This is a genomic window from Streptomyces xylophagus, assembly GCF_000716435.1.
GTDB classification, from domain to species: Bacteria; Actinomycetota; Actinomycetes; order Streptomycetales; family Streptomycetaceae; genus Streptomyces; species Streptomyces xylophagus.
The window spans coordinates 1-55191 of record NZ_JNWO01000033.1 but is presented as its reverse complement, the minus strand read 5'-3'; the positions used below and the strand labels follow the sequence as shown (position 1 = coordinate 55191).

Below are 55191 nucleotides of genomic sequence, written 5' to 3'. Positions count from 1 at the left end.
AGACCAAGAGCGCACTTCCCATGAGGAGGCACGGGTGGCCGAGACTCTGAAGAAGGGCAGCCGGGTAACCGGCGCCGCGCGCGACAAGCTCGCGGCAGACCTGAAGAAGAAGTACGACTCCGGTGCGAGCATCCGAGCGCTGGCCGAGGAAACCGGCCGCTCGTATGGCTTCGTACACCGGATGCTCAGCGAGTCCGGCGTCACGCTCCGTGGGCGTGGCGGGGCGACCCGGGGCAAGAAGGCTTCGGCCTGACCCCGGGCGGCCCATCGGCTTCGATGGTGGCCACCCGGTCGGACAACTGACCGACCGGGTGGTTACTGTGCAGTCACTTAGCTCTGCTCTGTTGACCGCACACATCGGAGGCGCCCCATGGCTTCGCCCGAACAGGACGACAAGGACCTCGGTCCCGTACTCGACAAGGACGGCGTACGGCTCACCGTCGACGACGCGATCGCCACGGTGACGCTGACCAACCCGGCCAAGCGCAACGCTCAAAGTCCTGCTCTCTGGCGGGCGTTGGCGGAGGCCGGGCGGTTGCTGCCGGGCTCCGTCCGTGTCGTGGTGCTGCGTGCCGAGGGCAAGTCCTTCTCGGCCGGCCTCGACCGGCAGGCGTTCACGCCCGAGGGCTTCGACGGCGAACCGTCGTTCATCGACCTCGCGCACAGCAGTGACGCCGTGCTGGACGGGACCATCGCCGAGTACCAGGAGGGCTTCACCTGGTGGCGGCGCAGCGACATCGTGTCCATCGCCGCTGTCCAGGGGCATGCCATCGGTGCCGGGTTCCAACTCGCCCTCGCCTGTGACCTGCGTGTCGTCGCCGACGATGTGCAGTTCGCCATGCGCGAGACCAGCCTCGGCCTGGTGCCCGACCTGACCGGCACGAATCCGCTGGTCGGTCTCGTCGGCTATGCCCGTGCGCTGGAGATCTGCGCGACCGGGCGCTCCGTGCTGGCCGAGGAGGCCGTGAGCACCGGCCTCGCCAACATCGCCGTGCCCGCCGACCAGGTCGAGGACGCCGTACGCGACCTGGCGACCGCGCTGCTGGCGGCACCGCGCGACGCTCTCATCGAGACCAAGGCGCTGCTCCAGGGCGTCCAGGGCCGTACGTACGACGACCAGCGCGCGGCCGAGCGTGCCGCACAGGCGCGACGGCTGCGGGACCTGGCCGGCGTCGGCGAATAGGCGTCAGCCGATCATGTTCAGCCGGTCATGGTTCAGCCGATCCTGGTGATGAGCACCGCCACCGTCGGGTGACCCGGCAGCACCTCGCCGACCCTCGCGCGGACCTCCCGGGCCACATCCAGGGCCCGGCGGTCCGCGCGCACCGCGAGTTCCACGCGCGCGTGGAGGCCCGACAGCGCGCCCTCGCCCCGTTGCTTCTCCATGTGCACCGCCCGGCCGAGCCCGCCCAGCGTGCCGGTCAGCCGGGTCACACCAGGGACGGCGAGCGCGGCAGCGGCGACCAGGACCTCGCCGCTGCCATCAACATCGTCCACACGATCAACGCCATCAACATCATCAATGCCATCAACGTGGTCAATGTCGGCAGCGGCGGCGCGATCAGCACCGTCCACACGGTCGACACCGTCCATGTCATCCATGTCATCCATGTCATCCATGTCGTCCATATGGTCCAGCAAGGCCGTCACTTGTAGATCAACCTCCGCCAGCTCCAGACCGAGCCGTTCCGCCGCGGCCGTCGCCAGAGCCGTGCGCAGGCGGGACGCCGTGGCCGGGAGGGGCTCGGTCGCCACCGCCGCGAAGTCCGCCGTGATCCGTAGCGGACCGGGCGGCAGGGCGCCCGGCGGGGGCGGTACGGCGGGCTCGTGCACGTCCTCCGGATCGGCGAGCGCGATGCGCAGCGCGCCCAGCCGCACGCCCCGTACATGCTGCGCCACGCCCCGCAGTACGGTCTCGGCCGCCCGCTCGGCGATCCACGCGCCGTCGCGCCGGTCGCCGAGGGGCAGCAGCCTGCCGAGCCGCAGTTGATGCCGTACCGCTCGCGTCCATGCGTCCGCCGTCATTCCTCCAGCCTGCCGCATCCCCGGCGCGAGAGAATGCAACCGCACTTACCGTGGTCGAAGGACGACGACCGAAAGGGACGTACGGCGATGACCGACATGACGGAGCGGAACCGGACGCAGGACCCCGACGGCGAGCGGGAGCCGGTACAGACCCGCAAGACCCCCATCAAACGTGGCGGAGGCGACCCGGCGTCCCGCGGGCGCACCACCATCGCCGACGGGGTCGTGGAGAAGATCGCCGGGCTGGCCGCCCGGGACGTCCTGGGCGTGCACGCCATGGGCAGCGGGCTGTCCCGCACCTTCGGAGCCGTGCGCGACCGGGTGCCCGGCGGTACGAAGTCGGTGTCCCGGGGTGTGAAGGCCGAGGTCGGCGAGGTGCAGACCGCGCTCGACCTGGAGATCGTCGTGGACTACGGGGTGTCGATCGCGGATGTCGCCCGGGCCGTACGGGAGAACGTCATCGCGGCCGTGGAGCGGATGACCGGACTCGAGGTCGTCGAGGTCAACATCGCGGTGAGCGATGTGAAGCTCCCGGACGAAGAGGACGAGGAACCGGAACCCCGACTCCAGTGACCGAGCCGATGGACGAGTCAATGAGCGGGCCGACGAATGAACTGAGGAGCGCAGGATGAGCAGGGCCGTGGTCGGCATGATCGCCGGAATGGCGCTGGGCTTCGCCGGGTATTTCGGCGGGTTCGGTGCGTTCCTGCTGGTGGCGGCCCTGGGCGCCATCGGGTTCGTCGTCGGCCGGTTCCTGGAGGGGGACCTGGAACTCGGCGACTTCTTCCGTTCGCGTGACGACCGGCGGCGATGACGTCCATGAGCGGCGGCGGCACGGTCGACGAGCGCGGCAGACCCTCGGCGGTCGTCGCGCCCGGCGAGCGGGGCGCCACCCGGATCGCCGACCGGGTCGTCGCGAAGATCGCCGCGCAGGCCGCGCGTGAGGCGCTCGGACCACTGCCCCCGGAGGCCGCACCGCCGCACGCCACCGTCGTCGTCCACCACGAAACCGCACGCGTGCGCGTGCACCTCGAACTCGACTATCCCTGCGACATCGGAGCCCGCTGTTTTCAGGTGCGTCGACAGGTGGTTCAGCGGGTACGCGCGTTGGTGGGCATGGACGTGCCCGAGGTCGCCGTCCAAGTGGAACGGCTGCATCCGGCACGGTCGCACGGCGCGGCACAGGGGAGGACGCGATGAGCGAGTCCCAGGGCTCCGATGGCACGACCCAACGACTACCGGTGATCGAGAAGGAGACCGATCCAGGACACGGCGGATACCCGGCCGCGTCGGACTACGATCCCGTCCCCGTCGTCCATGACGGGGACGGCAAGGGCGGCCGCTTCTGGTCGGCGCGCCGCGTCCCCGCGGGCATCGTCGCCGTCCTGCTGCTCGTCGGCGCGGGCGCCCTGCTCTACGACGTCACCGCGGTGCGCGCCGAACGGCCCGCCGCGCACTGGCGCCGGGAACTGGCCCGGCAGCTCGCCGAGCGGCCCCTGGACGACACCTGGGTCCTCGTCGGCGCCGGTGTCGCCGCCGCCCTCGGCCTCTGGCTGATCGTGCTCGCGGTCACGCCCGGCCTGCGCCAGGTGCTGCCCATGCGCCGTACCCACGCCGACATCCGGGCCGGCCTGCAACGCGCCGCCGCCGCGATGGTGCTGCGCGACCGGGCCATGGAGGTCTCGGGCGTGCAGTCGGTACGGGTACGGACGAGCCGGAGCAAGGCCGATGTCCGCGCGGTGTCCCATTTCCGTGAACTCGACGACGTGCGGGCCGACTTGGACGCCGTGCTCAGCGACGCGATCACCGGGCTCGGGCTGGCCCGGCCGCCCGCGCTGACGGTGCACGTCGGCCGTTCCGGACGGAAGGGGTGAGGTCGGTGCTCAGGATCGTCAACCGCGTGGTGATCGGTGTCGTGGGCCTGGTCCTGGTCGTCCTCGGCGGCTCCGTGCTGGCCGTCGGACTCGGCGTGAAGCCACCCTCCTGGTGGATCTACGACGGCCGTCACGACGTCCTGCTGAGCGACGCCCGGCGGATTCGCTGGCGGGGCGACGGCTGGTGGTGGCCGACGGTCCTCGCCGCGCTCGCCGTCCTCGTCCTGCTCACCCTGTGGTGGCTCGTCGCGGTTCTACGACGCCGTCGGCTCACCGAGGTCGCTGTCCGCACCGGCGACGGCGAGGGCGCGCTGCTGCGGGGCCGCGCCCTGGAGAGCGTCCTCGCCACCGACGCGGGCGACCTCGACGGCGTGGCCCACGCGCACGTGCGGCTCGCCGGCACCCGCACGGCACCCGAGGCCCGCGTCGAGCTCCACCTGGAACCCCACGTGGACCCCGGAGCGGCCCTCGACCACCTGACGGCCAACGCCCTCAGCCACGCCCGCGATTCGGCGGGCCTGGACGCACTGCCGACAGAGGTCCGCCTGAAGGGCGTCAAGCACCGCGCGGAGAGGGTGAGTTAAAGCACGCTGAGGCGCAACTCCCCAGGGGCGCAGGGCTGTGTCTGATGTGCGGCTCCGCCGCGTGGGCGCGACCAGCCACAGGCGGCCCGCAGCCATACGACCTCAGAACCCATGCCGCATGCCACCGTCAACAGGCACCATGATCCCCGTCAGATAGGACGCGGCCGGCGACAGCAGAAACGCCGCCACCCGCCCGAACTCGTCAGAAGTTCCGTACCGCCGCAGCGGAATCCGCGTCTCGTTGGCCCTCCGGGTGGCCTCCGGGTCCGCGGACATCCCGTCCAGCTCGCGCACGCGATCCGTGTCGATGCGGGCCGGCAGCAGCCCCACGACACGGATGCCGCGCGGCCCCAGCTCGTCCGCGAGGGACTTGGCGAAACCGGCAAGACCGGGCCGCAGCGCGTTCGAGATCGTCAGCCCGGGGATCGGCTCGTGCACCGACCCGGACAGCACGAACCCAATGACGCCGCCCGCCTCCAATTCCGCGGCCGCCGCACGGGCGAGCCGTACCGCGCCGAGGAACACCGACTCGAACGACGCCTGCCACTGCTCGTCGGTGCTGTCGGCGACGAACCCGGGCGGCGGCCCGCCGACGCTCACGAGGATGCCGTCGAAGCGCCCGAAGTGGTCACGCGCGGCGGCGATCAGCCGGGTCGGCGCGTCCGCGTCGGCGTTGTCGACGGCCACGCCGATCGCGTTCGGCCCCAGTTCGGCCGCCGCGTCGGCGGCCCGCTTCTCGTCCCGCCCGGTGACGACCACCTTCGCGCCGTCGGCCACCAGCTCGCGCGCGGAGGCGTTGCCCAGCCCGCGGGTGGCCCCGGTGACGACGTACACGCGGTCCTTCAGTCCAAGATCCATGTCCCCTATCCTGCCTCCTCGTTCCCGAACAGGGCGAGGGCGCTGTTCACCAGCCCGATGTGGCTGAACGCCTGCGGGAAGTTGCCCAGCTGACGGCCGGCCACCGGGTCGTACTCCTCCGCGAGCAGCCCCACGTCGTTCGCGAGCCCCACCAGACGCTCGAACAGCACCTTGGCCTCCTTCGTGCGGCCCGTCAGATGCAGGGCGTCCACGAGCCAGAACGAGCACGCCAGGAAGGCTCCCTCGTCACCCGGCAGCCCGTCGACGACGGTGTCGGCGGCGGTGTCGTAGCGGCGTACGAAACCGTCGTGGCCGAGTGCCTCCTGGACCGCGTCTACCGTGCCGATCACCCGGGGATCGTCGGGCGGCAGGAAGCCGAAGTGGGGGATGAGCAGCAGGGCGGCGTCGAGTTCCTGCGAGCCGTAGTACTGCGTGAACGTGTTGCGCACCGGGTCGTAGCCGTTCTCGCACACGTCCCGGTGCACCTCGTCGCGCAGTTCGCGCCAGCCCGTCAGGTCGCCGGGCAGGTCGCCGTACTCCTCCAAAGTGCGTACCGCGCGGTCGGCGGCCACCCACACCATGACCTTGGAGTGCACGAAGTGCCGGCGTCCGCCGCGCACCTCCCACAGACCCTCGTCCGGCTGCCGCCACTGCGAACGCAGCCACTCCAGGAGGATGCTCTGGAGGGACCACATGTGCGGCTTGGGTGACAGGCCCGCGCGCCGGGCCAGCCACAGGGAGTCCATGACCTCGCCGTAGACGTCCAGTTGGAGCTGGTTGACGGCGCCGTTGCCGATCCGTACGGGGGCCGAACCGCCGAAGCCGGACAGGTGCGGCAGTTCGAACTCGGGCAGCCGTCGCTCGCCCGCCACGCCGTACATGATCTGCAGGTCCGCCGGATCGCCGGCGACCGCGCGCAGCAGCCAGTCGCGCCAGGCCTCGGCCTCCTTGAGGTAGCCCGCGGAGACCAGGGCGCCCAGGGTGAGGGTGGAGTCGCGCAGCCAGCAGTAGCGGTAGTCCCAGTTGCGGACGCCGCCCATCTCCTCGGGCAGCGAGGTGGTGGCCGCGGCGACGATGCCGCCGGTCGGGCGGTAGGTGAGCGCCTTGAGGGTGATCAGAGAGCGTACGACCGCGTCCCGGTACGGGCCGTCGTACCGGCAGCGGGCCGCCCAGCGCTGCCAGTCCGTGACACTGCCGCGCAGCGACTCGTACGGGTCGACGAGCGGCGGGCGCGCCTCGTGCGAGGGGTGCCAGGTGAGGACGAAGGCGACCTTCTCACCGGCCTCGACAGTGAACTCCGAGAGGGTGCTGAAGTCCTCGCCCCAGGTGCGCACCTCGGGTTCGCTGCGCAGCCACACCGAATCGGGTCCGGCCACGGCCACCCGGTGTCCGTCGGACCTGCGCATCCACGGCACGACCGAGCCGTAGTCGAAGCGGAGACGGAGCCTGCTGTGGACGGTGACCTTGCCGCTGAGGCCTTCCACGATGCGTACGACGTCGGGGGCGCGGTGGCGCTGGGGCATCAGGTCGGTGACGCGTACCGTGCCCTCGTCGGTCTCCCACTCCGTGTCCAGGACCAGCGTGTCGGGGCGGTAGGCGCGGCGGGTGCAGCGGTCCGCGCCCTTGGGGGCGATACGCCAGTGGCCGTTGTCCTGGTCGCCGAGCAGTCTGGCGAAGCAGGCGGCCGAGTCGAAGCGGGGCAGACACAGCCAGTCGACCGAGCCGTCCATGCCGACCAGGGCAGCGGTCTGTTCGTCGCCGATGAGGGCGTAGTCCTCGATACGTGGGTGCACGGGGTGCGGGTTCCCTGACTACCGGTGGGGCAATCAAGGTTCGGGGCCGGGCGGGTGAAGCGAGGGGCAGGTCACACCGTCGCGGGCTCGGCCTCCGCCGTCTCCTCTTCCTTCGCCGCCGCCTCCCGGCGGTCGCGGGCCTCGCGCCGGGCCAGCACGACATAGCCGACCGGGACGGCCGCGGCGAACAGCCACCACTGGATCATGTACGCGTAGTTCAGCGGGGCGTCTTCCTTGCCCGGGTCGGAGATCTGCTCGGGCGTGTCGCCCTTCGGCTCCGGCGCGGTCTGTTCGACATAGCCGCCCAGCACCTGGGCGTTGAGCCGCTTCGCCTGTTCGTCGCTGTTGATCAACATGATCTGGCGGTCGGGCAGGCCCTTGATGTCCTTGATGCCGCTCGCCGCGGTCGTCTCGTCGGCCATCAGGCGTCCGGTGATGGTGGTCTTGCCGCTCGGCGGTGCGGGGATCTTCGGGAAGGCGGTCTGCGCGCCGGTCGCCGGGATCCATCCACGGTTGATCAACACCACCTTGCCGTCCGTCAACACGAACGGGGTGAGGACGTGGAAGCCGACCTCGTCGTCGTCATTGGTACGGCGCCGGACGACGACTTCTTTGGAGGTCTCGAAGGTGCCGGTCGCGGTGACGGTGCGGTACTTCTCCGTACGGGTGACCGCGTGCCCGGGGGTGCTGATCGTCTCCACGGGGACCGGCTTGGCGTGCAGCGCGTCCGCGACCAACTGGTTCCGGGCGCTGCGCATCTCGTAGCGGTGCATCTGCCAGATGCCCAGCCTGATCATCGTGGGGATCAGGAGGAGGGTGATCAACGCGAGGATCACCCACTGCCGGGACATCAGGAAGCGGTACACCCCACGACCGTACAACTCGGTCGCGGGGCGCATTGAGGGGGGTACCGGAAGGGGTTCCTCCGGGCCGACGGCTCACACCTTGTCGATGATCCCCACCTTCCCCTCCGCCCGCGCGCAGTGGCCGCCGCAGAACCAGCGACCCTCGACCTCCACGCCCTGGCCGATGATCTGCACCCGGCAGTGCTCGCAGATCGGGGCCATCCGGTGGATCGCGCAGGAGAAGCAGTCGAAGACGTGCACCGCGCCCTGCGCGTGCACCTCGAAGCTCATGCCGTAGTCATTGCCGCACACTTCACATCTCGCCATGCGCCACAGGGTGAGCCGTCCACCCGGCACGGGCGAGCGGGCGCGGGGCGAGTCGCGCCCCAATCACCCGTCCGCACGGTCAGTCCGCCTGCTCGACATCCCGGAGCAGTTGCCCGAACGCCGCCTCGTCCACCACCGGCGTGCCGAACTGCCGCGCCTTGACCACCTTCGAGGTGCCCGAGTCCGGGTCGTTCGTGACGAGCAGGCTGGTCAGCCGGGACAGGCTCGTCGCGACATGCAGCCCGGCCTCCACGGCCCGGTCCTCCAGCAGCTCGCGCTCGATGGACGTGTCCCCGGAGAACGCGATCCGCATCCCCTGCTTGAGCGGCTTGCCGTCCTCGAACCGCCCCGGGTTGGGATACGGGCACGCGGGCCGCTTGCGCGCGGGACGCCAACTCCCCGCCCCGTAGCCGCTGTAGCCGCCCCCCTGGTGCCCGATCCGGGGCGTGGGCCGGTCGGCCGTCCACTCGGTCAGCGGCCGGCACTCGTGCAGCGGCAGCCGTACGCCTCCCTGGGCCGCCGCGCGCAGGCTCGGCCGGAACGCCTCCGCGAGCACGCGCGCGTCGTCCAGCGCGTGGTGCGCGCGCTGCTGGACGACGCCGAAGTGCGCCGCCAGGGACTCCAGCTTGTGGTTGGGCAGCGGCAGGGCCAGCTCCTTGGAGAGCGCGATGGTGCACAGCCGCTGACGGACCGGCGGCTCGATCTCCACGCGCGCGTACTCCCGCGCGATCATCTGCCAGTCGAAGACCGCGTTGTGCGCGACCAGCACCCGGCCCTCCAGGCGGGTCGCGAACTCCTCGGCGATGTCCTTGAAGAGGGGCGCGCCCTCCAGTACGTCGCTCGTCAGACCGTGGATCCACACAGGGCCGGGATCGCGCTCCGGGTTGACCATCGTGTACCAGTGGTCCTCGACCTCGCCGAGCGCGTCCAGACGGTAGACGGCCGCGGAGATTATCCGGTCGTCCCGGGCAAGACCGGTGGTCTCCACGTCGACGACCGCGTATCCCTGGGGATACGCGGCCGGCCACGGAGCGGCTGCGGACACTGCGGGCGAGTGGTCTTCGAGCATGGTCACTGAGGATACGGGCCGTCACTGACAGCCCCGTCCCTCAGGTGCCTTGTCCCGGCCGCCCGTTCGGGTCCGCCGAACGCACGCGCGCGTGGCTATGGACCTTTTGCCCGCCCGGTGCAAGCGTGCTGCCCGCCTGACGGATGACGGCCTACGAAGGGCGGTACGGCGTATGGCACGCGTACGGTACGGCGCACGGACCGAGGCGGAGATCGTCGCCGCACGCACAGCGAGCTCCAAGCTCCCCGACATCTGGTCCACCGGTGTGGTGGCCGTCTGGGAGAGCGACCCGGACGCGGTCGCGGCGGTCCTGCCGCCGCCCCTCAAGCCCACCGGGCGGCCCCTGGTCCGGGTGAACATCAGCAAGGTCGAACTGACCGGATATCCCCTGGGCGCGGGCTCGTTCGCGGTCGCGGCAGCGCACGAGGGCGTCGAGGGCTGGTATCCGCTGGTGATGCCGATGACCCACGAGCGGGCCCTCACCGGTGGCCGTGAGGTCTTCGGCGAACCCAAGAAACTCGGTGAGGTCACCGTCGAACGCGTGGGCCTCGTCGTGCACGCGTCCCTGGCCCGGCACGGCATCGCCTTCGTCGAGGTGCGGGGCGCGGTCAGCGAGGAGCTGCCCCTCCCCGGGCCGACGCAGAAGACCGACTTCTACTTCAAGTTCCTTCCCGCGGTGGACGGTTCGGGCTTCGACGCCGACCCCGTGCTCGTGCACTGCCTGCGCAACGAGAAGGTCCGCCGCCTCGAACGCGTCACCGGAGACGTCGTCCTGCGCGAGTCCATGTACGACCCGGTCGCCGACCTCCCCGTACGCACCCTCGTCGACATCACCATCGGCGAGAAGACCAGCGACCAGCGCGGCAAGGTCGTCGAACGGGTCGACGCGCGCGCCCTGTTGCCGTACATCCACCAGCGCTACGACGACCCGCAGCAGATCCACGACGGACCGCCTGAAGGGAGCGTCTGATGGAGCTGAGGGAGGGTCAGGTCGCCGTCGTCACCGGGGCCGCGAGCGGGATCGGGCTCGCGATGGCGCGGCGGTTCGCGGCCGACGGGCTCAAGGTGGTGCTCGCCGACGTCGAACAGGGCGCCCTCGACAAGGCCGCCGCCGATCTGCGCGCCGACGGTGCCGACGTGCACGCACGCGTGGTCGACGTCGGGATACGTCAACAGGTGCTGGATCTCGCCGAGTCGGCGTACGACACGTACGGCGCCGTCCATGTCCTGTGCAACAACGCGGGCGTCGGCTCGGGCGCCGAGGGCCGGATGTGGGAGCACGAACCGAACGACTGGCAGTGGGCGTTCGCCGTCAACGTGTGGGGCGTCTTCCATGGCATCCAGGCGTTCGTGCCGAGGATGATCAAGTCGAATCAACCCGGTCATGTCGTCAACACGTCTTCCGGGGACGGCGGTATCGCCCCGCTGCCCACCGCCTCCGTGTACGCCGTCACCAAGGCGGCCGTCGTGACGATGACCGAGTCCCTGTACGCGCATCTGCGCGCCGAGCACGCGCGCGTGGGCGCCTCGGTGCTCTTCCCGGGGCCGCACATGCTGCGCACGGGCCTGTGGGAGTCGCACCGCAACCGGCCCGACCGGTATGCCAAGGAGCGCCCCCGCAGGACCCCTTACCGCAGCCTCGACCAGTGGGAGACCGCGATGAAGGAGGCGGGCAAGGAGGTCGCCTTCACGCCCGTCGAGGAGGTCGCCGATCTTGTCGTGGACGGCATCCGCGCGGACCGCTTCTGGCTGCTGCCCGAGAGCGAGCACAGTGACGCCCAGATCAGGGCCCGGGCGGCCTCGATGCTCGACCGGGCGAACCCGTCGTACCTAGAGAGCTTCATCCTGGACTGAGGGGGCTGTTGTGACCGACCAGGAGCCGTACCTGATCATCTCCTCCGACTGCCACGCCGGGCTGCCCACCGAGGAGTACCGGCCCTATCTGGACGCCCGGTTCCACCGGGACTTCGACGAGTTCCTCGCCGGACGCGACCGCCGCCGCGAGGAGATGACCCGGCTCGGCATCCGCAACGAGGCGTTCGCGACCAAGTGGTTCCAGGACAACGAGGAAGGCCTGCGCGGGGGTTGGGACACCGCGCAGCGCCTCAAGGAGCTGGACGGGGACGGGGTGGCCGCCGAGGTGGTCTTCCCGGACGCCGACGCCGTGGACAGCCAGACCGCCGCGCCCTTCGGGGTCGGTCTCGGCCTCTCCGGGGACCAGGACCCCGGGTTGGGCATGGCGGGCGCGCAGGCCCACAACCGTTGGCTCGCCGACTTCGTCTCCGAGAACCCCGAACGGCACTGCGGGGTCGCCCTGTTGCCGGTGACGGCCCCCACGGAGAAGGTAGTCGCGGAGATCCACCGAGCCAAGGAGTCCGGCCTCGGCGCCCTGATGATCCCCTCCATGTGGGTCGACAAGGAGCCCTACCACGACCGCCGTTACGACCCCGTGTGGGCGGCAGCCGCCGAGTGCTCGATGCCCGTACTGACCCACTCCGGGGCCGCGCCCCGCCACGAGTACGGCGACCATCTGGGCATCTACGTCAGCGAGGTGACCTGGTGGCCCGCCCGGCCGCTGTGGTTCCTGCTCTGGTCCGGGGTCTTCGAACGCCACCCCGGCCTCAAGTTCGGTGTCGCGGAGTCGGGTTGCTGGTGGCTGCCGAACCAACTGTGGTTCATGGACCGCCTCTACCTGGGTGCCCACGGCGGCAAGAAGCTCTCGCCCTTCGCGGAGCTGAAACGGCCGCCGAGCGAGTACCTCGACCGACAGGTCTTCATCTGCGCCACCAACACCAAGCGCCGCGAACTGGCCCAGCGTTACGAGATCGGCGTCGACAACATCCTCTGGGGCAGCGACTTCCCGCACCCCGAGGGCACCTGGCCCGACACGCGCGCGTGGCTGCGCCGCACCTTCCACGACATCCCGGTCGACGAGACCCGCCGCATGCTGGGCCTGGCCGCGGCGGACGCCTTCGGCTTCGACACGGCGGCGCTGGAGCCGCTGGCCCGCCGGATCGGCCCCACCCCCGCCGAACTCGGCCAGCAGGACGACCAGGCGGCCGTGACGGCGTCCTGGGCACGTTCGCGCGAGGTGGGCCGGCACTGGCTGACCGACCACGACTTCCCGGTGCTGGGGATGACGCCATGAGCGACGACCGGTACACGGTGATTTCGGCGGACTGCCACGCGGGCGCCGATCTCCTCGACTACAGGCCCTACTTGGAGAAGCGGTACCACGACGAGTTCGACGCGTGGGCGGCCACGTACGTCAACCCGTACGAGGACCTGGTCGCCGACACGGCCGACAGGAACTGGAACTCCGCGCGGCGGATCGCCGAGCTGGAGCAGGACGGGATTGTCGCGGAGGTCGTCTTCCCGAACACCATCCCGCCGTTCTTCCCGTCCGGCTCCCTCATGGCTCCCGCGCCGGCGCCCGAGGAGTTCGAGCGGCGCTGGGCCGGCCTGCGCGCCCACAACCGCTGGCTGGCGGATTTCTGCGGGGCTGCGCCGGGCCGACGGGCGGGTGTCTTCCAGATCCTCCTCAACGACGTCCAGGAGGCCGTCCAGGAGATCCGGTGGGCCGTCGCGGCGGGCCTCAGGGGCGGCCTGCTGCTGCCCGGCACTCCACCCGGCTCGGGACTGCCCGAGCTGTACTCGTCGACGTACGACCCCATCTGGGCCGTGTGCGCGGAACTCGGCGTCCCCGTCAACCACCACGCGGGCTCGGCGTCCCCGCCCCTGGGCGACGAACCGGCCGCCCGCGCGGTCTACATGGTGGAGACGACCTGGTTCTCGCACCGCGCCCTGTGGCACCTGATCTTCGGCGGCGCCTTCCGCCGGCACCCGGATCTGAAGCTGGTGCTGACCGAGCAGGGCTCCGGCTGGATACCCGGGGTGCTCGACATGCTGGACTACTACCACGGGCGCCTGGTCGCCTCGGCGGCGAAGGCGTCGAGGGCATCGACCGCGGAGTCCAAGTTCGGCGCGGGGCTCGCCACTTCGATGGGCAAGGGTCCCTCGGAGGTATGGCGCGACAACTGCTTCGTAGGCGCCAGTTTCATGCGCCCCCATGAGGTGCCCCTGCGTGACCGCATCGGCATCGAGAAGATCATGTGGGGGAGTGACTACCCGCACGACGAGGGTACGTACCCGTACTCCAGGGAGGGCCTGCGCTTCGCCTACGCGCGCGTGCCGCGCGACGAGGTCGCGGCGATGATCGGCGGCAACGCGGCCCGCGTGTACGGCTTCGACCTCGACGTCCTGGACCCGATCGCGGCGAAGGTCGGTCCTACGGTGAGCGAGATCGCGGAGGTGCTCGCCGAACCGCCGGCGGACGCCACGAGCCCGGTGTTCGCGCGGGGAGCGTCGGTACGCGTGTGGTGACACCGGGGGTGGAATCCTCCGGAGGTGACTGAAACCAACGGAGCGTCCCACTCCGAGGCCCACAACGGCAGCCTCGGCTCCCGCCTGAACTGGCTGCGGGCCGCGGTCCTCGGGGCCAACGACGGCATCCTGTCGACCGCCGGTCTCGTCGTCGGCGTGGCCGGTGCCACGTCCGACCGCTCGGCGCTGCTGACGGCCGGTCTCGCGGGTCTCCTCGCCGGTTCCATGTCGATGGCGGCGGGGGAGTACGTGTCCGTCTCCACCCAGCGCGACTCGGAGAAGGCCGCCCTGGCCCTCGAGAAGCGCGAGCTGAAGGAGCAACCGGAGGCCGAACTGGAGGAGTTGACCGAACTCCTCCAGGACCGCGGCCTCACCCGTGACGTGGCCAGGGAGGCAGCGGTCCAGCTGACGCAACGGGATGCCCTGCGCGCCCACGCGAGCGTGGAGCTCGGCATCGACCCCGACGACCTCACCAACCCCTGGCACGCGGCCTGGGCGAGCTTCCTGTCCTTCACGGTCGGCGCCCTGCTGCCCCTGCTGGCGATCGTCCTGCCCCCGGCCGACTGGCGCCTCGGCGTCACCGTGGTCTCGTCCCTGGCCGCCCTCGTCCTCACCGGCTGGGCCAGCGCACGGCTCGGCGCGGCCGGTCCGAAGCCGGCGATCGTGCGGAACGTGGCCGGAGGCGTGCTGGCGATGGCGGTGACCTACGCGGCGGGAACGCTCTTGGGGGCAGCCGGCGTGTGACCGGTTGGCGGAGATCGCCAACAAGCAAGCGCATACCCCCGGTAATACTTGTGGGTAACAACGTCTAGTCGTGGCCGATTTGCGGTCCTACGGTTCACCCATGCCGAACCTGCCCGATGCCGTGCTCTGGTCGATACCCGCCTTCGTGCTGCTCACCGTGATCGAGATGATCAGCGTGCGCGTCCACCCGGACGAGGACGCGGCGGGTTACGGGGCGAAGGACGCCGCCACGAGCGTCGGCATGGGACTCGGGAGCCTCGTCTTCGACTTCCTCTGGAAGATCCCGATCGTCGCGGTCTACACGGCGATCTACGAACTCACGCCGCTGCGCGTGCCCGTCCTGTGGTGGACGATCCCGCTGATGCTGCTCGGGCAGGACTTCTTCTACTACTGGTCCCACCGCGGCCACCACGTCATCCGCATCCTGTGGGCCTGCCACGTGGTCCACCACTCCAGCCGCAGGTTCAACCTCACCACGGCCCTGCGCCAGCCTTGGACGACCCTCACGGTGTGGCCTTTCTACGTCCCGCTCGTCGCCCTGGGCGTGCATCCCGCCGCGCTGGCGTTCTGCTCCTCGGTGAACCTCGTCTACCAGTTCTGGATCCACACCGAGCGGATCGACAAGTTGCCCCGCTGGTTTGAGTTCGTCTTCAATACGCCGTCCCACCACCGGGTGCACCACGCTTCCCAGGGCGGCTATCTGGACCGCAACTTCGGCGGCATCCTCATCATCTGGGACCGGCTCTTCGGGTCGTTCGTCCCGGAAGTTGAGCGGCCGGTCTATGGGTTGACCAAGAACATCAACACATTCAACCCGATCAAGGTCGCCACCCATGAGTACGTCGCCATCGCCAAGGACCTGAAGGCGGCGACCAGTTGGCGCGAACGCGCGGGGCGGGTGTTCCGGGGACCGGGCTGGACGCCGGTGGCAGCGGTGGAACAGACCGAGGAGTCCGTGGCCGCGTGAGAGCGTCCCGGGCGCTGCTGGGTGCCTTCGTCCTCGCAACAGTCCTCGACCTCGTCTCCCTCGTCGTGGGCTTCCGCGCCGGCCATCTGGTCACCAAGCCGCTGCTCATGCCGCTGCTCGCAGCGTTCGCCGCCCGCGCGGGCGGCCCTCGGCTCCTGGTCGCCGCCCTGCTGTGCGGCTGGGGCGGCGACGTCCTGCTTCTCTCCGACACAGACCCCGCCTTCATGGCCGGGATGGCCTCCTTCGCCGCCGGTCACGTCTGCTACCTCGTCCTGTTCCGGCGCCACGGCCCGCCACGCGCGCGTGCGGCTCTGCTCGCCGTCGGCTACGCCGTCGCCCTCGTCACCCTGGTCGTCCTGCTGTGGCCCGGCCTGCCGGCCGGCCTCCGTGTCCCCGTCGCCGGCTACAGCACCCTCCTGACCGCCATGGCGTACACCGCGACCACCAGGATCGGCCCGGTCGCCGGGCTCGGCGGGGCGCTCTTCATGCTCTCCGACACCCTCATCGCGACCGGCGTCGCCGACTGGCCGCAGCTGCCCGGGCCGGACTTCTGGATCATGCTGACCTATGCGGCGGCACAGTTCCTGCTGGTCCGGGGCGCCCTCGATGCGCGGCCCGCACCGGCGGCGGCGTACCGTGAAGTGCGCTCGACCACCCCCTGAGCGCACCGCACCAGCACACCAGAGACGAGAAGGATCCTCGCCATGCGCGCCACCACCATCCACGCCCCGTTCGACATGCGCGTGGAGGACGTGCCCGAGCCCTTGGTGCAGTTGCCCACCGACGCCGTGGTCCGGGTGCTGCGCGCCTGCATCTGCGGCAGCGACCTGTGGGCGTACCGAGGCGAGTCGGCCCGGCAGCCGGGGCAGCGGATCGGGCACGAGTTCCTCGGGATCGTGGAGGAGACGGGCTCCGAGGTGAGCGGCGTCAAGGCCGGCGACCTCGTGGTCGCGCCCTTCGTGTGGTCCGACGGCGTCTGCGACTACTGCCGCGAGGGCCTCACCACCTCCTGCGTGCACGGCGGCTTCTGGGGCGCCGTGGGCTACGACGGCGGCCAGGGCGAGGCGGTACGCGTGCCCTTCGCCGACGGCACCCTCGTACGGCTGCCGAAGGACGCGGCCTCCGACGACCACCTGCTGTCCGCGCTGCTGACCCTGTCGGACGTCCTGGGCACCGGCCACCACGCGGCCCTCGGCGCGGGGGTCCGCAAGGGCGCCACCGTCGCCGTCGTGGGCGACGGAGCGGTCGGCCTGTGCGCCGTGCTCGCCGCCAAGCGCCTGGGCGCCGAGCGGATCATCGCGCTCGGCCGCCACGAGACCCGCACCGACATCGCCCGCCGCTTCGGCGCCACCGACGTCGTCGCCGCACGCGGCGAGGCCGCCGTCGAGGCGGTCCGTGAACTCACTCGCGGCCAGGGCGCGCACGCCGTCGTGGAGGCCGTCGGCACCGAGCAGTCCATGCGCACGGCCGTCGGCATCACGCGCGACGGCGGCGCGATCGGCTTCGTCGGCGTGCCGCACGGCAGCGGCACCGGTCTCGACCTCGGGGTCATGTTCGACCGGAACATCGCGCTGCGCGGCGGAGTCGCACCGGTCCGCACGTACATCCCGGAACTGCTGCCCGACATCCTGGACGGATCCATCGACCCCTCGCCCGTCTTCGACCTCACGGTCGACCTGGAGGGCGTACCCGACGGCTACAAGGCGATGGACGAGCGCACGGCCTTGAAGGTCATGGTCACCAACAGTTGATCAACCATTGACGATCATTGACGAACAAGGTGATCGTCTGGTCGATCAATGCCAGCGGATCGGCACCGGCAACGCCGTCAACAGTCCGGAGACCATGACCACCACCCCCAGGGCGACGACCTCCGCCCGCGCGGGTGAACAGGCGGTCAGCGGATCGGCGGCCCGCCGCAGCCGGTACCGCGACCACAGCGCGAGGACGGCGACGGTGGCGACGAGGATCACCTTGGCGAGCAGGGTGCGCCCGTACGCCGTCGTCGTCAGCTGGTCCAGGATCGTGCCGACCGGCATCCGGCGCAGCGAACTCCACACTCCCGTGGCGGTGATCGCGGCGAGCAGTACGGCGGCCACGCGCGCGTAGAGCCCCAACAGCGCGGCCCCCGCCTCGGTACCCCGCCACTCCCGCAAAGTCCGCAGCACATGCAGCAGACCGCCTACCCACAGTGCGGCACAGGTGAGGTGCACCAGGGTCAACTCGGAGCCGACCAATGGGCTGTGTTCGCCTGCCGGGTGCGCGCGCAGCGCCTCCGCGACTACCACGGCGGCAAGCGGCCACACCTGGAGGCCGGGCCGGCGCGAGCGGGCGCACAGGGCCGCCACGGCGAACGCGTTGACCTCCAGGAGCGCCAGCTTGCCGTCACGGGACTGGTAGAGGCCCCCGACGTCGATCTGGGCGAGGCCGCTCGGCACCAGGTTGCCCGTCGCCACGACCGACGCGAGCCCCAGCGCGGCGACGAAACCGGCCCCGGCCGCGTACGGGGCCCAGCTGCGAGGGCCGTTCGGGGGAGCGCCGGGCACGGTACGCGCCAGCCGGTTCACGAACAGCTCGCCCAAGGGGACGCACAGCGCCCCGAACAGCACCGCCCGCAGCAGCGCGATGCCGCCGACACCGGGCGCGGCGGCCTCCCCGGTGCCGTGCAGCGCGGCGGACGGGCCGAGCAGCGGGATCAACGCGGCGAGCAGCACCAGGGCCAGTACGGCGACGGCCCGGCGCGTACCGGGGCGCCGCCCGGAGCCGCCGGTGTCGGCCGCTTCGACAGTCGGTCGTATCAAGGTCACCCCAAGATCTTCACCAGCCGCCACAGAACCGGGCAAGTGCAAACAAAACAACTGGCGGAACGGCATTCCGCTCATAGGTACGTTTCCGGTCGACCCCCGGATCAAGCCCAACGAGCCGGGTCCGTGCCCCAACGACCCGGCGGACGCGCCCAGTTCGCGGGCCCACCGGCGAAGGAGACCGGCGACAGCGCGTGCCGCAGCCGACCGATACCGCTGTCGGTCTCGACCAGCCAGGCATCCGGCTGGTTGTACGCCGTCCCGCGCGACTCGTGTGCCGTCCGGCCCCGCTCGCTCTCGTACGCCGTTCCGGCCGCCCCTCCCCGCTCGCCCCCGCCCGTCGTCAGCCAGGCCGCGGTCCGCGCGAGCGCCAGCCGCAGGGCGAGGCTGTAACCCTGCTCCATCTGTTCCGTCAGCGCCCGCAGCACCGCCGCCGCGAGCAGATACCCGGTCCCGTGGTCGAGGGCCTGCGCGGGCAGCGCACCGGGCCGCTCCAGTGACCCTTCGATCGCCGCGATGCCCGTGGCGACCTGCGCCAGGCTGTCGAACCCGCGCCGGTCGCCCCACGGCCCGTAAGCACCCCACGCCGACAACTGCGCCACGATCAGCCCGGACCTGCGGACGATCAAGTCCTCAGGGGAGAGGCCGAACCGGTCCAGAGCCCCCGGCCGGTACCCGGTGACGACCACGTCCGCCCGCGCGAGCAACTCCTCGAAGGTCCGCCGGTCGGCCGCCGTACCGAGGTCCAGCCGGGTCGACCGCTTCCCGCAACCGGTGTCCGCGTGCGCGTCCGGGGCCTCCGGCAACTGCGGGGCGTCCACGCGCAGCACGTCCGCGCCGAGCAGCGCCAGCGTGCGGGTGGCGACCGGGCCCGCGATGACCCGGGTCAGATCGAGCACGCGCAGCCCGGAGGCGGGCAGCAAGGGATCGCCGTCGAGCGGCGGGAGCACACGCGCGCGTGCCGTGTCGAGCCGCTCCCGCTCGACGAGCGGCCGCCCGGCCACCGCGACCCCTTGCGGGTGAGCGGCCCACTCCTCCGCCGTCCGCAGTGCGACCGCGAGACCTCCGGCGCCGTACACCGTGGTCTCGACCTCCAGGGCGGACCGCTCGGCGAGCACGCCGGCCACGTCCTCCACCGACGCGTCCTCCGGCAGCTTCAACGCGCCCAGCAGCCGCGCCCGGTGGTGCGGATAGTTCGCGTGGGTGCGGACCCAGCCGTCGGCCGTCCGCCAGAACCGGGACAGCGGCGCGAAGGTGACCGGCGCCCGCCCGTCGATCAACAGATGCCGCTCACTGACGAACGCCGTGGCGACGGCCCCGTCGTCCACCCGCACCCCGGGCACCCCACTGAGTCCGGCCCGCCGCGCCCCCAACTCGGCGGCGGCCAACGCACACGCTCCCACACAGGCCCGCGCCAACTCCCGTACGGGAAGCCGCGCTTCAAGCGCACCCTGGCGCGCGACGGTCGACACTCGCGAGACCAGAGCGGGATCGCCGCCCATCGCGGCCCATGCCGCCTTGATGTCAGTCATGATTGAACTATGCAGTATTGATTCAATCAACATATATAGCTGTGCCTGCACACATGACTGGACACATGTGCACGCACGAACGGGCCGGGCGGAGATCCGCCCGGCCCGTTGACGGGTGTCCTGTCTACTTCACCGCCCGCAGCGCGTTGACGATGCCGAACCCGTAGAAGCCGTTGACGCGCTTGCCGCCGACGCAGGTCGCGTCCACGATGCCGTCGCCGTTGGTGTCGTACGGGTCGGTCGGGCAGCCCGGGTTGTCCGCCTCGGCCTTCAGCAGCGCCTGCAGCTGGGCCGGAGTGGCGTACCGGTGCGTGGACTTGAGCAGCGCGGCCACGGCGGCCACGTGCGGGGTCGCCATCGAGGTGCCCTGGAGGTAGCCGTACGTGTTGTTCGGCAGCGTCGACAGGATGCGGCCGTTCTTCGACGGGGTGTCCGGGATCTGCCGGGCGTCCCCGCCCGGCGCCGACACGTCGATCACGCCCTGGCCGTAGCTGGAGAAGTACGACTTGGCCTTGGTGACGCCGACCGAGCTCACCGTGACGACACCCGGCAACTGGGTCGGCACGTCGAAGCACTCGTGCGGGTCGACCGTACGGGGCACCGCGGTCGAATCGTCGGGGCTGGAGTCGTCGACCAGGGCGTCCGAGTCGAGGTCGTCGTTGGAGTTGCCGGCCGCGGCCACATTGAGCGTGCCCTTGCTCTGGGCGTACAGCTGGGCCCTGTTGACCGCGTCAACAATGGCACGTTGATCGGGGTCGTCCATGCAGTTGTACAGCCAAGGATCAACGTAGTAGCTGTTGTTGGTGATCTCCACGCCGTGATCCGCGGCGAACACGAACGCGCAGACCACGCTCTCCGGGTAGAACAGCTGGGTCGAGTCCGGCTCGGCCACCGTGATCCCGGCGACCTTCACACCCGGCGCGACCCCCGCCACACCGATGCCGTTGCGGGCGGCGGCGATCTCACCCGCGACATGCGTGCCGTGGTAGTGGGCGGAGTCCACGGGACGCCAGGAGCCGTACGTCGTGTCCGCCTTGCCGCCCACGCAGTTCGCGGACTGCGAGGGGGAGAAGTTCGGGGCGATGTCCGGGTGGGTGTCGTCGACGCCGACGTCGATCACGGCGACCGTCACGCTCTTGCTGCCCGGGTTGATCTTCGCGGCCTTGTCGGCACCGATGGCCGGCAGGTCCCACTGGTCGGCCTCGAGGGGCTCGCTGTCACCGGCGGCCGCGGAGGCCTTCGCCGTCTTGGCGGCCTGCTCCTTGGAGAGGTACTGCACCGAGCCCTCGTCGGTCGTCGACGCGAGGCTCAGCGGCGCGGTGCGCGTGGCACCGGCCGACTGCACACCGCGCACCTTGCGGATGACCGACCCGAAGTCGGGGTTCGCCGAGTGCACGACGATCACACCGATCTTCTCGTACGTCACCACGATGGTGCCGCCGGCCGCATTGATCGCCTTCTTGACCGAGTTGATCGTCCAGTGGTCCAGCCGAGTGTTGACCACATACGCGAGGTTGGGCGCGTCAGCGGTCTGCGCGGTGGTCTCCGCGACCGGGACCGCCGAGGCCGCCGACGGGAGGAAGCCGAGCGAGGCGGTCAACGACAGCACGACCGGTACGGCCAGGGCGAGCCGGCGTCTGGGGCGCAGATGAGCCATGGGATCTCCACATCATCCGGAAACGAAACGGCCCGAGACGTGGTGGCGCGCTCGGGCAGGTACATGACTAGTGGTGCAGACCTGAAGTTATCTCCCGCGGTGACTGGCCAGCAATGATTTCCCAAAGACGACTACCGAAAGAAGTCAAAGGCGTTGAACCGGTCGACGTGTCGCGCCGTGCCCTTGAGCAGGAAGCGCCAAGTCCGATCAGAACCCGCAGGTCCGCAACGCGAGGAGACACCGTGGCCACCGAGACACCGCCACCCTCGAAAGCCGAACGCAAACTCCCCACCACCGAGGAGTTCGAACAGGTCCAGGAGAGCGCGGAGTTCGCCGAACTGCGCCACGCCCACCGCTCCTTCGCCTTCCCGCTGACCGTCGCCTTCATCGCCTGGTACCTGCTGTACGTCCTGCTGTCCAACTACGCGGACGACTTCATGGACACCAAGGTCGTCGGCAACATCAACGTCGCCCTCGTCCTGGGCCTCGGCCAGTTCCTCACCACGTTCCTCATCGCCTGGTGGTCCGCGCGGTACTCCGCCACGAAGCTCGACCCCAAGGCCGAAGCCATCAAGTCCCGGATGGAGGGCGGCGCATGAGCCCCGCGATCACCCTGGCCGCCGGCGAGGCGAGCCAGCACCGCCCGCTGATCATCACCCTGTTCGCGGTCTTCGTCGCCGCGACGCTCGTCATCACCGTATGGGCGGGCCGCCAGACAAAGAGCGCCGCCGACTTCTACGCGGGCGGCCGCCAGTTCACCGCCTTCCAGAACGGCCTCGCCGTCTCCGGCGACTACATGTCCGCCGCGTCCTTCCTGGGCATCGCGGGCGCCATCGCCCTCTTCGGCTACGACGGCTTCCTGTACTCCATCGGCTTCCTGGTCGCCTGGCTGGTCGCCCTGCTCCTGGTGGCCGAACCGCTGCGCAACTCCGGCCGCTACACCATGGGCGACGTCCTCGCGTACCGCTTGCATCAGCGCCCGGTACGTACGGCGGCCGGCACCTCCACCATCGTGGTGTCGATCTTCTATCTGCTGGCCCAGATGGCCGGTGCGGGCGTCCTGGTCTCCCTGCTCCTCGGCATCACCACCGACGCCGGCAAGATCGGCATCGTCGCCCTGGTCGGCGTCCTGATGATCGTGTACGTCACCATCGGCGGCATGAAGGGCACCACCTGGGTCCAGATGGTCAAGGCCTGCCTGCTCATCGCGGGTGCCCTGCTGCTGACCTTCCTGGTGCTGCTGAAGTTCAACTTCAACGTCTCCGACCTGCTCGGCAAGGCCGCCTCCAACAGCGGCAAGGGCTCCGCCTTCCTGAACCCCGGCCTCAAGTACGGCGCCACCGGTACGACCAAGCTGGACTTCATCTCGCTCGGCCTCGCCCTGGTCCTCGGCACCGCCGGCCTGCCGCACATCCTGATCCGCTTCTACACGGTGCCCACCGCCAAGGCCGCCCGTAAGTCGGTCATCTGGGCCATCGGCCTGATCGGCGCCTTCTACCTGATGACCCTGGCCCTCGGCTTCGGCGCGGCGGCACTGATCAAACCCGACGAGATCATCGCCTCCAACAAGGCGGGCAACACGGCGGCCCCCCTGCTGGCCCTCCATCTGGGCGGCGTCGACTCCAACTGGGGTGCCATCCTCCTGGCCACCATCTCGGCGGTCGCCTTCGCCACGATCCTCGCGGTCGTCGCCGGTCTGACCCTGGCCTCGTCGTCCTCGTTCGCGCACGACATCTACGCGAACGTCATCAAGCGGGGACAGGCGACGGAGAAGCAGGAGATGTCCGCCGCCCGCTACGCCACGGTCGGCATCGGCGCCGTCTCCATCCTCCTCGGCGCCCTCGCCCGCGACCTGAACGTCGCCGGCCTGGTCGCCCTCGCCTTCGCGGTCGCCGCCTCCGCCAACCTCCCGACGATCCTCTACAGCCTCTTCTGGAAGCGGTTCACCACCCCAGGAGCCCTGTGGTCGATCTACGGCGGCCTGGTCACCGCGGTCGGCCTGGTCCTGTTCTCGCCAGTGGTCTCGGGCAAACCCACGTCGATGTTCCCCGACGTCGACTTCCACTGGTTCCCCCTGGAGAACCCCGGCATCATCTCCATCCCCGTCGGCTTCCTGCTGGGCTGGCTCGGCACGATCCTCTCCAAGGAGGAGCCGGACACCGCCAAGTACGCGGAACTGGAGGTACGGTCCCTGACCGGCACCGGAGCCCACTGAGCCACTCCGAGTCCCCCCACGCCGACGGCCGCGTCGTAGATCCCTACGACGCGGCCTCGTCGTACCTCGTGGGATCGGGCCGCTCTCGTTGTCAGCGGTGTCGCGTAGGCTCGCAGGTGTCGGAAAACATGCGATCCGAATCGAGGGAGGAGGCCCACGTGCTCATCGACACCTATGGCCGAGTGGCCACCGACCTGAGGGTTTCGCTGACCGACCGGTGCAACCTCCGGTGTACGTACTGCATGCCCGAGGAGGGCCTGCAGTGGCTGGCGAAGCCCGACCTCCTCACGGACGACGAGATCGTCCGCCTGATCGACATCGCGGTCACCTCCCTCGGCATCGAGGAGGTCCGCTTCACCGGTGGTGAGCCCCTGCTGCGCCCCGGCCTGGTCGGCATCGTCGAGCGGGTCGCGGCCCTGGAGCCCCGCCCCCAGATGTCCCTCACGACCAACGGCATCGGCCTCAAGCGCACGGCGACCGCCCTGAAGAAGGCGGGCCTGGACCGGGTCAACGTCTCCCTGGACACCCTGCGCCCGGACGTCTTCAAGACCCTCACCCGGCGCGACCGCCTCAAGGACGTCCTCGCCGGCCTGGAGGCCGCCCACGACGCGGGCCTGACCCCGGTGAAGATCAACTCGGTGCTGATGCCGGGACTCAACGCCGACGAGGCCCCGGACCTGCTGGCCTGGGCCGTCGCGCACGACTACGAACTGCGCTTCATCGAGCAGATGCCCCTGGATGCCCAGCACGGCTGGACGCGCGACGGCATGGTCACGGCCGGCGACATCCTCGCCTCCCTCCACACCCGCTTCGACCTGACCCCCGAACGCTCCGACGAGCGCGGCTCGGCCCCGGCCGAACGCTGGATCGTGGACGGCGGCCCGCACCGCGTGGGCGTCATCGCCTCGGTCACCCGCCCGTTCTGCGGAGCCTGCGACCGCACCCGCCTCACCGCCGACGGCCAGATACGCAACTGCCTGTTCGCCCGCGAGGAGACCGACCTCCGCGCCGCCCTGCGCTCCGACGCTCCGGACGAGGAGATCGCCCGCATCTGGCGCCTGGCGATGTGGGGCAAGAAGGCGGGCTCGGGCCTGGACGACCCGTCGTTCCTCCAGCCGGACCGGCCGATGTCGGCGATCGGCGGCTGAGCAGCCGCCGTAGGCGAAGAGGCTCTACGGGATCTCGGGCGCTTCCCAGTCCTCGAACTTTACGACGTCCTTCAAGAAGCTCCGCACACCGAGGAACTGGGACAGGTGCTCGCGATGCTCCTCGCACGCGAGCCACGTCTTGCGTCGCTCCGGCGTATGGATCTTCGGGTTGTTCCACGCGAGGACCCACACGGCGTCGGAGCGGCAGCCCTTCGCGGAGCAGATCGGTGTCTCGTCACTCACGGGAACTCACGGAATTCGTCTCACAGATGCGCTGAAAAGGCGACGCCGAGCAGCCACGGGGGGAGCTGCCCGGCGTCGGTCTGTCGCTCCGACGGGGGATGCGGAGCGCGTACGAAGTATGTCACGGGTAACCGGTCGCTCGGCACCGGAACAACATGATTGATCTGAGCTTTTCTTGAGCTTGGTGCGGAGCCGACTTCCGGTTGTGGGACGTTCACCACGGTCACGACCGGTCGTACGGTTCGCCTCCCGCACCCGGCGCCGGCTCGGGCACGACGCCTTCCGGGACGGGTTCCGCGAACGTCCCGTCAGCGCGCGGCGGTGCGATCATCGGCCGCAGCGGAGCGGTGACAAATGTCGACGGAAGCCCCGGCGCGTTCTCCCGCCCGGCGTTCGCGATCACCACGGCGACATAGGGGAGCAGCACACCGAGCACCAACGCGACGATCGCGACGTGCCGTTCGACGTTCCACAGCGAGCAGGCGAGGATCACCGACACCGTACGGATCGACATCGAGATGACATACCGGCGCTGCCGACCGCGGACATCCTCCGCGAGTCCCGTCCGGGCTCCGGTGATCCGGAACACCTGGGCGTTGCCTTCGCCGTGCAGCTTCCGCATCACATTCCACCATCCGCCCGCATCGGACTCTCCCCGGCCCGCACCCCGGTTCGCACCCGATCCGGGAACCGGGCCCCGACACGTCCCACGTTACGCCGCGCCTCCGTCGCCTTCGAGAGCGGGGCACCTCGGGTCCGGGCGACGGAGCTGCGCCGTAGCGCGTATGGCCGTACCCGACATGCGCCGTACGGCGACCGGACCCACACTTGGCGTAATGCTCACGTCGAACGTCGAGCCGTACAAGGAGGCAGCCATGGGCTGGTTGTGGGCGATCATCGTGGGATTCGTGCTGGGTCTGATCGCGAAGGCGATCATCCCGGGCAAGCAGCACAGTCCGCTCTGGCTGACCACCATCTGCGGCATTCTCGGCGCCATCGTCGGCAACGCGATTGCCCGAGCGGCCGGCGTCGACGCGACCAGCGGCATCGACTGGAGCCGCCACGCGTTCCAGCTCATCGCCGCGATCATCATCGTCTTCGTGGTCGACATGGCCTACATGGCAACAATCGGCAAGAACAAACAACGAGCCTGACTGCAGCGCCCCGTCAGGGGCGCGGGGAACGGCGCGACCAGCCACAGCGAGCCGGCAGACCGCACACCACCCGCGCCCCCTACGGCGCTTACGCTCCGGTCACCTCGACGGCGGCAAGGTTCTTCTTGCCCCGCCGCAGCACCAGCCACCGCCCGTGCAGCAGATCTTCCTTCGCCGGCACGGCATCTTCCGCGGCGACCTTCACGTTGTTCACGTACGCGCCGCCTTCCTTCACGGTCCGCCGCGCAGCTGACTTGCTCGCCACCAGCCCCACCTCGGCGAACAGGTCGACGACGAGACCGAGTTCGGCGACCTGGACGTGCGGCACCTCGGAGAGGGACGCGGCGAGCGTCCTCTCGTCCAGCTCCGCCAGCTCGCCCTGCCCGAAGAGGGCCTTGGACGCGGCGGTCACGGCAGCCGTCTGCTCGGCGCCGTGCACCAGCGTCGTCAGCTCCTCGGCCAGCGCGCGCTGCGCGGCACGCGCCTGGGGACGCTCCTCGGTCTGCCGCTCCAGCTCCTCGATCTCCTCGTGGGACCGGAAGCTGAAGATGCGCAGGAACTTGGAGACGTCCCGGTCGTCCGCGTTCAGCCAGAACTGGAAGAAGGCGTACGGCGTGGTCATCTCCGGGTCGAGCCAGACCGTGCCGGACTCCGTCTTGCCGAACTTGGTGCCGTCGGCCTTGGTGATCAGCGGTGTGGCCAGCGCGTGCACCACGGCCTCCGGGTCGACCCGGTGGATCAGGTCGGTGCCCGAGGTGAGGTTGCCCCACTGGTCGCTGCCGCCGGTCTGGAGGGTGCAGCCATGCCGCCGGAACAGCTCCAGGAAGTCCATGCCCTGCAGGATCTGGTAGCTGAACTCGGTGTAGCCGATGCCCGCGTCGGAGTTGAGCCGCCGGGAGACGGCCTCCTTGGCGATCATCTTGTTGATCCGGAAGTGCTTGCCGATGTCCCGCAGGAACTCGATGGCCGACAGTCCCTGGGTCCAGTCCAGGTTGTTGACCATGATCGCGGCGTGCGGGCCCTCGAAGTCCAGCAGCGGGGCGATCTGCGCGCGCAGCCGCTCGACCCACTGGGCCACGACGTCCGGCGCGTTGAGCGTCCGCTCCGCGTTCGGCTTCGGGTCGCCGATCAGGCCCGTGGCACCGCCGACCAGGCCCAGCGGACGGTTGCCCGCCTGCTGGATCCGGCGCATCGTCAGGATCTGCACGAGGTTGCCGAGGTGCAGGCTGGGCGCGGTCGGGTCGAAACCGCAATAGAACGTGACGGGACCGTCCGCGAACGCCTTGCGCAATGCGTCCTCGTCAGTGGAGAGGGCGATGAGCCCCCGCCACTGCAGTTCGTCGACGATGTCCGTCACGGTTCTCGTATCTCCTTGAGTGGTCTCGTGAATCAGGTACGAGGTTATACGCCCTGACTGACAGAGCTCATATTGAAGTCCGGCACCCGCAGCGCGGGCATCGCAGCCCTAGTGAACCAGTCGCTCCATTCCCTCGGCAGCGTCTTTTCCGTCCGCCCCGCCTCGGTCGCTCGCCCCAGCAGATCCACCGGCGACTCGTTGAACCGGAAGTTGTTCACCTCGCCCGCCACCTCGCCGTTCTCGACGAGGTAGACGCCGTCCCGGGTCAGCCCGGTGAGCAGCAGCGTCGCCGGGTCGACCTCGCGGATGTACCACAGGCAGGTGAGCAGCAGCCCGCGCTCGGTGTTCGCGACCATCTCCTCCAGGGAGCGGTCCTCGCCCCCGCTCAGGATCAGGTTGTCGATCGACGGTGCGACCGGCAGCCCGGTCAATCCCGCGCTGTGCCGACTGGTCAACAGGTGCTGCAGCTCGCCCTCGCGCACCCACTCGGTAGCTGTCAGCGGCAGCCCGTTGTCGAACACCGACTGGTCGCCCCCGGAGGTGTGCGCGAGCACGAACGGGGCGGACTCCAGACCCGGTTCGTTGGGGTCGCTGCGCAGCGTCAACGGCAGCTCGGTGAGCTTCTCGCCGACGCGGGTGCCGCCGCCCGGCTTGGAGAACACCGTGCGGCCCTCGACCGCGTCCCGGCCCGACGCCGACCACATCTGGTAGATCAGCAGGTCCGCGACCGCGGTCGGCGGCAGCAGCGTCTCGTAGCGGCCCGCGGGCAGCGGGATCTTCCGCTCCGCCCAGCCCAGTCGTACGGCCAACTCGGCGTCCAGGGCCGCCGGGTCGACGTCCTTGAAGTCCCGGGTCGAGCGGCCGGCCCACGCCGAGCGCGTACGGTCCGGGGACTTGGCGTTCAGCTCCAGCGTCCCGTTGGGCTGGTCGTGGCGCAGGCGCAGGCCCGTCGACGTCCCCAGGTAGCTGGTGACCAGCTCGTGGTTGGCGAAGCCGTACAGCTCGCGACCGCCCGCACGCGCGCGTGCGAACGATTCACCGAGCGTCGGCGCGAAGTCGGTGAACACGGAGGACGAGGTCTCGGCGGGCGCGTCCGTGAAGTCGGGCGAATGAGCCACCCCTGTGACGAGCGGCTGCGCGTCCTCGGCGGGCGCGGCACCGCGCGCGGCGGCCTCGGCGGCCCGCACCAGCGGCTCCAGCTCCTCCGGGGTCACGGCGGACCGGGACACGACCCCCGAGGCCGTGCCCTCCTTGCCGTCGACGGTCGCGATGACGGTGAGCGTGCGCCCGCGCGTGACACCGTTCGTGGTCAGCGCGTTGCCCGCCCAGCGGAGGTTGGCGGTCGACTGCTCGTCGGCGATGACGACACAGCCGTCCGCCCGCGACAGTTCGAGGGCGCGCTCGACGATCTCGTGCGGCTTGTTCGTACGAGGACTCATCGACCGGCCTCCTGCGTGGTGTTGAGGATGTTGACGCCCGTGAACAGGGCCGACGGGCAGCCGTGCGAGACCGAGGCGACCTGACCCGGCTGGGCCTTGCCGCAGTTGAAGGCACCGCCCAGGACGTACGTCTGCGGACCGCCGACGGCCGCCATGGAGCCCCAGAAGTCGGTGGTCGTCGCCTGGTAGGCGACGTCCCGCAGCTGTCCGGTGATCCGGCCGTTCTCGATCTTGAAGAACCGCTGTCCGGTGAACTGGAAGTTGTAGCGCTGCATGTCGATCGACCACGACCGGTCGCCCACCACGTAGATCCCGCGGTCGACCCCGCCGATCAGGTCCTCCGTGGACAGCCCCGCCGGGTCCGGCTGCAGTGACACGTTGGCCATGCGCTGCACCGGCACATGGCCGGGGGAGTCGGCGTAGGCGCAGCCGTTCGAGCGGTCGAAGCCGGTCAACTTGGCGATGCGGCGGTCGAGTTGGTAGCCGACCAGGGTGCCGTCCTTGACGAGGTCCCAGGACTGGCCCTCGACGCCCTCGTCGTCGTAGCCGATGGTCGCGAGGCCGTGTTCGGCGGTGCGGTCGCCGGTGACGTTCATCCGCTCGGAGCCGTACTTGAGCTTGCCGAGCTTGTCGAAGGTGGCGAAGGAGGTGCCGGCGTAGGCGGCCTCGTAGCCGAGCGCGCGGTCCAGTTCGGTGGCGTGGCCGATGGACTCGTGGATCGTCAGCCAGAGGTTGGAGGGGTCGACGACGAGGTCGTACAGGCCCGCCTCGACGCTCGGTGCCCGCATCTTCTCGGCGAGCAGTTCGGGGATGCGCGCCAGTTCCTCGTCCCAGTCCCAGCCGGTGCCCGTCAGGTACTCCCAGCCGCGCCCCACGGGCGGCGCGATCGTGCGCATGGAGTCGAACTCACCGCTCGACTCGTCGACCGACACCGCGTTCAGCTGCGGGTGCAGCCGGACCCGCTGCTGCGTGGTCACCGTCCCGGCGGTGTCGGCGTAGAACTTGTTCTCGTGCACGGTGAGCAGCGACGCGTCCACGTGGTTGACGCCGTCCGCCGCGAGCAGCCGGGCGCTCCAGTCCGCGAGCAGCCCCGCCTTCTCCTCGTCGGGCACCGAGAACGGATCGATCTCGTACGACGAGATCCACGTCCGCTCCTCGTGCACGGGCTCGGCGGCCAGCTCGACGCGCTCGTCCGACCCGGCCGCCTTGATCACCTGGGCGGAGAGCTTCGCCATCGCCACCGCCTGCGAGGCGACCTTGGCGGCGGCGTCGAGACTCAGGTCCACGCCCGACGCGAACCCCCAGGTGCCGCCGTGCACGACCCGCACCGCGTACCCGAGGTCGGTGGTGTCCGACGTACCGGCGGGCCGGGCGTCCCGCAGCCGCCAGGACGCGCTGCGCACCCGCTCGAACCGGAAGTCCGCGTGCTCCGCCCCCAGCGCACGCGCGCGTGCCAGCGCGGCGTCGGCCAGGGCGCGTAGCGGAAGTGCCGTGAAGGCTTCGTCGATGGAATGAGGCACGGAGGTCTCCCTGCTGTCGTGGCCTGTCGGGTCCGATCATGTCGCGCGAGCGGGTGCGGGGACCACACGTTTCCGCGCCGCGTCGGCACATTCTGTAGAGACCCGACAGGGAGTCCCGTAAGCCACTGTCGGTGCCCGATTGTCCCGTGGAGGGAGCGGACCGATAGGTTTTCGATAAAGCCGCCTGTCGACCAGGTGTACCGGGCAGGCGTGCAGGACCGCTATCGAAAGGGTGATCCGTTGAGCCGCTCGGTTCTCGTCACCGGAGGCAACCGGGGCATCGGCCTCGCCATCGCCCGTGCGTTCGCCGACGCCGGCGACAAGGTCGCCGTCACATACCGCTCGGGTGAGCCGCCGGCCGGCTTCCTGGCCGTGAAGTGCGACATCACCGACTCCGAGCAGGTGGAGCAGGCCTACAAGGAGATCGAGGCCGAGCACGGCCCGGTCGAGGTCCTGATCGCCAACGCCGGCGTCACCAAGGACCAGCTCCTGATGCGCATGTCCGAGGACGACTTCACCTCGGTCATCGACACCAACCTCACCGGCACCTTCCGCGTCGTCAAGCGCGCCAACCGCGCCATGCTGCGCGCCAAGAAGGGCCGCGTCATCCTGATCTCGTCGGTCGTCGGCCTGATGGGCGGCCCCGGCCAGTCGAACTACGCCGCCTCCAAGGCCGCCCTGGTCGGCTTCGCGCGCTCCCTCGCCCGTGAGCTGGGCTCGCGCAACATCACCTTCAACGTCGTCGCGCCCGGCTTCGTGGACACCGACATGACCAAGGTGCTCACCGACGAGCAGCGCGAGAACATCGTGAAGCAGGTGCCGCTCGGCCGGTACGCGCAGCCCGAGGAGGTCGCCGCGACGGTGCGGTTCCTCGCCTCGGACGACGCCTCGTACATCACTGGAGCCGTCATCCCTGTTGACGGCGGACTGGGAATGGGTCACTGATCACCATGAGCGGAATTCTCGAGGGCAAGCGCGTCCTGATCTCCGGTGTGCTGCTGGAGTCCTCCATCGCCTTCCACGCCGCGAAGCAGGCCCAGGAGCAGGGCGCGGAGATCATCCTGACCGCGTTCCCGCGGCCCACGCTGACCGAGCGCATCGCCAAGAAGCTCCCCAAGCCCACCAAGGTCATCGAGCTCGACGTGACGAACGACGAGCACCTCGCGCGTCTCGCCGACGTCGTCGGCGAGGAGCTGGGCGGCCTCGACGGTGTCGTGCACTCCATCGGGTTCGCGCCGCCGGACGCGCTGGGCGGCAACTTCCTCAACACGCCCTTCTCGTCGGTCGCCACGGCCATGCACGTCTCGGCGTTCTCCCTGAAGTCGCTGACCATGGCCTGCCTCCCGCTGATGCAGAACGGCGGCTCGGTCGTCGGCCTCACCTTCGACGCGTCCTTCGCGTGGCCGCAGTACGACTGGATGGGCCCGGCCAAGGCCGCCCTGGAGGCCACCAGCCGCTACCTCGCCCGCGACCTGGGCAAGCAGAACATCCGCTGCAACCTCGTCTCCGCGGGCCCGCTCGGCTCGATGGCCGCCAAGTCCATCCCGGGCTTCAGCGAGCTGGCCTCCGTGTGGGACAACCGCTCCCCCCTGGAGTGGGACCTCAACGACCCGGAGCCGGCCGGCAAGGCCATCGTCGCCCTGCTGAGCGACTGGTTCCCGAAGACCACCGGCGAGATCGTCCACGTGGACGGCGGCCTGCACGCCATCGGAGCCTGACCTCCCGGCCCGACTTCTCCTACGGCGTCGACGCCCCGTTTCCCGCACCGCGCGGGGAGCGGGGCGTCACCCGTTCGGCCCCTCCGGCCGGGCGGGGACGGAACACAACTGCGCACTCTGGATTACGCGTTCACCACGCGATTCCCTCCCCAGCACCGCCGAGGAGGTTCCCCTTGTGCGCCTGTCCCGCAGCCTGGCCTCAGTGACCGTCGCCGTCGCTCTCGTCATCTCCCTGGCGTACGAGGCGATGCCCCACGCACGCGTGGAGGTCCGAAAAGCGGCCGCACCCCAGCTGTTCGGCGCCGCCTGCCACACCACCGTGCACGGCTCGCACGTGATCGCGTACTGCCACAACCCGTACCCCCAGACCGACCGCGTCAGCCTGCACATCGAGTGCGACCAATGGTGGGACGTCGACAGCGACGGCATCGGGACCGACGCCGGACCGGCACAGACCGTACGACTGACCGGCCGCTGCTGGGAGGACGTCCGCGCGGTGTGGGTCAGCCACCAGAAGCGGGCGAGTTGAGCCCTTACGAAGAGGGCGACTACGAAGAGGGCGACTACGAAGAGGGTGATTCGAACCGCCCCGGGCGGCACACGAACGGATAGCCCGCGGCCTCCGCCGCTGCCGCGCCCGCGTCACCCGCGCGGATCGCGTCCACGAGCCGGGTGTGGTCCATGTACGTCTCCGGAGTCAGCTCCTCGCCGACGTCCGCGCGCAGCCAGTCCCGCAGCACCTCGCCCAGGTCGGCGTACATCGCCGTCATGACGTCGTTGTGGGAGGCCGCCACCACGGCCATGTGCAGGGTTGCGTCGGCCGTCACGAAGGCCTCCGTGTCGCCCGACTCCCAGGCCTCCTCACGCCGTACGAGCAGGGTGTCCAGCTGCTTGAGGTCCTTCTCGGTGCGACGCTCGGCCGCCAGCTGCGCCGCCGCCGACTCCAGCGTGGAGCGGAGTTCGGCGATGTGCCGGGGGTCGGCGTCCGCGAAGCGGCGGTGCATCACGCCCGCCAGCTCGCTGGTCGCCACGACGTAGGTGCCCGAGCCCTGGCGGATGTCCAGCAGGCCGTTGTGCGCGAGTGCGCGGACGGCCTCGCGGACCGTGTTGCGGGCGACCCCGAGCTGCTCGACCAGCTCCGGCTCGGTCGGGATCCGGGAGCCGACCGGCCACTCGCCCGAGGTGATCTGGTTCCGCAGCGCGGCGATGACCTGCTCGGACAGCGCCGAACGACGGGGGTGGCTCAGGGGCATGGCACACCTTCGCATGTGCGGGGCGGGAACTGGCCACCCGGGGATGGACAACCAATCATCCCATGATTCTATGATGGGCGGCATGGCAAGCGAGGAAACCCGGACACTGAAGTCCACGACGAACGTCAGCAGCTCCGCCGCGAGCGACACTCCGGCGCCGACCGGAGGAGGGCCCACGCGCGCGTGGACGACACGTCTGCTCGTCGTCGGCATCGTGCTCGCCGCGCTGAACCTCCGCCCCGCCATCACCAGCCTCGGCGCCCTCCTCGAAGAGGTCCGCGACGGGCTCGGCATGAGCGGCAGCGTCGCCGGACTGCTCACCTCGGTGCCCCCGCTGTGCTTCGCCCTCTTCGGCGTCATGGCCCCACGCCTGGCCCGCCGCTTCGGCCCGGCCGCGGTCGTCTGCGCCGGCATGGTCCTCATCACCGCGGGCCTGCTCATACGGCCCTACATAGGCGGTACGGCGGGCTTCCTGGTCGGCAGCGCACTCGCGCTCATGGGCATCGCCGTCAGCAACGTCCTGATGCCGGTGATCGTCAAGCGCTGGTTCCCGGACCGGGTCGGCTCCATGACCGGCCTGTACTCGATGGCCCTCGCCCTCGGCACCGCCTCCGCGGCGGCTGTCACCGTGCCCATGACCGAGGCCCTGGGCGGCAGTTGGCGCTCCGGCCTGGCCGTGTGGGCGGCGCTGGCCGCAGCGGCCGTACTCCCGTGGATCGCTCTCGTACGACACCGGGAGGCGCCCTCGGAGCAGCACTCCCGCGCGCGGGAGGGTGTCGACGGGAGGTCCGCGCCCGGGACTTCGACGGTGGCGACCCGCGCGCGGGAGGCCGAGCACGCGCAGCCCCGGCTGCGGATCACCCGCAGCCGTACCGCCTGGGCGCTCGCCGTGTTCTTCGGGCTCCAGGCCACCGCCGCGTACATCACGATGGGCTGGATGGCGCAGATCTTCCGGGACGCGGGAGTCTCCGCGGGCACTGCCGGACTGCTGCTGGCCGTCACCATGGTGATGGGAGTGCCGCTGGCCTTCGTCATCCCGCGCGTGGCCACGCGGCTGCCCCGACAGGGCCCGATCGTGATCGCGCTCGGCGTCTGCGGACTCGCCGGATACGCGGGCCTGTACCTCGCCCCGGCCGGCGGAGCCTGGGCCTGGGCCGTGCTGCTCGGCGTCTCCAACTGCGCCTTCCCGCTGGCCCTGACGATGGTCGGCATGCGGGCCAGGACCGGCGCGGGAGTCGCCCAGCTGTCGGCCTTCGCGCAGAGCACCGGCTACCTGATCTCCATCCCGGGGCCGCTCCTGGTCGGTGTGCTCTACCAGCACAGCGGCGGCTGGGGACTGCCGATCGCGCTCATGGCCGGCCTGATGATCCCGCAGATGGCCGTGGGCGTCCTCGCGGGACGCAACCGCACCGTGGAGGACGAGGCGGCGCGCTGACCCAGACCCGGCGGATGCGGCACGGACGGCGGGTGCGAGACTTGCCGTATGCCAGTGCTCGACCCGAACCCCCAGAACGGCCAGCGGAAGATGCTCATCGTCTTCGGCTCGTTCTTCGCCATCTTCATCGTCATCGCCATCATCGCGACGATCGCCTCCCCGTGACGGTCCCGTCCCTGTGAACGCGCCCTCGTAGGCCGATGGTGGGGTTGTCCCCACCATCCCCTAGGGGGTGAGGCTCAGGGTCAAGTGGGTGGATCTCCGGATGGGTTGGGGGCCGCGCGTTCCGTAACTTCGAAGTGTGACCGCGAGAAGCGGATCGCGGACCACTCGGAGACCAGCGGAGGCATCCATGTCGGCCCCTACGCACACCCGGCCCCACCCGGCGACCACGGGCGGCGTCGACATCAGGCTGCCGTGGTGGGCCCTCGCCCTGCCGGCGCTCGCCTTCATCGTGCTGCTCGTGATGATGCTCAACCCGACGGACGCGCAAGCGGCGGCCTCGGACCCGATGATCACCCACCTCTTCGAGCGCGTACAGCAGCTCATAGGCCGCTGAGCACCGGCGGAGCCGCCCGTCAACTCCCTGCGCCCGGTGGCCTGTTTCATGCGAAGCTGGATCCCATGAGCGTCGCAGAACCCCGCAGGATTGTCCTCTTCCGGCATGCGAAAGCCGACTGGCCCCAGGTGACCGATCACGAGCGACCGCTCGCCGAGCGCGGCCGCCTGGACGCGGCCACCGCCGGAAGCAGACTGGCCGACACCGGCATCCCCTTCGATCTGGCCCTCTGCTCCACCGCGGTCCGTACCCGGGAGACCTGGAAGCTCGCCGTCCACGAGCTCGCGCACCGGCCGAAAACCGTCTACGAGGAGCGGCTCTACGAGGCCTCTCCCGGCGAGCTGATCGCCGTGCTGAACGAGACGCCCGACGACACGCAGAACCTGATCCTCATCGGGCACAACCCGGGAGTGCAGGGCCTGACCGAGGTCCTCTCCGGCCCCGGCACCAGCGAGGCCCGCGAGTGGCTGACCCGCCGCGGCTTCCCGACCGCCGCCTTTGCCGTCCTGACCTTCAACGGTTCCTGGAAGGCACTGGAGCCGGGCGTGGCGACACTGGCCGACTACTGGGCGCCGTCCGAGTAGACCCGTAGATCTGTAGACCTGTATTCGCAGTCCCGCAGACCCGCGCGACAAGGGGCCCGGCACCATGCGGTGCCGGGCCCCTGAAGGTCTTGAAGGGCGTGAAAGCCCGAGGTCGGTCCTCGTCCCGGTCCGGGATCAGTCCTCGTCGTGCGTGTCCGCCGCCTCGACCTCTTCGCGGGTGACGCCCAGCAGATACAGCACGGTGTCGAGGAACGGTACGTTCACCGCCGTGTGCGCGGCCTCCCGTACGACGGGCTTCGCGTTGAAGGCGACGCCGAGACCGGCCGCGTTGAGCATGTCCAGGTCGTTGGCGCCGTCGCCGATCGCCACGGTCTGCGCGAGCGGTACGCCCGCCTCGGCGGCGAAGCGGCGCAGCAGCCGTGCCTTGCCCGCGCGGTCGACGATCTCGCCGGTGACCTTGCCGGTCAGCCTGCCGTCGACGATCTCCAGCGTGTTGGCCTGGGCGAAGTCGAGCCCGAGCCGGTCCTTGAGGTCATCGGTGACCTGGGTGAACCCGCCCGACACGACGCCGACTTGATAGCCGAGCCGCTTGAGGGTCCGGATCAGGGTGCGGGCACCGGGCGTCAGCCGCACCTCGCTGCGCACCTTGTCGACGACCGACGCGTCCAGCCCCGCCAGCAACTCCACGCGCGCGTGCAGCGACTGCTCGAAGTCCAGCTCCCCGCGCATCGCGGCGGCCGTCACCTCGGCGACCTCGGCCTCGCAGCCGGCGTGCGCGGCGAACAGCTCGATGACCTCGTCCTGGATGAGCGTGGAGTCGACGTCCATGACGACGAGACGCTGGGCACGCCGGTGCAGCCCCGCCGCCACGACGGCGATGTCGACACCGAACGTCGCCGCGTGGGTGACGAGGGCGGTGCGCAGGGGCTCGGTCTCCACGCCGGACACCGCGAACTCGACCGCTGTCACGGGGTACTTGGCGAGCCGGAAGATACGGTCGATGTTGCCGCCGACCCGGGTGATACGGGCGGCGATCGCGGCGGTGGACTCCGCGGTGAGGGGGTGGCCGAGCACGGTCACGAGTGAACGGCCGAGGCCACGCGGCCGGTTGTCGCCGAGGCCGGAGATGATCTCCGCCTGCATCTTCATCGACTCGGCCCAGCTGTGCACGGTGGCCCGCAGATCCCCTTCGAGCCCGGCGGGCGGCGGCGTCACCAGCGCGCACAGCACCATCCGGCCACGCGTGACGACCTGCTCGATGTCGACCACGTCGACGGAGTAGGCGGCGAGGGTGTCGAAGAGTCCGGCCGTGATGCCCGGCCTGTCCTTGCCGAAGATCTTGACGAGGAGAGTGGGGACGTCAGAGGTCTGCGAAGCGCTCATGGTGTACCCACCGTATCCGGCACGGAGTGCCTTATGCCGCAGAGGTCCGCCTAGCGGACACGGAACAGTGGGTGTCGGGTCGGTGGCGCGAATCTTACGGGGCGATCACGAAGGGGCTGGTGAGCGGTCATGAGCGGGCTGGGGTGATCGGGGTGGGGTGCGGCGCCGATCAGGACTTGGCCGGGTAGTGGGCAAGAAGGGACCGGCACGGCGCCGGGCGCCGGGATACGGCCGGACGGGTGGGCACCCGGCACCGACCGACGCCCGCCACGGTGATCACCGGCGGCCCTTGGGCCTCCCCGGAGGGAGCGGTGGTGGTGGCGGGGGCGGAGGAGGCTGCTGCCCCTCGTCCGAGTCGTCCCCCGGCCGGTCCCGCGAACCCGCCCCGGGCCGACGGCGAGGCGACCGGGACGGCGGCTCGTAGGACTGGGCCATGGTCGGAGCGCCGTACATGTCCACGGGCGGGGAAGGGGTACCGGGCGTCTGCGGGTCGCCGTAGGGCCGCGTGCCGTCGTCCGGCGGGACTCCGCCCGGCCCTACGGCCCCGGGCGCCGGACCCGCCCCGAACTGCCCCGCGCTTCCCGGCGGTTGAGAAGCACCGGAGGACGGTGGGCCTCCGGAAGGCGGCCGGCCGCCGCCCTGCGGTGACCGCGCGTCGGGCGTCCACGCGCCCTCCCGGGCCGAGCCCGCATCCGGTGGCCGCCCTGCTTCTGGTCCACGGGGCCGACCCCCACCGCCCGGCCCTGCACCACCACCCGGCGGCCTGCTGTCCTCCGGTTGCCGTAGCTCATCGGGCAATTGGAGATACGGGTTGGTCGAGGGGTTCGGTGCGCGGTACGGCGTGCTCGGGACGTAGGGACCCGAGTGCCCGGTGGTTTCCGGCTGCCCCGTGTGTCCCGCGCTCCCGACAGGCTGCGCGTGTTCCGGATATGACGGCTGCCCCGGTACCCCGGCATCGAGCCCCGCCCCCGGACCCGTAGCCCCCAAGTCACCCAGTGCCAACCGCGCCGCGTGTCGTCCGGCCGCCCCGGTCGCATACGCGAGCAGCGCCCCGACGCCCCCCGCCCCCGCACCCCACACCGCGCCGAGCACCAGCGCCATGCCCAGATGCCCGTGCAACTCGATCCCGGCACCGAACGCGTCGAACCCCAGCACCGACAGCGACGCGTCCACCGACACATCCGTCAGCCAGGTCAGCAACGGCAGCGTCAGCGCGGTCACGATCCCCAGCCGTAAAGCGCACCGCCCGGCAAAACCGAGGGCCCCCGGATTCCCCGCGCCCGCACTTCCGCGACCATCGACACCCTTCGCCCCCGCCCCCAACGGCGTCCGTACCGCGGTAAGCACCCCCGCCAGCAGCATCATCAGTGCCGCGGCGACCCCCAACAGCCATACCCGGCCGTCCAGTTCGGCCAGTCGTCCGAGCGTCACCGGCTGGTCGGACTTCACGCTCAGGAGTTGGTCGAGGGGGTGGGGGAGCAGCTTCGCCAGTTCGCCGGTCGCCTTGCCGTCCCAGGGGACGAAGAGGCCGATCGGGATGCCGAGCCAGACCCCGTTGGGCGCGCCCAACAGCGCGGCGCCCGCGATCCGTTTGGGGTGGTCGTCGCCGATCGCCGCGTACGCCGCCGCCGCGAGCCCCGCCGCGACCGCGACCAGCAGCACCGCGACGAGCGCGGACGCGGCCGGCCGTACGACACGGTGGACGGCCTCCCAGCCGCGGGGGAGGGGCGTACGGCGGGACGCCAGCAGGGCGATCAGCAGGATGCCGGCCGACCAGCCCAGGCCGCCCAGCAACGTCGGCGCCGTGTCGACCGTGAAGCCGACCGCGGCCTTCGCCTTGACCAGGTCACTGATCTTGCCCGGCAACAGGCCGCCGATGTCACCGATGTCGCCGATACCGGGGATGTTCACCCCGCCGCCGCTACCGCCGCCGCCCGTCAGTTTGTCGAGGCCCAGCTTGCTCCCGTCGATCGTGATGACGTCGTGCCCGGCCCAGGCCAGCCCGCCGAGCATCGCCACGAAGAGCGCGATCACCGAGCCCACGCGCGCGAGGAGTTCGGCCGGGGCGATCACAACTCCGGCCGCCCGCAGGGACCGTAGGAAGAAATACGACAGCAGGAGTGCTCCCACCAGACTCACGCCCAACGGTGTGATCGTCACCGCCGTGGTCGCCTGTGCGCCGGTCAGGCCGAAGGCGGAGACGTCGCCCGTCGGCGTGACCGAACCGCCCGCGCCGAGGGCCACGACCGCGGCGGTCATCGGGCCGAGCGAGCCCGTCGCGTCGGCGCCCAGCAGGTGCAGGCCGAGTGCGGCCGTGCCCGCCATGCCTATCAACGCCCAGCTCACCGCGGCGATCGCGGACAGCAGGGCGTCACCCCAGGGCACCCTCGTGTCGTAGTTCGCCGTCCTGACACTCGTCGCTGAGTTCATGGCAGACCCCCCGATCCGCGGCGCGGTGCGGACACCACGCGTGTCCCCCCTCGCGTGGATTACCACTCTCCGGGTCGGTTTCAACCCCGTCAACGGAACCGGCGGAAGCGTGCGGGCGTGGTCTTCCCACAAGGCCCGACTTTCGGTCTGGGGGTGCAGCCTGAAATAGTTCCCGACGATGTTCGCCATCCCTAGACTCCCTGTGATGGGGGTAACTCGGGGGACTACTCAGTGGGGCATGGAGTGCCGGAACTCGTACTGGAATTGAATGGACGGACCTGGACGCTCGACGCGTCCAGGTCCTACACCCTCGGACGTGATCCGCAGGGGGACATCGTGGTCGACGACGCCAGGGTCTCCTGGCGGCACGCCACGATCAGCTGGGGCGGCCGGAGTTGGGTGATCGACGACCACGGCAGCACCAACGGCACGTTCGTGCAGGGCCAGCGCATCCATCAGATGGAGATCGGCCCCGGCTCGTCCGTGCACCTGGGCAACGCGACCGACGGCCCGCAGCTGAGCCTGTCCGGCGCCGCCGCCTCCGTGGCGAGCCCGCAGGCCCAGCCGCAGCAACAGCCGTACGCGGCGCAGGGGGCGGGCCCCGGCTGGGCGCAGGCACCGCAGCAGCAGGCGCCGCAACAGACGCCTGAGCAGCAGCGTTTCCAGCCGCCGGCCGCCGCGCAGATTCCGCAGCAGTCGGGACCCGGTGTCGGCGCGGGGGCGCCGCCGGTCTACGGCGACCGCAGCCCGACCACGTTCCACCAGTTCTCGCTGGACCGCGTGATGCGCATCGGCCGTGCGCTGGAGAACGAGTTGGTGGTCTCCGACCTCCAAGTCTCGCGCCACCACGCCGAGTTCCACGCGACGCTCGACGGCCGCTTCGAGATCCGTGACCTGGGCTCGCACAACGGCACGTACGTCAACGGCCAGCCGATCACCAAGGGCGGCTCCGCGCTGCTCGGCCCGAACGACATCGTCGGCGTCGGCCACTCCACGTTCCGCCTGGTCGGGGACCGGCTCGAAGAGTTCGTCGACACCGGTGAAGTCTCCTTCTCCGCCCGGCACTTGACGGTCACGGTCGACGGCGGCAAGCAGATCCTCAAGGACGTCTCCTTCGGCGTCCCGGAGAAGTCGCTGGTCGCGGTCATCGGCCCGTCCGGCTCCGGCAAGTCGACCCTGCTCAAGGCGCTCACCGGCTATCGGCCCGCCAACCAGGGCGATGTCCTCTACGACAACCGGAACCTCTACAAGCAGTTCGCCGAGCTGCGCCAGCGCATCGGTCTGGTCCCGCAGGACGACATCCTGCACAAGGAACTGACCGTCAAGAAGGCCCTCAAGTACGCGGCCAAGCTGCGCTTCCCCGCCGACACCACCGGCGACGAGCGCGAGTCCCGTATCGACGAGGTGCTGCGCGAGCTGAAGCTCGACATCCACAAAGAGAAGAAGATCACCTCCCTCTCCGGCGGCCAGCGCAAGCGCGTCTCGGTGGCCCTGGAACTCCTCACCAAGCCCTCGCTGATCTTCCTGGACGAGCCCACCTCGGGCCTCGACCCGGGCATGGACCGCGATGTCATGCAGCTGCTGCGCGGCCTCGCCGACGACGGCCGCACGGTCCTCGTCGTCACCCACTCCGTGGCCGAACTGGCGATCTGCGACAAGCTGTTGGTGATGGCCCCGGGCGGCAGCGTCGCCTACTTCGGCCCGCCGGAGGAGGCACTGAACTTCTTCGGCTACGACACCTGGGCCGACGTCTTCTCCGCCTTCGAGAACTACCGCGACTACGACTGGGCGGGCCGCTGGAAGGGCTCGCAGCACTACCAGATGTACGCCGCCGACATCGACGCGATTGCTCCGCAGTCCGTACAGATGCCTCCGATGCAGGCGATGAAGCCGCCGAAGCCGCAGGGCTGGATGTCCCAGTTCATGACGCTGGTGCGCCGCTACGTCGCGGTGATCGCCTCCGACAAGGGCTTCCTGGCCCTGATGGTGATCCTGCCGGCCGTCCTGGGCGCCGTGAGCCTGCTCATCGACTCGGGAAACAGCCTGCTGCCCAACCCGGCCAGGGCGAACGGCCAGAGAATTCCGAACGGTACGGCCACCACGGTCCTGCTGATCCTCGCGGTCGGCGCCTGCTTCGCCGGCGCGGCCAACTCCGTCCGTGAGCTGATCAAGGAACGGGTCATCTACGAACGCGAGCGCGCGACCGGCCTGTCGCGCTCCGCGTATCTGATGTCCAAGGTGTTCGTGCTCGGTGTGATCACCGCGCTGCAGGGCCTGATGGTCGGTGTCATCGGCTTCGCCAGCCGCGAGATCCCCAAGCAGGGCCTGGTCCTGGGCAGCCAGACCATGCTCGAACTCTGCATCCCGATCATGGGCCTCGGCTTCACCGCGATGATGTTCGGCCTGATCATCTCCGCGCTGGTGAAGACGGCCGAGAAGACCATGCCGCTTCTGGTCATGTTCGCGATCATCCAAGTCGTGTTCACCGGCTGCCTGTTCACCCTGAACGGCGCGATCGGCGTCAACCAGTTCTCGTACCTGATGCCGTCCCGCTGGGCGGTCGGCGCCGCGGGCGCCACGCTGGACTTCAACAAGATCAGCCCGCCCAAGCCCGGCGACAGCAACGACCCGCTGTGGAACCACACCGTCGGCGCCTGGGGCATGGACATGGCCGCCCTGATCGTCCTCGGCGTGATCTGCGGCTTCTTCGTGGCCCGCTTCCTGCGCCGCCACGAGCCCGAGGTCATGCGCAAGTGAGTCCGGAAACCCGACTCACATAGTTGGAAAAGCAGACGCCGAAGGGCGGCGCCCCTCACACGGGTGCCGCCCTTCGACGTCGATACCGAGACCCAGAGGTCCGCCGGAGGCCTCAGTACGCGTCTCAGTACGCGCTGTTGACGTTGTCGATCGAGCCGTACCGGTCGGCCGCGTAGTTGGCGGCGGCGACGATGTTGGCGACCGGGTCGTAGATGTTCGACGAGGTACCGGAGACGTGGTACGCGTTGAACGTCGGCTGGATGACCTGCAACAGACCGATCGACGGCGTGCCGTTGACCGCGTTGACGTCCCAGCCGTTGACGGCGCTCGGGTTGCCCGAGGACTCCCGCATGATGTTCTTGTACAGGCCGTTGTACGAGCCCGGGATGCCCTTGTCCTTCATGATCGCCAGGGCGTGGTTGATCCAGCCGTTGAGGTTGTTGGCGTAGGTCGCTGCGGCGACGGGCTGGAGCTTGACGCGCTGGCTGGAGCGGCTCGCGGCCTTCTTCGCCTTGTGCGCGGCCTCCGCCTTCTTCTTGGCGGCGGCTTCGGCGGCGGCCTTCTTCTTCGCGGCGGCGTCCGCCTTGGCCTTCGCCGCCTTCGCCTTCGCGTCGGCCTTCGCCTGGATCGCCTCGGTCTTCACACTGGCACCGGCGAGCTGGTCCGTGACGCTGGCCTTGACGCCCTTGATCGGCTCCGAGCTGTACGCCACGCGGGCCGAGGACGCTGCGTCGCTCGTGGTCGTCCCCGCGTCGCCGGGCACCACGGCGAAGGCGAGCGCGGCGGCGCCGAGCGTGGCGACACCGGCGAGCGCGATCCTGTGCTGCCTGGTCAGCTTGGTCAGGCGACTATGACCAGGAGTGTTCGTGTTCTTGGGCATGGCGGATGGACCTCTTCGAATTGCGCGGAGGTCGCTCTTCGGTCCGGCGGGGACGCGGGTGCTTCCGGCACAAACGCCGCGGACGGGATCCGCGGCGCTGAGCGACGGCTGCAATTCTTAGCGGCCGCAAAAACCTGTGGCAAAGGTGTGACGTACGATCCCGGGTAGTGGAGCACTAAATGACAAAACGGGACAGACGTGACCGTCTGTCCCGCTCAAGCGGGTCGCCTTTCTCTCCTATGTCCCCTAGTACGTGATCTGCGCCCTATGTGCGGGCTCACATCGACCGCCCGACAACCTCACCCGCAGTTGCGTGAGCAACGCACTGTGTGAGGGTCCTCCTCCGGGAGGATGAGGTGCACGTCCCCGAACTCGTGCCACAGGTAGAGCCCGCGCAGCGCCTCCTCGTAACTGCGGTGGACAGCGGCCCGCCCGGCGACCGCCTCCAGCATCAGCAGATGCGAGGCCTCCGGCTCGTGCAGCCCCGTCAGCAGCCCGTCCACCACCCGCACGCCCCGCTCCGGCGTGACGACGAGATCCGTCCACCCCGCACGCGCGCGTACGACCCCGTCGGCACCGGCGGCCGACTCCACGGCCCGCACGGCAGTGGTCCCGACCGCGATCACCCGCCCGTCCCCGGCCCTGGCCGCGTTGATCAGCCGGGCCGACACCTCCGACACCGCGAACCGCTCCGCGTACGGCGGCTCATGCACCTCGGCGGACGCCACCCCGGTGTGCAGGGTGACCGGCGCGAACTGCACCCCCCGACTCACCAGCTCCGCCACGAGCCGCGCGGTGAAGGGCCGGGCAGCACTGGGCATCTCCGCACTGCCGCTTCCGGCCCCGTCCTCGGACGGCAACGAGAACACCGTCTGATAGACGGACAGCGGCTGATCCCGCTCCGTATAGGAGTAACGAATGGGCCGCCCGTACTCCCGCAACAGCCCCGCCACCCCCGCCCCGGACACCCGCGCCCACCACAACCGCTCGCTCCGCCCGCTCACCGGCTCCTCCAGAGCCAGCCGCACACCCCCGGGCAGCCGCACTACCGTCCCTTCCGGGCCTCCCGCACGCGCGCGTGTGGTGCCCGTCCCGTCCGGCTCCCGCAGCTCGACAGCCCACCGCCCGTCATCGCCCCGCGTCGAGAAATGCACCACCACGCGCGCGTGCCCGATCCACCCGTCCACCGCCGCGGCCAGCGTCGGCGACGTGTTCACGATCAGCAGATCCCCGGCCCGCAGCAGCACCGGCAGCTCCCGGAACTCGTGATGAGACACCTCGGTACCCCGCGACACGAGCAGTCGTACGGCGTCCCGGTCGAGCCCCGGCCCGCGCTGCTCGGCAGGCACGCGCGCGGAGAGCTCGTCCGGAACGCGCACGGCCACTGTCATCGCTCCTCCAGCAGGGCCGGCGCGCCGTAGCGACCGCTCGCGGGCCGCTCGTCCAGCAGCCGCAGAAAGGCCGGTACCACCCCGGCCGGCGACGGCCGGGGATCGTCGTCGTCCGGTACGGCCGCCGCGTACAGGTCCGTGCCCATGTCCCCGGGGTCGACCGCCCACACCCGCAGCCCGGGCTCCTCCACGCCGAGCACGGCCGCGAGATGGTCCAGGGCCGCCTTGGACGCCCCGTACCCGCCCCACGCCTCGTACGCCTCGGCCGCCGCGTCCGAGCTGACCGCGATCACCGCACCCGCCCGCGAGGCACGCAGCAACGGCAGCGCCTCCTGGACCAGCCCCAGGGCGGCCACCACGTTCACCTCCAGCGCCCGCCGCAACCCGTCCAGGGTCAGCTCCTCAAGGCGTACGAGCGGCTCGGCCCCCAGCGCGCTCGCGTTGCTCACGACCAGGTCGACGCCGCCCAGCTTCCCCGCCGCGGCCACCAGCTCCGCGCGGTGCGCGGCGTCCGTGACGTCCCCGGGAAGCGCCTCCACGCGCGTGCCGTACGCGGCGACGGATACCGCCGCCTCCGTCAGCACCCCCTCGGTCCTGGCATCGAGCACCAGATCCCACCCGCGCGCGGCCAGCGACTCGGCCAGTGCCCGCCCCAGCCCCTTGGACGCCCCCGTGATGATCGCTACCGACATGACACACGTCCCCTCGTCCACTACGCCTCCATCGGCGTGCCCCCAACGTAGGAACGGGACCGCCCGCCGCGCGTCGGACGTCGGCCGCAGTCCACCGGGGCCCTTCGCCCTAGGCCCATCGGCCTAGGAAGCGGCCGTCACCGGCCCGATCCGCGCTGTCACACCCCGCCGGTACCGTGAGGACATGAGTCAAGGTCCACGGTCCGGCCTCGCGGCGGTGAGTTCCGCGCTGCTGGCCATGAGCAGGCATCTCGAGGTGCGCGACGTCCTCAAGACGATCGTCGCCTCGGCCCGCGAGCTGCTCGACGCGCAGTACGCCGCCCTCGGCGTTCCCGACGACCACGGCGGCTTCGCCCAGTTCGTGGTCGACGGCGTCAGCGACGCCCAGTGGAAGGCCATCGGACCGCTCCCGCGTCAACACGGCATCCTCGCCGCGATGCTGCACGAGGCGAAGGCCGAACGTCTCGCGGACGTACGCAAGGACCCGCGCTTCGAGGGCTGGCCCGCGGCCCACCCCGACATGTCCGACTTCCTGGGCCTGCCGATCCGCGACGAGGACGAGGTCATCGGCGCCCTGTTCCTCGCGAACAAGAACTGCCCCAAGCCAGACGGCGGTTGCGGCTTCACCGAGGAGGACGAGGAACTCCTCTCCATCCTCGCCCAGCACGCCGCCATCGCCCTCACCAACGCCCGCCTGTACGAGCGCAGCCGCGAGCTGACCATCGCGGAGGAACGCTCCCGCCTGGCCCACGAGTTGCACGACGCGGTGGCCCAGAAGCTGTTCTCCCTCCGCCTCACCGCGCAGGCCGCCGCCACCCTCGTGGACCGCGACCCCTCCCGCGCGAAGGGCGAACTCCAGCAGGTGGCCGCGCTCGCCGCCGAGGCCGCCGACGAACTGCGCGCCGCAGTCGTCGAGTTGCGCCCCGCTGCCCTCGACGAGGACGGACTGATCGCCACCCTGCGCACCCAGATCCAGGTCCTCGACCGCGCCCACACCGCACGCGTGACCTTCACCGGCCGAGGCTTCCGCGCCCTGCCCGCCGCCCAGGAAGAGGCCATGCTCCGCGTCGCCCAGGAGGCCCTGCACAACGCACTGCGCCACTCCGGCGCGGCACACGTCGCCGTGACCCTGGAGCGACACGGCTGCGGAGCGGTCCTACGGGTCACCGACGACGGCAGCGGCTTCGAACCCCAGTCGATCCGCCGCGCGGGACGTCACCTCGGCCTGGTCTCCATGCGGGACCGGACGAACGGCGTCGGCGGCACGCTGACCGTGGAATCGGCGCCCGGCAAGGGCACCACGATCGAGATGGAGGTCCCCGGTGGCTGACGCAATCAAGGTGCTGATCGTCGACGACCACCAGGTCGTCCGCCGGGGCCTGCGCACCTTCCTGGAGGTGCAGGACGACATCGAGGTCGTCGGCGAGGCGGCCGACGGTGCCGAAGGAGTCGCCCGCACCGAGGAGTTGAAGCCCGACGTCGTCCTCATGGACGTCAAGATGCCGGGCATGGACGGCATCGAGGCGCTGCGCAAGCTCCGCGAACTCGACCACCCCGCGCGCGTGTTGATCGTCACCAGCTTCACCGAACAGCGCACGGTGATCCCGGCCCTGCGCGCGGGCGCCGCCGGTTACGTCTACAAGGACGTGGACCCGGACGCCCTCGCCGGCGCCATCCGGTCCGTCCACGCTGGCCACATCCTGCTCCAACCCGAGGTCGCCGGTGTCCTGTTGTCCCAGGAGGAGTCCAACTCGGGGCAGGGGAGAGGCGGTTCGCTCACGGAACGGGAGCGCGAGGTGCTCGGCCTGATCGCCGACGGCCGCTCCAACCGCGAGATAGCCCGCGCCCTGGTGCTCTCCGAGAAGACGGTCAAGACCCATGTCTCGAACATCCTCATGAAGCTCGACCTGGCGGACCGCACCCAGGCCGCCCTGTTCGCCGTACGCCACGGTCTGACCAGGTGAAAGGCTGCGCAGGGGTGGCGTGACGGCAACACGGAACGTCCCGTTCCGGGCTGAGATTCATACCGTCGTGGGAATGTCCCCCGGATGGCGCATCCTTCGTGGATCTCCACCGTTCTCCAGTGCGTGCCGCGGCGCCTGCCGCGGTGATCGCTAGGAGGACTCAGAAGTGAAGAACCTGAAGAAGGCAGCGGCCGTGACGATGGTGGCCGGCGGGCTGGTCGCCGCCGGTGCCGGGCTGGCCTCCGCCGACGGCCTGGCGAACGGCCAGGCCGTCGGTTCGCCCGGCGTCGGCTCGGGCAACGTCGTCCAGGTCCCCGTCCACGTCCCGGTCAACGCGGTCGGCAACAGCGTGAACGTCATCGGCGTCCTGAACCCCGCCTTCGGCAACCTCGGCGTCAACCGCTGACGCACGTCGCCCCGCGGCAGTGACCTCCGGCCTCCCAGGGCGCTCCCTGGGAGGCCGGTCTGCTCGTCACCTGGTCATCCGGTCGGCTTGTCGCCCCAATGATCCGAACGGGCAGTCAAACGCGCATTCCCGTGCCGTTTTCGGCACTCCCCGCGTTGATCAGCGCACGACCCGCGGCCGGGTCGGTCACGCAATCGCAGGAGGAATGCTTCCCATGAACATCGCCAAGAAGGCCGCCGTGGCCCTCACCGTCGCCGGTATCGCCGCTGGCGCCTCCGCCGGTGCCGCTGTCGCCGACGCGGGTGCCGACGGCGCGGCCGTGAAGTCGCCGGGTGTCGGCTCGGGCAACGTCGTCCAGGTCCCGGTCCACGTCCCCGTCAACGTCGTCGGTGACAGCGTCAACGTCATCGGCCTGCTGAACCCCGCGTTCGGCAACAAGGGCGTCAACGACTGACACCCGCAGCGGTAAGGAGGGGCCCTGAGAGTCGACGACGACTCCCGGGGCCCTTCTGCTGTAGGGCTTCTCGGCCCAGCGAACTCAGCCCGTCCGGTGCCTTTTCCACTCAGGCCGGCAACACTCAGCCGGTCCGGCGTTTGAGGACGAGGCCCCTTCAGGGCCGAAGCGGGGGTCTGGGGGCGCAGCCCCCGGAAGACGCCCACACCAACACAGGGCAATCAGCGCAACGGAACATTCAGCGCACCCCCTTCTCCCGCTCCTCCACAACGGAGTTGTACGCCGCGACCTGCGCCCGCCGAGCCGTCCGCTCCACCGGCCGCAACGCCGCCGCCCGCACCGCCATCTCGGACGCGCTCACCGCACCCCCGTGCCCGCTCTCGTAAGCGAGGGACACCAACAACCCCACCCGCTGCGCCAGCTCCAGCACCCGCACAGCACGCGGCGGATACCCGGGGGCCAGAACCTCCCGCCCCCGCTCAGCCCGCGCGCGATACGCGTCGACCGCAGCCTCCGCGACCGGCCCCGACCCGGCCAGGTCCAACCGAGACAACACCTCCGTCGCATCCCGCAGCGCCTCCGCCAGCTCCCGCTCGGCCTCCCCGAGCGAGGGCACGTCGGCGGGCGGCGCCTCCCGCACCGGCAGGCAGTGCCAGACGACCTCGACATGCACATCACCGGCGGGACCGGCCTCGTACACCTCGGGAACGAGGCCGAGCGCGGCGCCGTAGCAGATCACCGCCTCCTCGGCGTCCAAGGCTCGCGTGTTGAAGTCGGGCGGGCCGCTGAGCCCCAGCGGGTGTCCCGGTGTGGGCAGCGCCACGCGCAGCCCGGTCACCCCGAGGGTGCGCAGCCGTCCCAGTGCGAGCGTGAGTCCGACGGGCGCCGATTCGCCCGGCAGTCCCTCCACGCGGTGCACGGCGTCCTCGCCCACGATGGCGAGCACGGCGTCGTCCGGTGAGACAAGTCCGGCCAACAGGGCATTTCCCCAGGCGGCGAGGCGTCCTGAACGTGGTTCCGAAAGCATGGCGTCCACCCTAAGGACCGGACCGATGGAATGGAGCGCCCGGCCGGTGGCGTAGATTTCTTCGAGGGCTGCGCCTACCGGCGCACGCGACAGCCGAGACAGGCCGACGATGCAATGGGAGACAGCGCGCTCATGAGCGATGTTCTGGAGCTGGAGGACGTAACCGTGGTCCGGGAGGGCCGGGCTCTGGTGGACCAGGTCTCCTGGTCGGTCAAGGAGGGCGAGCGCTGGGTCATCCTCGGCCCGAACGGCGCCGGCAAGACCACGCTCCTGAACGTCGCGTCCAGCTACCTGTTCCCCAGCAGCGGCACAGCCACCATCCTCGGCGAGACCCTCGGCAAGGTCGACGTCTTCGAACTGCGCCCCCGCATCGGCGTGGCCGGCATCGCCATGGCCGAGAAGCTCCCCAAGCGCCAGACCGTCCTGCAGACCGTCCTGACCGCCGCCTACGGCATGACCGCCGGGTGGAACGAGGACTACGAGGACATCGACGAGCAGCGTGCCCGCGCCTTCCTCGACCGCCTCGGCATGAGCGACTACCTGGACCGCAAGTTCGGCACCCTCTCCGAGGGCGAGCGCAAGCGCACCCTCATCGCCCGCGCCCTGATGACCGACCCCGAGCTGCTCCTCCTCGACGAGCCCGCCGCCGGCCTCGACCTCGGCGGCCGCGAGGACCTCGTACGCCGGCTCGGCCGCCTCGCCCGCGACCCGATCGCCCCCTCCATGATCATGGTCACGCACCATGTCGAGGAGATCGCCCCCGGCTTCACCCACGTCCTGATGATCCGTCAGGGCAAGGTGCTCGCCGCGGGCCCGCTGGAGCTCGAACTCACCGCGCGCAACCTCTCCCTCTGCTTCGGCCTCCCGCTGATCGTCGAGCAGGTCGGCGAGCGCTGGACCGCACGCGGTCTCCCCATGTCCTGACCGAACTCCCCTGAAAAATACGGGTCGTACGGGCATATGCGCCCTGTCCGCGACGGGACCCGCAGCCCTACCATGACCATGTGAACGACATCGGCGCATGGGTGTGGTGGCTCGTCGGCGCGGCAGCACTCGGAATCCCGCTCGTGGTGACCGCGATGCCGGAGTTCGGCATGCTCGCCGTGGGCGCCGTCGCCGCCGCGGCCACCGCGGGGATCGGCGGGGACCTCGTCGTCCAGGTTCTCGTCTTCGCCGTCGTCTCGGTCGCCCTCATCGCGGTCGTACGACCCATCGCCGCCCGGCACCGTTCCACGCGGCCCCAACTCGCCACAGGAGTGGACGCGTTGAAGGGCAAGCAGGCCGTCGTCCTGGAGCGTGTCGACGGCTCCGGCGGCGGCCGGATCAAGCTGGCCGGAGAGATCTGGTCGGCCCGTTCGCTCGACACCGACCGGGCCTACGAACCGGGCCAGGAGGTGGACGTCGTGGAGATCGAGGGAGCCACCGCGATCGTCATCTGACCTCGCGGGAATCGACCGATGACCTCGCAGGACTCAACTGAACCGAACAGCACACGAGTTGCGCGACGGTCTGACAGACTCGACCAGCAAGATCTTCAACAACCATAAGATCTTCCGAAAGCGCCGAGGCGGAGAAGGGTACGGGGAGCACGATGGAACCGGTCATCATCGTCTTGATCATCCTGGTGGTGTTGGTCTTCATCGCTTTGGTCAGGACGATCCAGGTCATCCCACAGGCAAGCGCCGCGATCGTGGAGCGGTTCGGCCGCTACACACGGACACTCAACGCGGGACTCAACATCGTCGTCCCGTTCATCGACACGATCCGCAACCGCATCGACCTGCGCGAACAGGTCGTACCATTCCCGCCGCAGCCGGTGATCACCCAGGACAACCTGGTCGTCAACATCGACACGGTCATCTACTACCAGGTGACGGACGCGCGGGCCGCGACCTACGAAGTGGCCAGCTACATCCAGGCGATCGAGCAGCTCACGGTCACCACGCTCCGCAACATCATCGGCGGCATGGACCTGGAGCGGACCCTGACCTCCCGCGAGGAGATCAACGCGGCCCTGCGCGGAGTCCTCGACGAGGCGACGGGCAAGTGGGGCATCCGCGTGAACCGCGTCGAACTCAAGGCAATTGAGCCCCCCACCTCCATCCAGGACTCGATGGAGAAGCAGATGCGCGCCGACCGTGACAAGCGCGCCGCGATCCTCACCGCGGAGGGCACGCGCCAGGCCGCGATCCTCACCGCCGAAGGTGAGAAGCAGTCCCAGATCCTGCGCGCCGAAGGTGAGGCCAAGGCAGCCGCCCTGCGCGCCGAGGGCGAGGCCCAGGCCGTCCGCACGGTCTTCGAGGCGATCCACGCGGGCGACGCCGACCAGAAGCTCCTCTCCTACCAGTACCTCCAGATGCTCCCGAAGATCGCCGCAGGCGACGCCAACAAGCTCTGGATCGTCCCCAGCGAGATCGGCGACGCCCTCAAGGGCCTCTCCGGCGCGATGGGCAACGTCGGCCCGTTCGGCGGCGGTTCGGGCAACGACGGAGGCAACTCCAGCAACTCGGGCGGCAATTCGGAACGCCGAGAGAAGCCGTCCATCGACTGACAGGCCTTTGCTACGACACTGGGGCCCACCTCGCAGGAGGTGGGCCCCAGTTCTGTTCACGTGCCCTACGCCGCCGGCTGCACCAGCCACTCCGGCAGCGCGTCGAAGTCCTCGGTCCCCAGCGCCAACAGCATCGCGTCCGCAGGCGTCGGCTCGAACGGCTGACGCAGCAGCGGCATCCCCGCCTGCTCCGGAGTCCGGGCCGCCTTGCGGTGGTTGTCCTCCGCACACGAGGCCACCGTGTTCAGCCAGGAGTCCTGACCGCCCTGAGCCCTGGGCACCACATGGTCGACCGTGGTCGCGCGCCTGCCGCAGTACGCGCACCGGTGCCGGTCCCTGACCAGCACACCCCGCCTCGACCACGGAGCTTGTCTTCGGAACGGCACCCTGACATACCTGCACAGCCGGATCACCCGGGGGGCCGGTATATCGACCTCGGCTCCGCGCATACGCAGTTCGGGGTGGGCCTGCTCGACGACAGCCTTGTCCTGGAGCACCAGCACGACGGCTCGATTCAACGACACCGTCGACAGCGGCTCGAAGCTCGCGTTCAGCACCAGCGTGTCCCGCATCCAGCCCACCTCCCCATGGCAACCGGCCCAACCGCGTGGCGGGCTTGGATCAACTCTGGCCGGGCACGCCGAGATGGACAACGCAATAAAAAATGCCCGCCTCTGATCAATTCCAAGACCAGAGGCGGGCAAACGTTCAATGAACGTCAGTCTTCCGTGGGCGCTTCGTACTCACCGATCAGCTGGGCACGTGCCAGCGCGTGGAACCGCAGGTTGAAACCGACGACCGCCGGAGAAACGTCCGAGTCCGGACCGAGCTTCTCCGCGTCCACGGCGTACACCGTGAACACATAGCGGTGCGACCCGTCCCCGGGCGGCGGTGCGGCACCGCCGAAGTCCTTCGACCCGTAGTCGTTGCGCACCTGTACGGCGCCCTCCGGCAGCCCCTCGAACTTGCCGCTGCCCGCACCCGTCGGCAGCTCGGTCACCGAGACCGGGATGTCGAACACGGTCCAGTGCCAGAACCCGCTCCCCGTAGGGGCGTCCGGGTCGTAGCAGGTCACGGCGAAACTCTTGGTCTCGGGCGGGAAGCCCTCCCACCGCAGCTGCGGCGAGGTGTTGCCGGCCGCGTAGACCTGAGCGTCCTTGAGCGTCGCCCCCGGCGAGACGTCCTCGCTCGTCACCGTGAACGACGGCACAGGCGGATGGAAGTCATGGGGGAGCGGTCGCCGCTTCAGCTCGGACACCTCGGTACCTCCTGATCGGAATCTTCAGTACGTCCCGAGCCTAGAACCAGTTGCGCTTGCTGCCGACCTCGGAGATCCACTGATTGAGGTACGCCGCCCAGTCCGTCCCGTGGAAGTCGTGCTGGCCCACCTGGAAGGACCGGAAGGTGTCACTGCCCTCGCTGAACAGGCCCGGCTTCTTGTCCATCTCCAGGATGACGTCCATCGCGTTCTCGTCGGCCACGAAGCTCAACTCGACCTGGTTGAGCCCGCGGTACTGCGACGGCGGGAAGAACTCGATCTCCTGGTAGAACGGCAGCTTCTGCCGCGTCCCCCGGATGTGACCGCGCTCCATGTCCGCGTTCTTGAAGCGGAAGCCCAGCCGGATGAAGGCGTCCAGGATCGCCTTCTGCGCCGGCAACGGGTGCACGTTGACCGGATCGAGGTCACTGGAGTCCACGGCACGAGCGATCGCCAGCTCGGTGCTCACCCCGATGTGCATCCCGCGCAGCGCCTGACCGTCGATCATCGTGACCGGCGTCTCCCAGGGGATCTCGAGCCCGAACGGCACCGTGTGCGCGGCACCCGCCTGCAACTCGAAGGCGTCGCCGAGGCGCACCTTCGTGAACTCGATGTCCTGCTTGTACTCCTGGTCGCCGCTCTCGATCTCGACCTTGGCCTGCAGTCCGACCGAGAGCCCCTGGATCTCCTGGCTGACGGACCCGCCCTGGATCCGCACCTCGCCCTGAACGACACCACCAGGAACGACGTTGACCTCGGTCAGCACCGTCTCCACCGAAGCCCCGCCGGCCCCCAGGCTCGCGAGCAGCTTCTTGAACCCCATGACTCTCCCTTTACGTATGGACCCTTGATCCCTACAAACGCGATCCGACCGCGACCGGTTCCGCGCCACACCCTGGCAAGCGGACGGAACCTTGACCACCCCTTGGCACAAGCGTGTCTGGACTACGCTCGGACGCCATGATCGCGCCCCCGGACCGTATGCCACTCCCCAGAGAGTTCTTCGACCGCCCTGTATTGGAGGTCGCCCCCGACCTCCTGGGCCGCATCCTCGTCCGTACGACCCCCGACGGTCCGATCGTCCTGCGCATCACAGAGGTCGAGGCCTACGACGGCGGAAACGACCCGGCCTCCCACGCGTATCGCGGCCCGACGGCCCGCAACGGCGTGATGTTCGGTCCGCCCGGGTACGTGTACGTCTACTTCACCTACGGCATGTGGCACTGCATGAACCTGGTGTGCGGTCCCGAGGGCACGGCGAGGGCAGTCCTGCTCCGTGCCGGCGAGATCGTCGAGGGCGCCGAGCTGGCCCGTAAACGTCGACTCTCGGCCCGAAATGACAAAGAACTGGCCAAAGGCCCCGCCCGCCTGGCCACCGCCCTGGACGTCGACCGCTCCCTGGACGGCACGGACGCGTGCACCACGGGCGAGACACCCCTGAGGATGCTGGCCGGTACACCCGTGCCTTCCCATCAGGTAAGCAACGGTCCGCGTACCGGGGTCTCGGGCGAGGGCGCGGTCCACCCGTGGCGGTTCTGGATCACCAACGACCCTACGGTGAGCCCTTATCGGGCCCATACGCCTAGGCGTCGGTCAAGTTGACGCGCCGTGGCGGGGTGCGTAATGTAGCCCGAGCCGCTTGACCCGGGTACGGCATTCGCCTGCAGCCGGAAGCGGCCAACCCACTACCTACGACTCCCTCTCAGCAGGGGCGCTTTCAGCATGCCCGCATGCCTGAATTCGAACTTGCGGAGCTCGATTATGAGCTGGCGAGGGAATCGGCTAACGTAGTGAATGTCGAAAGGCCGACAGGCGAAAGCCCAAAGCGTTTGACAATCCCAACCGACAGGGAATCGGGACCGGAAACGGTCTGATAGAGTCGGAAACGCAAGACCGAAGGGAAAAGCCCGGAGGAAAGCCCGAGAGGGTGAGTACAAAGGAAGCGTCCGT

At 70.0% G+C, this 55191-nt stretch carries 58 protein-coding genes and 1 pseudogene; 35 read left to right on the top strand and 24 right to left on the bottom strand.

Translation table 11 applies throughout. The features are described 5' to 3' along the window. Positions 1-34 precede the first annotated feature (34 nt). Positions 35-253, top strand: a complete 219-nt coding sequence (locus OO70_RS44150; protein WP_019060653.1) for a helix-turn-helix domain-containing protein — start codon at positions 35-37, stop codon at positions 251-253. 117 nt (positions 254-370) lie between these two features. Next, the gene (locus tag OO70_RS44145) at positions 371-1183 is read left to right on the top strand and encodes an enoyl-CoA hydratase/isomerase family protein (RefSeq protein WP_043685156.1); all 813 of its coding nucleotides are present in this window, start codon (positions 371-373) and stop codon (positions 1181-1183) included. A 32-nt stretch (positions 1184-1215) separates the two neighbouring features. Here the strand turns inward: OO70_RS44145 and OO70_RS44140 are convergent, their stop codons facing one another. Beyond that, positions 1216-2025 carry a hypothetical protein gene (locus OO70_RS44140; RefSeq protein ID WP_043685153.1) on the bottom strand — a complete coding sequence of 270 codons (810 nt, stop codon included), beginning with the start codon at positions 2023-2025 and terminating at the stop codon, positions 1216-1218. Positions 2026-2112: 87 nt separating this feature from the next. On the opposite strand from OO70_RS44140, the gene OO70_RS44135 reads away from it, so the two are divergent. Genes OO70_RS44135 through amaP form a run of 5 tightly spaced genes read left to right on the top strand, consistent with a single transcriptional unit; the run spans position 2113 to position 4483 of the window. Continuing rightward, positions 2113-2598 carry an Asp23/Gls24 family envelope stress response protein gene (locus tag OO70_RS44135; RefSeq protein ID WP_043685151.1) on the top strand — a complete coding sequence of 162 codons (486 nt, stop codon included), beginning with the start codon at positions 2113-2115 and terminating at the stop codon, positions 2596-2598. Between the two features lie 55 nt (positions 2599-2653). After that, positions 2654-2839, top strand: a complete 186-nt coding sequence (locus OO70_RS44130) for a hypothetical protein (RefSeq protein WP_019060657.1) — start codon at positions 2654-2656, stop codon at positions 2837-2839. Next, positions 2836-3225 carry an Asp23/Gls24 family envelope stress response protein gene (locus tag OO70_RS44125; protein WP_043685148.1) on the top strand — a complete coding sequence of 130 codons (390 nt, stop codon included), beginning with the start codon at positions 2836-2838 and terminating at the stop codon, positions 3223-3225. The genes OO70_RS44130 and OO70_RS44125 overlap by 4 nt, the downstream gene beginning before the upstream one ends. Further along, positions 3222-3899 (top strand): DUF6286 domain-containing protein, encoded by a 678-nt coding sequence (locus OO70_RS44120; protein ID WP_043685145.1) that lies wholly within the window; start codon positions 3222-3224, stop codon positions 3897-3899. Before OO70_RS44125 ends, OO70_RS44120 begins: the two co-directional genes overlap by 4 nt. A gap of 5 nt (positions 3900-3904) precedes the next feature. Further along, entirely contained in the window at positions 3905-4483 is a 579-nt protein-coding gene (gene amaP, locus OO70_RS44115) for an alkaline shock response membrane anchor protein AmaP (protein ID WP_043685235.1), read from the top strand. A gap of 102 nt (positions 4484-4585) precedes the next feature. On the opposite strand, the gene OO70_RS44110 is transcribed toward amaP, so the two are convergent. The 5 genes from OO70_RS44110 to OO70_RS44090 form a co-directional block, all read right to left on the bottom strand. Then, a complete protein-coding gene (locus OO70_RS44110) occupies positions 4586-5341 on the bottom strand; it encodes an SDR family oxidoreductase (RefSeq protein WP_043685143.1) in 756 nt (251 codons plus the stop codon). A gap of 5 nt (positions 5342-5346) precedes the next feature. After that, the gene (locus OO70_RS44105) at positions 5347-7134 is read right to left on the bottom strand and encodes a glycoside hydrolase family 15 protein (RefSeq protein WP_043685140.1); all 1788 of its coding nucleotides are present in this window, start codon (positions 7132-7134) and stop codon (positions 5347-5349) included. Positions 7135-7205: 71 nt separating this feature from the next. Continuing rightward, on the bottom strand, positions 7206-8000 hold the full coding sequence (locus OO70_RS44100; RefSeq protein WP_324604909.1) for an SURF1 family cytochrome oxidase biogenesis protein: 795 nt from the start codon (positions 7998-8000) through the stop codon (positions 7206-7208). 72 nt (positions 8001-8072) lie between these two features. Further along, positions 8073-8306: a hypothetical protein gene (locus tag OO70_RS44095; RefSeq protein WP_063749781.1), complete on the bottom strand. Its 234-nt coding sequence runs from the start codon at positions 8304-8306 to the stop codon at positions 8073-8075. Between the two features lie 79 nt (positions 8307-8385). Continuing rightward, complete coding sequence (locus tag OO70_RS44090; RefSeq protein ID WP_043685232.1) at positions 8386-9375, bottom strand: DEDDh family exonuclease; 990 nt, start codon at positions 9373-9375, stop codon at positions 8386-8388. Positions 9376-9547: 172 nt separating this feature from the next. Here OO70_RS44090 and OO70_RS44085 point away from each other — a divergent pair, with 172 nt between their 5' ends. From OO70_RS44085 to OO70_RS44050, 8 genes are all read left to right on the top strand, one after another. Then, the gene (locus OO70_RS44085) at positions 9548-10345 is read left to right on the top strand and encodes an acetoacetate decarboxylase family protein (protein ID WP_043685132.1); all 798 of its coding nucleotides are present in this window, start codon (positions 9548-9550) and stop codon (positions 10343-10345) included. Next, complete coding sequence (locus tag OO70_RS44080; protein ID WP_043685129.1) at positions 10345-11229, top strand: SDR family NAD(P)-dependent oxidoreductase; 885 nt, start codon at positions 10345-10347, stop codon at positions 11227-11229. The genes OO70_RS44085 and OO70_RS44080 overlap by 1 nt, the downstream gene beginning before the upstream one ends. Positions 11230-11239: 10 nt before the next feature. Further along, complete coding sequence (locus tag OO70_RS44075) at positions 11240-12523, top strand: amidohydrolase family protein (protein WP_043685126.1); 1284 nt, start codon at positions 11240-11242, stop codon at positions 12521-12523. Then, positions 12520-13758, top strand: a complete 1239-nt coding sequence (locus OO70_RS44070) for an amidohydrolase family protein (RefSeq protein ID WP_043685123.1) — start codon at positions 12520-12522, stop codon at positions 13756-13758. The genes OO70_RS44075 and OO70_RS44070 overlap by 4 nt, the downstream gene beginning before the upstream one ends. A gap of 24 nt (positions 13759-13782) precedes the next feature. Continuing rightward, a complete protein-coding gene (locus OO70_RS44065; RefSeq protein WP_043685120.1) occupies positions 13783-14502 on the top strand; it encodes a VIT1/CCC1 transporter family protein in 720 nt (239 codons plus the stop codon). A 100-nt stretch (positions 14503-14602) separates the two neighbouring features. Next, on the top strand, positions 14603-15469 hold the full coding sequence (locus tag OO70_RS44060; RefSeq protein WP_043685117.1) for a sterol desaturase family protein: 867 nt from the start codon (positions 14603-14605) through the stop codon (positions 15467-15469). Then, entirely contained in the window at positions 15466-16131 is a 666-nt protein-coding gene (locus OO70_RS44055; RefSeq protein WP_043685114.1) for a lysoplasmalogenase, read from the top strand. The genes OO70_RS44060 and OO70_RS44055 overlap by 4 nt, the downstream gene beginning before the upstream one ends. Before the next feature lie 42 nt (positions 16132-16173). Continuing rightward, on the top strand, positions 16174-17220 hold the full coding sequence (locus OO70_RS44050; RefSeq protein WP_043685111.1) for a zinc-dependent alcohol dehydrogenase family protein: 1047 nt from the start codon (positions 16174-16176) through the stop codon (positions 17218-17220). A 45-nt stretch (positions 17221-17265) separates the two neighbouring features. Here the strand turns inward: OO70_RS44050 and OO70_RS44045 are convergent, their stop codons facing one another. From OO70_RS44045 to OO70_RS44035, 3 genes are all read right to left on the bottom strand, one after another. After that, complete coding sequence (locus tag OO70_RS44045; RefSeq protein WP_043685109.1) at positions 17266-18276, bottom strand: CopD family protein; 1011 nt, start codon at positions 18274-18276, stop codon at positions 17266-17268. A gap of 101 nt (positions 18277-18377) precedes the next feature. Next, entirely contained in the window at positions 18378-19805 is a 1428-nt protein-coding gene (locus tag OO70_RS44040; protein WP_043685107.1) for a CoA transferase, read from the bottom strand. 124 nt (positions 19806-19929) lie between these two features. After that, positions 19930-21462: a S8 family serine peptidase gene (locus OO70_RS44035; protein ID WP_043685105.1), complete on the bottom strand. Its 1533-nt coding sequence runs from the start codon at positions 21460-21462 to the stop codon at positions 19930-19932. A 242-nt stretch (positions 21463-21704) separates the two neighbouring features. On the opposite strand from OO70_RS44035, the gene OO70_RS44030 reads away from it, so the two are divergent. The 3 genes from OO70_RS44030 (at position 21705) to moaA (ending at position 24825) form a co-directional block, all read left to right on the top strand. Continuing rightward, complete coding sequence (locus OO70_RS44030; protein WP_043685102.1) at positions 21705-22061, top strand: DUF485 domain-containing protein; 357 nt, start codon at positions 21705-21707, stop codon at positions 22059-22061. Then, the gene (locus OO70_RS44025) at positions 22058-23677 is read left to right on the top strand and encodes a solute symporter family protein (protein WP_043685099.1); all 1620 of its coding nucleotides are present in this window, start codon (positions 22058-22060) and stop codon (positions 23675-23677) included. The genes OO70_RS44030 and OO70_RS44025 overlap by 4 nt, the downstream gene beginning before the upstream one ends. Before the next feature lie 158 nt (positions 23678-23835). Beyond that, a complete protein-coding gene (moaA, locus tag OO70_RS44020; RefSeq protein ID WP_043685096.1) occupies positions 23836-24825 on the top strand; it encodes a GTP 3',8-cyclase MoaA in 990 nt (329 codons plus the stop codon). Positions 24826-24849: 24 nt separating this feature from the next. Here the strand turns inward: moaA and OO70_RS44015 are convergent, their stop codons facing one another. Together OO70_RS44015 and OO70_RS44010 are read right to left on the bottom strand one after the other, a co-directional pair. Further along, complete coding sequence (locus OO70_RS44015) at positions 24850-25068, bottom strand: hypothetical protein (RefSeq protein ID WP_043685093.1); 219 nt, start codon at positions 25066-25068, stop codon at positions 24850-24852. A 223-nt stretch (positions 25069-25291) separates the two neighbouring features. Then, positions 25292-25690 (bottom strand): DUF3099 domain-containing protein, encoded by a 399-nt coding sequence (locus OO70_RS44010; protein ID WP_043685091.1) that lies wholly within the window; start codon positions 25688-25690, stop codon positions 25292-25294. Between the two features lie 253 nt (positions 25691-25943). Here OO70_RS44010 and OO70_RS44005 point away from each other — a divergent pair, with 253 nt between their 5' ends. After that, positions 25944-26222 (top strand): GlsB/YeaQ/YmgE family stress response membrane protein, encoded by a 279-nt coding sequence (locus tag OO70_RS44005; RefSeq protein WP_043685229.1) that lies wholly within the window; start codon positions 25944-25946, stop codon positions 26220-26222. An 88-nt stretch (positions 26223-26310) separates the two neighbouring features. Here the strand turns inward: OO70_RS44005 and tyrS are convergent, their stop codons facing one another. The 3 genes from tyrS to OO70_RS43990 are packed head-to-tail and all read right to left on the bottom strand — an operon-like array spanning position 26311 to position 30538. Further along, positions 26311-27579, bottom strand: coding sequence for a tyrosine--tRNA ligase (gene tyrS, locus OO70_RS44000; protein ID WP_043685090.1), 1269 nt, complete (start codon positions 27577-27579; stop codon positions 26311-26313). A gap of 44 nt (positions 27580-27623) precedes the next feature. Continuing rightward, entirely contained in the window at positions 27624-29018 is a 1395-nt protein-coding gene (locus OO70_RS43995; RefSeq protein ID WP_043685088.1) for a metallopeptidase TldD-related protein, read from the bottom strand. After that, positions 29015-30538 (bottom strand): TldD/PmbA family protein, encoded by a 1524-nt coding sequence (locus tag OO70_RS43990; protein WP_043685086.1) that lies wholly within the window; start codon positions 30536-30538, stop codon positions 29015-29017. Before OO70_RS43990 ends, OO70_RS43995 begins: the two co-directional genes overlap by 4 nt. Before the next feature lie 240 nt (positions 30539-30778). On the opposite strand from OO70_RS43990, the gene fabG reads away from it, so the two are divergent. The 3 genes from fabG (at position 30779) to OO70_RS43975 (ending at position 32785) form a co-directional block, all read left to right on the top strand. Next, positions 30779-31483, top strand: a complete 705-nt coding sequence (gene fabG, locus OO70_RS43985) for a 3-oxoacyl-[acyl-carrier-protein] reductase (RefSeq protein ID WP_043685226.1) — start codon at positions 30779-30781, stop codon at positions 31481-31483. Between the two features lie 5 nt (positions 31484-31488). After that, a complete protein-coding gene (gene fabI / locus OO70_RS43980) occupies positions 31489-32256 on the top strand; it encodes an enoyl-ACP reductase FabI (protein ID WP_043685084.1) in 768 nt (255 codons plus the stop codon). A 175-nt stretch (positions 32257-32431) separates the two neighbouring features. After that, positions 32432-32785, top strand: a complete 354-nt coding sequence (locus tag OO70_RS43975) for a hypothetical protein (RefSeq protein ID WP_043685082.1) — start codon at positions 32432-32434, stop codon at positions 32783-32785. Positions 32786-32819: 34 nt separating this feature from the next. Here OO70_RS43975 and OO70_RS43970 read toward each other — a convergent pair whose 3' ends face one another. Further along, a complete protein-coding gene (locus OO70_RS43970) occupies positions 32820-33509 on the bottom strand; it encodes a FadR/GntR family transcriptional regulator (protein WP_043685079.1) in 690 nt (229 codons plus the stop codon). A gap of 70 nt (positions 33510-33579) precedes the next feature. Here OO70_RS43970 and OO70_RS43965 point away from each other — a divergent pair, with 70 nt between their 5' ends. From OO70_RS43965 to OO70_RS43955, 4 genes are all read left to right on the top strand, one after another. Further along, complete coding sequence (locus OO70_RS43965; protein WP_043685077.1) at positions 33580-34944, top strand: CynX/NimT family MFS transporter; 1365 nt, start codon at positions 33580-33582, stop codon at positions 34942-34944. 48 nt (positions 34945-34992) lie between these two features. Then, entirely contained in the window at positions 34993-35109 is a 117-nt protein-coding gene (locus OO70_RS56725; RefSeq protein WP_019060691.1) for an SGM_5486 family transporter-associated protein, read from the top strand. A 187-nt stretch (positions 35110-35296) separates the two neighbouring features. Next, complete coding sequence (locus tag OO70_RS43960; protein WP_043685075.1) at positions 35297-35503, top strand: hypothetical protein; 207 nt, start codon at positions 35297-35299, stop codon at positions 35501-35503. 65 nt (positions 35504-35568) lie between these two features. After that, positions 35569-36087 (top strand): SixA phosphatase family protein, encoded by a 519-nt coding sequence (locus OO70_RS43955; RefSeq protein WP_043685072.1) that lies wholly within the window; start codon positions 35569-35571, stop codon positions 36085-36087. Positions 36088-36222: 135 nt separating this feature from the next. Here the strand turns inward: OO70_RS43955 and serB are convergent, their stop codons facing one another. Together serB and OO70_RS43945 are read right to left on the bottom strand one after the other, a co-directional pair. Beyond that, positions 36223-37431 (bottom strand): phosphoserine phosphatase SerB, encoded by a 1209-nt coding sequence (serB, locus tag OO70_RS43950; protein WP_043685070.1) that lies wholly within the window; start codon positions 37429-37431, stop codon positions 36223-36225. Between the two features lie 276 nt (positions 37432-37707). Continuing rightward, positions 37708-39861 carry a streptophobe family protein gene (locus tag OO70_RS43945; RefSeq protein ID WP_043685067.1) on the bottom strand — a complete coding sequence of 718 codons (2154 nt, stop codon included), beginning with the start codon at positions 39859-39861 and terminating at the stop codon, positions 37708-37710. A 243-nt stretch (positions 39862-40104) separates the two neighbouring features. Between OO70_RS43945 and OO70_RS43940 the strand changes: the two genes are divergently transcribed. After that, on the top strand, positions 40105-42618 hold the full coding sequence (locus OO70_RS43940; protein ID WP_043685064.1) for an ABC transporter ATP-binding protein/permease: 2514 nt from the start codon (positions 40105-40107) through the stop codon (positions 42616-42618). A gap of 124 nt (positions 42619-42742) precedes the next feature. On the opposite strand, the gene OO70_RS43935 is transcribed toward OO70_RS43940, so the two are convergent. From OO70_RS43935 to OO70_RS43925, 3 genes are all read right to left on the bottom strand, one after another. After that, positions 42743-43498 carry a transglycosylase SLT domain-containing protein gene (locus OO70_RS43935; protein ID WP_043685061.1) on the bottom strand — a complete coding sequence of 252 codons (756 nt, stop codon included), beginning with the start codon at positions 43496-43498 and terminating at the stop codon, positions 42743-42745. Between the two features lie 299 nt (positions 43499-43797). Further along, on the bottom strand, positions 43798-44889 hold the full coding sequence (locus tag OO70_RS43930; RefSeq protein WP_043685059.1) for an S-adenosylmethionine:tRNA ribosyltransferase-isomerase: 1092 nt from the start codon (positions 44887-44889) through the stop codon (positions 43798-43800). After that, positions 44886-45581, bottom strand: coding sequence for an SDR family NAD(P)-dependent oxidoreductase (locus OO70_RS43925; protein WP_043685223.1), 696 nt, complete (start codon positions 45579-45581; stop codon positions 44886-44888). Before OO70_RS43925 ends, OO70_RS43930 begins: the two co-directional genes overlap by 4 nt. A gap of 184 nt (positions 45582-45765) precedes the next feature. Here OO70_RS43925 and OO70_RS43920 point away from each other — a divergent pair, with 184 nt between their 5' ends. From OO70_RS43920 to OO70_RS43905, 4 genes are all read left to right on the top strand, one after another. Continuing rightward, positions 45766-46911, top strand: a complete 1146-nt coding sequence (locus OO70_RS43920; RefSeq protein ID WP_043685056.1) for a GAF domain-containing sensor histidine kinase — start codon at positions 45766-45768, stop codon at positions 46909-46911. Continuing rightward, positions 46904-47545, top strand: coding sequence for a response regulator (locus OO70_RS43915; protein ID WP_019060701.1), 642 nt, complete (start codon positions 46904-46906; stop codon positions 47543-47545). Before OO70_RS43920 ends, OO70_RS43915 begins: the two co-directional genes overlap by 8 nt. A 166-nt stretch (positions 47546-47711) precedes the next feature. Next, the gene (locus OO70_RS43910; RefSeq protein WP_043685053.1) at positions 47712-47951 is read left to right on the top strand and encodes a chaplin; all 240 of its coding nucleotides are present in this window, start codon (positions 47712-47714) and stop codon (positions 47949-47951) included. A 214-nt stretch (positions 47952-48165) separates the two neighbouring features. Beyond that, positions 48166-48405, top strand: coding sequence for a chaplin family protein (locus tag OO70_RS43905; protein ID WP_043685050.1), 240 nt, complete (start codon positions 48166-48168; stop codon positions 48403-48405). Between the two features lie 238 nt (positions 48406-48643). Here OO70_RS43905 and OO70_RS43900 read toward each other — a convergent pair whose 3' ends face one another. Beyond that, on the bottom strand, positions 48644-49432 hold the full coding sequence (locus OO70_RS43900) for a hypothetical protein (protein ID WP_078651801.1): 789 nt from the start codon (positions 49430-49432) through the stop codon (positions 48644-48646). Positions 49433-49462: 30 nt separating this feature from the next. On the opposite strand from OO70_RS43900, the pseudogene OO70_RS43895 reads away from it, so the two are divergent. From OO70_RS43895 to OO70_RS43885, 3 genes and pseudogenes are all read left to right on the top strand, one after another. Further along, a pseudogene (locus OO70_RS43895) lies at positions 49463-50089 on the top strand (ABC transporter ATP-binding protein); the annotation flags it as partial. Positions 50090-50436: 347 nt separating this feature from the next. Next, the gene (locus OO70_RS43890) at positions 50437-50871 is read left to right on the top strand and encodes an NfeD family protein (protein WP_043685042.1); all 435 of its coding nucleotides are present in this window, start codon (positions 50437-50439) and stop codon (positions 50869-50871) included. 152 nt (positions 50872-51023) lie between these two features. Further along, the gene (locus OO70_RS43885; RefSeq protein ID WP_043685039.1) at positions 51024-51983 is read left to right on the top strand and encodes an SPFH domain-containing protein; all 960 of its coding nucleotides are present in this window, start codon (positions 51024-51026) and stop codon (positions 51981-51983) included. A 65-nt stretch (positions 51984-52048) separates the two neighbouring features. Here the strand turns inward: OO70_RS43885 and OO70_RS43880 are convergent, their stop codons facing one another. From OO70_RS43880 to OO70_RS43870, 3 genes are all read right to left on the bottom strand, one after another. Beyond that, positions 52049-52555, bottom strand: coding sequence for an HNH endonuclease (locus tag OO70_RS43880; RefSeq protein WP_043685035.1), 507 nt, complete (start codon positions 52553-52555; stop codon positions 52049-52051). A gap of 146 nt (positions 52556-52701) precedes the next feature. Continuing rightward, positions 52702-53241, bottom strand: coding sequence for a YbhB/YbcL family Raf kinase inhibitor-like protein (locus tag OO70_RS43875; protein ID WP_043685032.1), 540 nt, complete (start codon positions 53239-53241; stop codon positions 52702-52704). Between the two features lie 40 nt (positions 53242-53281). After that, on the bottom strand, positions 53282-54064 hold the full coding sequence (locus OO70_RS43870) for a sporulation protein (RefSeq protein ID WP_043685030.1): 783 nt from the start codon (positions 54062-54064) through the stop codon (positions 53282-53284). Between the two features lie 137 nt (positions 54065-54201). On the opposite strand from OO70_RS43870, the gene OO70_RS43865 reads away from it, so the two are divergent. Further along, a complete protein-coding gene (locus OO70_RS43865; protein WP_043685027.1) occupies positions 54202-54843 on the top strand; it encodes a DNA-3-methyladenine glycosylase in 642 nt (213 codons plus the stop codon). Positions 54844-55191 lie beyond the last annotated feature (348 nt).

Excerpts from the sequence above, each read along its gene's own strand:
- OO70_RS43965 (WP_043685077.1), top strand. The coding sequence starts at position 33,580 with ATGATGGGCGGCATGGCAAGCGAGGAAACCCGGACACTGAAGTCCACG.
- OO70_RS44010 (WP_043685091.1), bottom strand. The coding sequence starts at position 25,690 with ATGCGGAAGCTGCACGGCGAAGGCAACGCCCAGGTGTTCCGGATCACC.
- OO70_RS44035 (WP_043685105.1), bottom strand. The coding sequence starts at position 21,462 with ATGGCTCATCTGCGCCCCAGACGCCGGCTCGCCCTGGCCGTACCGGTC.
- OO70_RS56725 (WP_019060691.1), top strand. The coding sequence starts at position 34,993 with ATGCCAGTGCTCGACCCGAACCCCCAGAACGGCCAGCGGAAGATGCTC.
- OO70_RS43930 (WP_043685059.1), bottom strand. The coding sequence starts at position 44,889 with ATGACAGTGGCCGTGCGCGTTCCGGACGAGCTCTCCGCGCGCGTGCCT.
- fabI (WP_043685084.1), top strand. The coding sequence starts at position 31,489 with ATGAGCGGAATTCTCGAGGGCAAGCGCGTCCTGATCTCCGGTGTGCTG.
- OO70_RS43920 (WP_043685056.1), top strand. The coding sequence starts at position 45,766 with ATGAGTCAAGGTCCACGGTCCGGCCTCGCGGCGGTGAGTTCCGCGCTG.
- OO70_RS44140 (WP_043685153.1), bottom strand. The coding sequence starts at position 2,025 with ATGACGGCGGACGCATGGACGCGAGCGGTACGGCATCAACTGCGGCTC.
- OO70_RS43960 (WP_043685075.1), top strand. The coding sequence starts at position 35,297 with ATGTCGGCCCCTACGCACACCCGGCCCCACCCGGCGACCACGGGCGGC.
- OO70_RS43970 (WP_043685079.1), bottom strand. The coding sequence starts at position 33,509 with ATGCCCCTGAGCCACCCCCGTCGTTCGGCGCTGTCCGAGCAGGTCATC.
- OO70_RS44090 (WP_043685232.1), bottom strand. The coding sequence starts at position 9,375 with ATGCTCGAAGACCACTCGCCCGCAGTGTCCGCAGCCGCTCCGTGGCCG.
- OO70_RS44080 (WP_043685129.1), top strand. The coding sequence starts at position 10,345 with ATGGAGCTGAGGGAGGGTCAGGTCGCCGTCGTCACCGGGGCCGCGAGC.
- OO70_RS44005 (WP_043685229.1), top strand. The coding sequence starts at position 25,944 with ATGGGCTGGTTGTGGGCGATCATCGTGGGATTCGTGCTGGGTCTGATC.
- OO70_RS44125 (WP_043685148.1), top strand. The coding sequence starts at position 2,836 with ATGACGTCCATGAGCGGCGGCGGCACGGTCGACGAGCGCGGCAGACCC.
- OO70_RS43995 (WP_043685088.1), bottom strand. The coding sequence starts at position 29,018 with ATGAGTCCTCGTACGAACAAGCCGCACGAGATCGTCGAGCGCGCCCTC.
- OO70_RS43900 (WP_078651801.1), bottom strand. The coding sequence starts at position 49,432 with ATGCTTTCGGAACCACGTTCAGGACGCCTCGCCGCCTGGGGAAATGCC.
- OO70_RS44040 (WP_043685107.1), bottom strand. The coding sequence starts at position 19,805 with ATGACTGACATCAAGGCGGCATGGGCCGCGATGGGCGGCGATCCCGCT.
- OO70_RS44145 (WP_043685156.1), top strand. The coding sequence starts at position 371 with ATGGCTTCGCCCGAACAGGACGACAAGGACCTCGGTCCCGTACTCGAC.
- OO70_RS43935 (WP_043685061.1), bottom strand. The coding sequence starts at position 43,498 with ATGCCCAAGAACACGAACACTCCTGGTCATAGTCGCCTGACCAAGCTG.
- OO70_RS43905 (WP_043685050.1), top strand. The coding sequence starts at position 48,166 with ATGAACATCGCCAAGAAGGCCGCCGTGGCCCTCACCGTCGCCGGTATC.
- OO70_RS43870 (WP_043685030.1), bottom strand. The coding sequence starts at position 54,064 with ATGGGGTTCAAGAAGCTGCTCGCGAGCCTGGGGGCCGGCGGGGCTTCG.
- OO70_RS44025 (WP_043685099.1), top strand. The coding sequence starts at position 22,058 with ATGAGCCCCGCGATCACCCTGGCCGCCGGCGAGGCGAGCCAGCACCGC.
- OO70_RS44060 (WP_043685117.1), top strand. The coding sequence starts at position 14,603 with ATGCCGAACCTGCCCGATGCCGTGCTCTGGTCGATACCCGCCTTCGTG.
- OO70_RS43925 (WP_043685223.1), bottom strand. The coding sequence starts at position 45,581 with ATGTCGGTAGCGATCATCACGGGGGCGTCCAAGGGGCTGGGGCGGGCA.
- OO70_RS44085 (WP_043685132.1), top strand. The coding sequence starts at position 9,548 with ATGGCACGCGTACGGTACGGCGCACGGACCGAGGCGGAGATCGTCGCC.
- OO70_RS44095 (WP_063749781.1), bottom strand. The coding sequence starts at position 8,306 with ATGGCGAGATGTGAAGTGTGCGGCAATGACTACGGCATGAGCTTCGAG.
- OO70_RS43880 (WP_043685035.1), bottom strand. The coding sequence starts at position 52,555 with ATGCGGGACACGCTGGTGCTGAACGCGAGCTTCGAGCCGCTGTCGACG.
- OO70_RS44120 (WP_043685145.1), top strand. The coding sequence starts at position 3,222 with ATGAGCGAGTCCCAGGGCTCCGATGGCACGACCCAACGACTACCGGTG.
- OO70_RS44110 (WP_043685143.1), bottom strand. The coding sequence starts at position 5,341 with ATGGATCTTGGACTGAAGGACCGCGTGTACGTCGTCACCGGGGCCACC.
- OO70_RS44050 (WP_043685111.1), top strand. The coding sequence starts at position 16,174 with ATGCGCGCCACCACCATCCACGCCCCGTTCGACATGCGCGTGGAGGAC.
- OO70_RS44135 (WP_043685151.1), top strand. The coding sequence starts at position 2,113 with ATGACCGACATGACGGAGCGGAACCGGACGCAGGACCCCGACGGCGAG.
- OO70_RS44070 (WP_043685123.1), top strand. The coding sequence starts at position 12,520 with ATGAGCGACGACCGGTACACGGTGATTTCGGCGGACTGCCACGCGGGC.
- serB (WP_043685070.1), bottom strand. The coding sequence starts at position 37,431 with ATGAGCGCTTCGCAGACCTCTGACGTCCCCACTCTCCTCGTCAAGATC.
- OO70_RS43865 (WP_043685027.1), top strand. The coding sequence starts at position 54,202 with ATGATCGCGCCCCCGGACCGTATGCCACTCCCCAGAGAGTTCTTCGAC.
- OO70_RS44130 (WP_019060657.1), top strand. The coding sequence starts at position 2,654 with ATGAGCAGGGCCGTGGTCGGCATGATCGCCGGAATGGCGCTGGGCTTC.
- OO70_RS43885 (WP_043685039.1), top strand. The coding sequence starts at position 51,024 with ATGGAACCGGTCATCATCGTCTTGATCATCCTGGTGGTGTTGGTCTTC.
- OO70_RS43955 (WP_043685072.1), top strand. The coding sequence starts at position 35,569 with ATGAGCGTCGCAGAACCCCGCAGGATTGTCCTCTTCCGGCATGCGAAA.
- OO70_RS43945 (WP_043685067.1), bottom strand. The coding sequence starts at position 39,861 with ATGAACTCAGCGACGAGTGTCAGGACGGCGAACTACGACACGAGGGTG.